The following is a 57671-nucleotide window of genomic DNA, read 5'->3' on the forward strand; positions in this document are numbered from 1 at the left end:
TAATTCCCGCTATTGAAATGTTGCTTTACCGCCAGACTTTCGCAGGTGCACCACAGATGATCCTATAACCGCCTATAACAACAGAACAGCCAGCAGCAACGCGTGAAACGCGGTTTCCTGCTGGCTTTTTGTGCGCCTTTCTGCGAGGGGCGGTCAACCTATTGTGGACAGGCGGTAAAGTCACTATTCTAACGGCCGGTCATTGTCGAATTAGGGCCCCGGGTGACATAATCAAAGCATACAGAAACAACTCTGGCAACGAATCTACAGGAAGGCGTGAAGACAATTGGGAGTTTTCCGCAAGCAATCATTCCGCAGTAAGCTCAAAACCGCATTTCTGGCTGTAATCCTGCTGTCGGTGCTGATGACCGGAGGGCTGTCCTACTCCATATCGGCGGCGATTCTGGAGAAAAATGCGCTCATGGCGGGACGGCTGATCGCCAGCCTTCCCGCCGACCTGATCACGCTCTGTGTCGGCGTGAACGTCTACGGCGCCGCCACGCTCAGCCCGCGTGTCTTCGCTCCGGCGCTCATCGGCATGCTGCTGTCGATTCGCGAGCGGCATCCGCTCACTCAGCTGTTCGTGATCTCACCGATTTACGGCTCGGAGCGCGAGACCGAGCCGAACAAGCTGGGCTTCACGCTCCTGATGATGCGTGAAGAAATAGCCCGGACCGTCGAAGTGTTCCGGGCCCGGGGGGACAGCCGTATGCACTACCGCGACGGCCTGTCCTGGTTCGGCGAGTCCGACAGTGTACGCCTGCCGGACGGCCTGCATCCCGACGCCGAGGGCTATGAGCTGCTCGGCGCCCGGTTTGCGGAGCGGATTCTGCGGTAATCCGCATAGCAGCAAAGGGCATCCTTGCCGGCAGGATAATCTGCCGCGGGGATGCCCTTTTTGCCGTCCGTTGCTAAGGACGGCAACTTCTTATTTGTATAGAGCTGATACAATGTGAAAAATTGCAGCGCTCTCGCAAACTTGATGACACGCAGGTGCGTACTCGCACTGAGCGTGTACAAGTGTTAGGAATCCGCACGTAAAAGTACCTTTGAATTCACCACCCATGGTCTATTTGATGGAATGAAGTGTAAAGGTACCTTTGAATTCACCACCCATGGTCTATTTGGTGGGATGAAGTGTAAAAGTACCTTTGAATTCACCACCCACGGTCTATTTGGTGGGATGAAGTGTAAAAGTACCTTTGAATTCACCACCCACGTTCTATTTGGTGGAATGAAGTGTAAAAGTACCTTTGATTCCCCTGGCTTACAACGGCAGGTCGCGCTGCCGGAAAATCTGTATGCCTGCGGCGAAGGCCAGCAGACCGGTCAGCAGCAGCCAGAAGGAAATCCAGGCGATATCCGCCGTGCCTTGCACGATATCGCCGGGGCGGTAGAAGCTGAACAACGTGAAGTAGCGCAGCGCATCCAGCTTATCTGTGATTTTCGCGAGAATATCGATTGTGAAGAAACCGAAGGTGATGCCTCCAGAAATCCCGAGCGCTTTCTTCTCGTCATTGCATACACAGGAGACCAGAAAGACAAGGCCGCCAATGGCAAAAAACAACAGGAACGCAACGGTGTTAAGCTGGGTAAACCGGCCCATGCCGAATTCATATTCCGTACCAAGAAACCAGAGCTTGCCGGCGAATCCGGCCAGTGTGGTTACAGCCATAATAATGAACAGTGAAGTGACCAGTACGAGTGCCTGCGTAAAGGCAACCTTGCGGCGTGTGGTCGGTGTGGCCAGCAGATAGGCCATGGAGCCGCGGTCCACTAACCTTGCTACCAGCTGGGTAGACATCTGTACACAAACGATGGACAGGATCAGCACAAGGATGAGCCCGTAATATTCTCCCGAAATGAAGGCTTCGGCATTGGCGAAGCCGTTGCTCAGTCCAAAGGCGTTGCTGACCCCCTCGGGCATGGCTTTTACAAGATCATCAATGGCTTTCGTATTGTCCGCAAGTCCCGGATACAGCCAGATCATAAACACGATATAGAAGGCGGAACCAAAGGCGTAATTCATAATGCCTTTCAAATTGACCCGCATCATTTCTTTATAGAGTGGAAGATTCATTGGACACCCGCCTCACGATCATAATAATTCATGAAAATATCCTCCAGATTCTGCGTCGATACATCGAGACTTCGAATCCGGAAATTGGCGATCTCCCGGGTGAATTCATTGTAATTGCCCTGTACGGCAATCCGCACCAGGTTTCCTTCACGGGTAAGCACCTGCAGGCCGGAGGGGGCGAAACGCTCCGCTTCTTCGGCCGTTTCAAAAATGATCTCGAACAGCTTGCGCTGCATCGACTGCAGCTCATGAATGTTTTTGACGGCGATGATCTTCCCGTCCTTGATAATTGCTGCCCGGTCGCAGGTGCGTTCGATCTCCTGGAAGCTGTGGGAAGACATCAGGAAGGTGGTTCCCGCTGCTTTTTCCTCCAGCACGAGTTCAATAAATACCTTCTGCATCAGCGGGTCCAGGCCTGAGGTCGGTTCATCGAGAATAATAACGTCGGGGCTGTGCATGAAGGCGGCAACAATTCCAACCTTCTGCTTCATGCCCTTTGACATCTTGCGGATCGGGGTAGCGGCATCAAATTGCAGCCGGTCGATCAGCTGTTCACGTTTGGTAGAGTTTTTCACACCCTGCATCGAAGCCATGAAATCAAGAAAACCTTTGCCGGTCATGCCGTCAATAAAGTTGATCTCTCCCGGCAAATACCCGGTGTGCCTCTGCACTGTTCCCTGTCCCTTCCAGACATCCAGCCCGTTAATTGTGACAGAACCCCGGTCCGGCTTCATGAATCCCATAATATGCCGGATCGTTGTCGATTTCCCTGCTCCGTTAGGCCCCAGGAAACCGAAGACCTCACCTCTCGCTACCGTGAACGATACTTCTTCAATCCCTCTGCCGTTTGAAAACCGTTTGGTTAAGCCCTCTACCTTCAGCATGCTGCACCCCCGCCGTAATAATGAAATATTAGTGGCTGTATATTTCATATGTTATAATAGTCCCGGGAATTACCTAAGTCAATATAATTATGAACTCATATGAATAATATATTTCATTATTTTTCGGACAGTACACTAAATCGTCAAGTTAGGGTGAAGGACATGAACGGCTTCGAGAAGAGAAAGGCAATGATCAAGGGGAATATTATGAAGACAACCATGGTCATGCTGAGGACCTGGGAGCCGAAGCGGCTGCGGATTGCCGATATTGCCAAGGAGGCGGAAGTCTCGCAGGTCACGATTTATAATTATTTTGGCAGCAAGGAAGAGCTGCTTAAGGAGTCTTTCAAGGATTTCATTCAGCGGGCCATCCGTGAATTCGAGGAAGAAATGCTGAAGCAACAGTCGCTGAGGGAACTGATCAGCTACACTATTTTTAAGGAGAAAGAAACGTATTACAACCTGTCCCCGGCGCTGATCAAAGAGGTCATGTTTGATGACCCGGAGATGTATGTGTACATTCAGGAGCAGTATGATACCAACATATTTCCACTGATGGTCAAAATGTATGAGGACGGAAAAGCGAGCGGTGAGATTTCGGATAAGGTCTCTGTAGAGGCATTCCTGATGCTTATTCAAATCTACATGAAGAGTTCCGAGGAAATGCTTGGGGCGATGGAAAAACACGAGGATAAAGCTGCTTTTCTGGATGAGCTGCTGCATCTTTTCTTTTATGGGCTTTGCGGGCAGGAGCTTCCCGAGGTATAACCGGCTGTCCTGTCACCTGTTCGCAACTGGGGAGGACAGCCGGAAGATGTCTATCTTTTCGAAGCGATGTGCGGCTAGAGCAGAGATTTAAAGGAATGGCGGATGACGTCGCCGCGGCTGATAATGCCTACGAGCACACGTCCGCGTTCAACCGGAACCTTTTTGATCTGTTTTTTGCCCAGAATGGCGGCGATCCGTTCGATGTCTTCGTCCCAGGATACCGTGATGACTTTCTTTTTGGCAATTGCCATCACATTTAGATTCAGCAGCTTCCGGGTCCGTTCTTCGTACTCATCCTCATCGCCTTTAATCACATTCAATTGGAAAAAGGAATCAACGATGACATCATCATGTTTGCCGATATAGCGCATAATGTCTCCATCGCTTAAATAAGCGACGATTTCGTTTCTGTCGTTGATGACTGGCATGCCGCTGATCCGGTGCTGAATGCATTTCTCAATAAAGGTCCGTACGGTATCATATTCTTTGACCTTGTAGACCTGCGTGATCATAAATTCATGAGCTTTCATAAAGTTCCCCCAGTAACAATTCACTAGCTTTTATAAAAATAACTTGTATAATGAAACTATATACTTGTATTATACAAGTTGCCATGATGATGTCAATAATCATCCGTGTATTCCTATGAAAATTAATCGTATCACTATAATATGCTTCAGCTGAGAGAGAGGTCACAACCTGCCATGGAGAAACGTCCGATAGAAACCATAGAACTGGAAATGTCAATTCTCAGCCGCCGTTTGACTTCAATGAGCACATATAAAAAACTCGGAATGCTGGACTTCTCCGCGTATCTGCTGCTGCGTCAAATCGCCTCGCACGGCTCGGCCGGTGTTAAGGCGCTGTCTGAGGAATTCCGGCTGGATATCTCTACGATCAGCAGACAGGCGTCAACGCTGGAGCAGAAGGGTTATCTGTTCCGTGAACCGGACCCGCAGGACGGAAGGGCTTATACGCTGCAGATTTCTGAACTTGGACTTAACATGCTGAAACAGAACATGGATATCCGCCAGGATAAGGTCGGCAAAATGCTGGAGGACTGGACCGAAGAAGAACGGGAGAATTTCGGGCAGCTGCTGCAGAAGCTGAACGACGCTATTTTTCGAGAAATGTAAGGTAAGGGTATGACCTACTATAACCGGAGGTGTCTTATGAATCCCCAGGATAGTCAAGAAGAAAAGCTGCTAATGGTATTCGAGAACATCAAACGCTTGACCACCCGCACCAAATGGAATGATTCGATTCCCCACGGGGAATTTCTTATGATGTTCGCCATCAATGTCATGATGAAGAAAGAAAGTAGAGAACCGGAGGCGCCGGAGTGTCCGGGAGTCATGATCTCCAAATTAAGCGAGCTGCTGCAAATCAGCAGACCCACCGCCTCGCAGGTTGTCAGCTCTCTGGAAGAGAAGGGGTACATTGAACGCGCCATGTCTGTAACAGACCGCAGAGTGATCTATATCAGCCTTACGGAACAGGGACAGACAGAATTCAACAAGAAAATGGAGCGCTATTCCTGCGTCATGAACGAGATTATTGAGAAGGTGGGCCGGGAAGAGGTCAACCAGTTGATTGACACTTGTGAACGCCTGCGGAATGTGGTGGATGAGGTGAGAGGGCAGCTGGTGTCCAGTCAGGGCATGGTTGAGGAAACTGCAGTTAACTAGGATTGCTTACAGATGTGCAGCGAACATGCCTTTATAACCCTTGGGTTGTAAAGGTTTTTTGTATTTTATGAGAAAAGGAATCCTACCGGTCATATTAGAAAGAAAGGAGATGAATTGTAAAACCACCTATTGTAATTTTAGTGAAAATGGAATATCCTACATATAGAAATATTTCGAAATGATTTTGATCTAATTGTTAACGGGAGGTGCGCATGGGAATTAAGGATACTTTCAAAGCTCTGTCGGATGAATACCGCAGAGAGATGCTCGAAATGCTGAAGGGCGGAAGGATGACTGCAGGAAGCATCGGCGAACGCTTTGAGATGACGCAGGCGACCGTGTCGCATCATCTGTCCGTACTCCGGGAGGCCGATCTGGTCCGCACCGAGCGGGACGGAAAGTATATTTATTATGAACTGAACACCAGTGTATTTGACGATGTAATGAAGTGGATTCTAGCGTTCAAAGAGGAGGAATGAAGATGCTCAAATTCAAGATGACCAGCATCATTGCCCTGCTTGTTGCCTTAATTCCAATGGGTTTATATCTCTATCTGTACCCGCAAATGCCAGACATGGTGCCGATGCATTTCGACATCAAAGGGAATGCCGACCGCTTTGTGCCCAAATCCAGCTCGGAGGTACCCTTTCTGGCCGCTTTAGGCCTGATGGGGTTCGTATTCAATAAGCTGATATTCTTTTTCATCATTCGAAGCGCCGCACGTAAAGGCGAAGACAACGCAAGATCCATCGCCAAAATATTGGATATTGTCACCCTGTGCTGCGTCGTGCTGTTTGCGGGAATATCGGTTCAGGCATTATTTGTGCAGGCGGGAAGTTTTGATTTTTCGAGAATGGATCTTGTGCGGTTTGCTGCAGGGATGCTCGGACTGATTATGTTGCTAATCGGCAACCGGATGCCCAAGCTGAGACGGAATTCCCTGGCAGGCCTGCGGACCAAAGAGACAATGAGAGATGAACAGGCATGGTTCAGGGCTCAGCGCTTCGCTGGAAAATGGTATGTCGCTGGGGGTGCGGCAATGGTATTGGGATGCTTGCTGCCGGGCTGGTGGGCGCTATATGCAGCAATTGCGATTTTCGCAGTGGTGAATATAGTGCCAATCGTTTATGTGAAAACAAAGCTGAAACCAGAGTAGGGGTAACTGTGATGAATGGTAGAATATTGGGCATAGCCTGCAACGTGTCTTATAAATGAAACAAAAGTGAGACACAGATTAGGTTTACGCCCAGCCGCCGCATTGACAACAAATTTGGAATTGGCTATACTTTCTGTAATCTAATAGTTGGTATACGTTGAACGAGACAGTAGCAGCCTTTGTCCCTGTCACAGAAAGCCGGGGGGTGATGGAACCCGGCACACACATGGACTGCGAATTACACTCCGGAGTATCTTGGGTAACTCCAAGCGGAAGGAAGCGAACGATAACTCGCTGAAAGTGGTACGGACACAACTGTTAAGTGTTCGTGCAATTTGGGTGGTAACACGGTTAATTATAGTCGTCCCTGTGTCTTCATAGACAAGGGGGCGATTTTTTTGTTGGCCAAATCCTCCGAAACCCAGCCGCTGTGCTTGCTTCAACGTAAATCTAAAGAACACGAATAATCACACAAAAGGGGCTGTATCATGTTGAACATTATTGATGAACTGGAATGGCGCGATGCCATTAATCAGCAGACGGATGCGGAAGGACTGCGGGAACTAACGAATACGAAGGCGATTTCGCTCTATTGCGGCGTGGACCCTACAGGCGACAGTATGCATATCGGCCATTTGATTCCCTTTATGATGCTGAAGCGTTTCCAGCTCGCCGGACACCGGCCGGTAATTCTGATCGGCGGGGCAACCGGCACGATCGGCGATCCAAGCGGCCGCCAGAGCGAGCGTTCCCTGCAGACAATGGAGCAGGTGCAGGAGAATGTTGATGCGCTGACCGCTCAAATGAAGAGATTGTTTGTTACCGACGGTGATAACCAGGTGCGCATGGTCAACAACTATGACTGGACGAAGAACATTAATGTGATCGAATTCCTGCGGGACTACGGCAAAAACTTCAGCATCAACACGATGCTGGCCAAAGATGTCGTTTCCAGCCGGCTCGACAGCGGGATTTCGTTCACCGAATTTTCCTACCAGATTCTGCAGTCGATCGATTACCTGCATCTGTACCAGCATGAGGATGTTCAGCTGCAGATCGGCGGCTCTGACCAATGGGGCAATATCACGAGCGGACTGGATCTTATCCGTAAAAAAGAAGGCAGCGAAGCCAAGGTGTTCGGCCTTACCATCCCGCTGATGCTCAAATCGGATGGCACCAAATTCGGTAAAACCGCCGGGGGCGCCGTGTGGCTTGATCCTAAGAAAACGACGCCGTATGAGTTCTACCAGTTCTGGGCCAACACCGATGACCGTGATGTGGTGAAATACCTCAAATACTTCACGTTCCTGAGTAAGACGGAAATTGAGGCACTTGCCGAAAAAGTACAAACCGAACCGCATAAACGGGAAGCTCAGAAAGCACTGGCCGAAGAGATGACCCGGTTTGTTCATGGTGAAGAGCTGCTGGAGCAGGCAAAACGTATCACCGCTGCCCTGTTCAGCGGGGATATCCGCTCTCTGACCGCAGACGAAATCGAGGAAGGCTTCAAGGAAATGCCGACCTATACCGCAGCCGCTGAATCGAAAAATATCGTGGAATGGCTGGTGGACTTAGGGGTTGAGCCGTCCAAACGCCAGGCGCGTGAGGATATCACCAAAGGAGCAATCTCCATTAACGGTGAGCGTGTGAGTGAGCTTGAAGTGGAGATTACAGCTGATCATGCTATCGGTGGACGATTCATCATCATCCGCAAGGGCAAGAAAAATTACAGTCTGGTGAAACTGACCCAAAACTGACCTAATATCGCACTACGAGATGCTCAACACAAAGCCGCTGAACCCTGAGAGGTTCGGCGGCTTTTTGTAAATATAAATATTTATATGCTTCACGCTATAAAATATCCGTTTCCGCTTGGTTGATCAGATATTATTCATCCTCAAGCTTTGCAAGCTCATCCACAAGTCCGGCGAGACTTGTGCGGATAGCTTCGGCTAAGGCATGTTGTCTGGCTGCCTGCTCCAGCAGTTTCTCCTCCTCGGAGGCATCAGCCACCGGGTCATACGCCGGAGAGGTTCTTAACCGGTTCAAATCTGCCTCACAAGCTTTTCCGGCATGTTCAGCTTGCTTCAATTCTTCCCCGGCGATGCCAATCTGGTACTCCAGATACGTGAAGTCAGATGAGGCTGCGCTGTGGGTTGAACGCTGTGAATAAGTCATGATGCACCTTCTTTCCTGTCCTTTCGGGTAACTGTATGTTCATCATACAAGCTTTCGGGCATGACCTCAACTGACCTATAAGCGTATGCTTTTTCAGCCATGGAATTGCGGTCTCTGCAAGCTGCCTGCGACATTGCTCACAGACAACAATCCCCATTCTTGTTTTACCATTAGAGAATTGAAAATAAAAGCTAAATTTTTCAATAACAGTTTACAAGGGAAGCTTCCCGCGAAAGAAGGTTGTTATACATAATGAAAGCTTTATCTTTTGACACATTGGACGAAGTCAAACGTTACCTGGGGGAAAAGCCAAGCAGCCGTGGTCTCGTGCTGTTCGCCTCCGCTGGTGCAGTCAGGGAATTGTCCCCGCACGCGCCTGCAAATGCCGTGTTATGTTCGACCAAAGGTGAATATACCCCGAAGGGTTACCGGAACGGCGTGGTTTCGGGGTTTGAATACGATGCGGATATCGCCGATATTGTGGAGATTCTGCACCCACCCGTGCTCAGCGGCGATAACCTCAAGGCCTCGTACCATAAAGTAAAAGACAACGTGAATGCGTTTCTGCTGCTGCTGTGTGACGGAAGGGCTGCAATGGAGGAGACGATTCTCTCCTCGCTTTATTTCATCGATCAAGAGTTCAAGGTGCTTGGCGGAAGCGCAGCGGATGATGAGAGCGGAGAGACCTATCTTTATATCGGAAGCCGCCGGGTGCGCAACCTGGGAATCTTTTTCAACTTGACCGCCCGTACCGCATTGATCAAAGAGAACATATACGTTCCGACCGGAACGAAACTGCTGGTAACAGAAGCGGATGTGTTTGGACGAACGGTATATTCGTTTAACGGCCGCCCGGCGGCGGAGGAATACGCGCGTGTGCTGGATGTGAAGGAAGACCTGTTAGCCGGGCATTTCCTGAGCAACCCGCTGGGCAAAAGATACGAAGACGATCTGATTATCGCATCTCCGATGGTCATCAATCCGGATAAGTCTATTACCTTCTACAGCCAATTGATGCCGAGCACTTATCTGGAGGTGCTTAGCGCGGCTGACCCGCTTGTGGTGCTGGAGCAGACACTGCGTGAGATTCCGTTTAAGCCTGCTTTTGTACTGAACATCAATTGTACGCTGCGCGACCGGCTGTTCCTCCGGGATGGCTTGTGGGCAGGATTTGACGACAAGATGATCGGGTTCTGCGGGAACACCGCCGGCTTCATCAGCTACGGGGAGCAATATTACAAAAAGCATGCCAACCAGACAATGGTATTACTGCTGGTCGGATAAGGGGGACTCATTATGCAATGGATCAACAAGCTGCGCGCTTCATGGGGGAAAAGCAGCCGTGACGCGGATATAGTAACTCATGGCAGCGTCATCCAGACAGAAAAGGACAGTATGCCCGGCCAATCAAGCACCTGGAATGATTCGAATCCCGTCTCCAAGCCATTATCCTATGGCATTCATGCCTATTCCTTGGCGGAGCAGATCAGCCGCGAAACCGGGTTCATCCTCCAGGAAGAGGGACGGATGGTAGAGGATTTCGCAGCTCTGCGCGCAGGAAGCGGAGAGATGATCAGCCAGATCGGCGGAACGCAGCGGCTGCTGGAGCATTTGAAGGCCAACAGCGAGCAAACAGAAAGGCTTATCAATGAAATGTATGGCAGTCTCGCGTTTTCCTCAAACAAAATTGAATATGCGAAGGAAGCCAACGTACAGATATCTGCTGAAATGCAAAAAGCCTCGGCGATATTCACCCAGTTTGTGTCTTTAAATCAAGAGCTAAGCCAGCATTTTCAGAGTATTGGGCAGCTGGCGGGCATTATTACGGAAATCGCCGAGCAGACCAATCTGCTGTCCCTGAACGCAGCCATCGAGGCGGCAAGGGCTGGTGAGCATGGGCGGGGGTTCGCGGTCGTTTCTTCAGAAATCCGCAATCTTGCCGACCGGACCCGCAGCCACGTGGAAGAAATTATGGGTTCGCTGTCGGGGATGACAGGCGTGATAGAACAGCTACACGACAAGTCCAGTGATGGAACACGGGCCATGGCAGAGACGAACGAGCGGATCGGCCAATCGACCGTTTATATGAACGAGATCGTCGAAGCGGAGGAAGAAGTATTCCAGCATCTGGAGAAAATACAGGTTTCCCAGGACAGCAGCCTTGAAGATGTGGAACGCATCAATGCCGATCTGCTGCATGTCATAGAGAAATCAGGGCAGGATTCCGAACAGTTTGAGATGCTTGTCCTTACGATTCAGAAAAAAGCCGATCATTTTCAGCAGATGCTGAATCACTTGCATCAGATAGCGGAGCTAAGGCAGCTTGATAAAGAGGGAGATACAGCCGCTCGGCGTGAATAAGGCCGGTTTGTAAAGAGCGGTTTTAATGGTAAGTAAAAAGGTCTGCCGCTTAAAAGAGAGCAATAAAAAACCCGCAGTAAGGATTATTCCCTTGCTGCGGGTTGCTTGCGTTCTTGTCTATGTCAGTGTGTATGTAATATAGATAGACAGACGTTTAGTTTTTATCGATGAGTTCAAGTTTTTCAAGGATCTTTATTGTTGTTAAGGCGGATAACTGAACGGCTAATTCAACGCTTTCTTTCTGAATTCCGTCCTTCTCAATAGCATCCTTGTTCTCTGAGAAGACTTCTTCAGTTACTTGGCTGATCAGACTTTTGACGATTTCAATATGCATAATAAACTCCCCCTCTCCGGAAAAATAGCCACATTCTTTTATTTCGGCAGATCATCAGGTTTTTCTTTGAAATAAACCTTCCTCAATTAGCAGAAATCGGGTGGAGAAAAGTATAAACCATGACGTTATTATGATATAGTTAATATTGATTTTTAATCCATACCTTTCGTTAGTACAGAAGAGGTTGTTTGAATACATAACAATTGTTACAGAAGACCTGAGAGGGAGTACTCCATGACACAATTTGTCTACAAGCAAATAATTGATGACCTTAAAATGAAAATCTTTGCTGGACAGTTTGCGGATATGCGATTACCCGATGAACGCAGTCTTAGCGAAACGTATCAGGTTAGCCGCAGCTCCATCAAGCGCGCATTAACCAAAATGGAAAGTGTCGGAATCATTTTCAAAAAACGAGGTTCAGGCACGTTTATTAACCCCTTATACATAAAAAACGAATCCATCTTCAATTACGAAGGTTCCAATCTGGGTGTCACCGACAATTTCCAGATGCATGGCAAGAAACCTAAAGTCAAAGTGTTGAATTTTGAGGTTATTCCGCCAACAAAAGAATTGCAGCGGGATTTGTTCCTGGGGCCCCATGATTTTGTATACAAAATCGTCCGCTTGCGCCTGTTCGATGATGATCCCTTTATGATAGAGACGGGTTATATCCCGATAAAAATCGTCCAGGATTTAAACCAGACGATTATCGAGGGCTCCATTTTTAATTATTTGGAAGACTCGCGCAACCTGGCCGTAACCAAATCATTTTTATCTATTTTTGCCGAGCCGTCCTTGTCCACGGATCAGGAGCTGCTGCACTTGAAAGAAAATGAACCCGTTGGCATTATGGAGGGGATTTTCTTCTTGGACAATGGTACTCCCTTTGAATTTTCCCATATGCGGTTTCATTATCAATATTTGAAATTTAATACGTTTGTATCTGTTCATTAAGGAGCAGAATAAGACCGGGAATTTTCCCGGTCTATTTTTTTGTATACTTTACTTTTTTGTGGATGTAACGTATTTACATAAATTTCAATATAACTGTGTTTTGACAGCGTTTTTCCTGAGTTTTTCATACTATGTTCAAATTTTCACAAAATTGGACCGTATCACTTGTCAAAAAGGTTGTATTTATTTTGAGCAGAGGTATGATGTATTTGTAGAGAAAAAGAATGGCAATAAGCAACAATATATATATAGGAGTGGATGAAATGGGATTATCAACCATGAAAGTCGATTATTCGTCTAAAACGTATCTGGAAAAGCTTGACGCTTATTGGCGTGCAACCAACTACATTTCGGTAGGTCAGCTGTATTTGAAAGACAACCCGTTGTTAAGAGAACCTTTGAAAGATGCTGACGTTAAGATTAAACCTATCGGACACTGGGGTACCATTCCCGGCCAGAACTTTATTTATGCCCATTTGAATCGTGTAATTACTAAATATGATTTGAACATGTTCTATGTTGAAGGTCCGGGTCATGGCGGTCAGGTCATGGTTTCGAATTCCTATCTGGACGGAAGCTATACTGAGATTTATCCGGAAATTACGCAGGATATCCCGGGTCTCAAAAAACTGTTCAAACAATTCTCGTTCCCGGGCGGCGTTGCTTCCCATGCTGCACCTGAAACTCCTGGATCCATCCATGAAGGCGGCGAGCTGGGTTATTCTTTATCCCACGGCGCTGGCGCTATTCTGGATAACCCTGATTTGATTTCGGCTGTTGTCGTTGGAGATGGTGAGGCTGAAACCGGACCACTGGCCGCATCATGGTTCTCCAACCGCTTCATCAACCCTGTTACAGATGGCGCTGTTTTGCCGATTCTGCACTTGAACGGATTTAAAATCAGTAACCCGACGATTCTGTCCCGTCAATCGAAAGAAGAAATCACCGCTTACTTTACAGGCATGGGCTGGGAGCCGTTTTTTGTTGAAGGTGAAGACCCTGAACATATGCATCCGGAAATGGCGAAGGTACTCGATACTATCGTCGAAAGAATTGCAGCCATTCAAAAAAATGCGCGTGAAAATAACGACCTTACCCGCCCGGTATGGCCGATGCTCGTCTTCCGTTCCCCTAAAGGCTGGACTGGACCGGCAGCATGGGACGGTGTGCCTAATACTGGTTCGTTCCGTGCTCACCAGGTTCCAATTCCGGTTGACCAGAAAAATATGAAGCATGCTCCAGCTTTGCTTGAATGGATGAACAGCTACAGACCGGAAGAATTATTTGATGAGAACGGCCGCTTGAACGCAGAGCTTGCCGAAATCCTGCCTACAGGCGACAGACGTATGGGGATGAATCCTGTTACCAACGCTGGCAACCTTATCAAAGATTTGCGCCTGCCGGATTTCCGCGACTATGTGCTTGATAACTCCGTTCCAGGTAAAGTAGTAGCCCAGGATATGGCCGTTCTCGGAAAATACCTGAAAGAGGTTGTCCTGCTCAATGAAGATAACCGTAATTTCCGGATTTTCGGACCGGATGAAACGATGTCCAACCGTCTGGGACCTGTGTTTGAAGTGACCAAACGCCAATGGCTGGATCAAATTAATGAACCTAATGACGAATTCCTCGCTTCGTATGGCCGTGTAATTGATTCCCAATTATCGGAGCATCAGGCGGAAGGGCTGCTGGAAGGTTATGTATTAACCGGACGTCATGGCTTCTTTGCAAGTTATGAAGCTTTCCTGCGCGTTGTGGATTCGATGATTACCCAGCACTTCAAATGGCTGCGTAAAGCAACCGATCAAGGCTGGCGCGCTGATATTCCTTCACTCAATGTTGTTGCAACTTCAACCGTGTTCCAGCAGGACCATAACGGTTATACGCACCAGGATCCGGGTTTGCTGGGTCACCTGGCAGACAAAAAACCGGAGTTCATCCGGGAATATTTGCCGGCTGATGCCAACTCCCTGCTGGCTGTATTTGACACCATTCTGAACGACCGTCAAAAGATCAACCTGATTGTGTCGTCCAAACATCCGCGTCCACAGTGGTTCTCGGCTCAAGAGGCGCAGGAATTGGTTGATAAAGGACTCAAGATCATTGACTGGGCCAGCACGGACAAAGGCGGAGAGCCTGATGTTGTATTCGCTTCTGCGGGTACCGAACCTACGATTGAAGCTTTGGCTGCCATCTCTATCCTGCATGAGAAATTGCCTGAGCTGAAAATCCGTTATATCAACGTGGTAGATCTGCTTAAGCTGAGAAGCCAGAAACTTGATCCGCGTGGTTTATCCGACGAAGAGTTTGATCAATTTTTCACAAAAGACAAACCGGTCATCTTCGCTTTCCACGGTTATGAAGGCCTGATTAAAGACTTGTTCTTCGACCGCCACAATCATAACCTGCATGTGCATGGCTACCGTGAGAACGGCGACATCACGACTCCGTTCGATATGCGTGTACTGAATCAGATGGACCGTTTCGATCTGACGAAGGAAGCTGTTCTGAGCTTGCCTGCAGCTGACAAACACACTGCCATCGCGGATGAGATGGATGCTATGGTTAAGAAGCATTATGAGTATATCCGTGAAGAGGGCATTGATCTGCCTGAAGTGGAGAAGTGGGTCTGGAAGAGTTTGAAATAAGTTTGAGAAATCCGCTTGTAAATGTATGATGAAGTTGAAAGTGCCTGTCCCAGTGTGCATTAGGGGCAGGCACTTTTTTTGAAACGTATTCTATAGTAGGATTTAAGTGCCACCTTGTGGAATATTAAGGAATTGTTATATTGAATTTCAGAACATGAGAAAAGGAAGTAATGCATGAGAAGACAACACGAAAGTTATAGGTTTACAAAATTAGGTGTCGCAATGCTGTCTGTCATGCTGCTGCTGCTGTCACTGGCTCTTCCAGTCCAGGGTGCTGAAGGGAAAGGGGATACGACTCCCTCAGGCTCACCGCTGTCTTCGCTCGGGACCATTATAGATACTTATGTCGCTGCCCGTCAGCGGACAACAGCAGCGGTTTCGGTTGTTGTTATCAAGGACGGCCAGACCGTCTTCGATAAAGCATATGGCTTCGCGGATATCGAGCGTCAGGTCGCAGCTGATACAGACACTGTTTTTGAATGGGGCTCGACTACGAAGCTGCTGGTCTGGACCAGTGTGATGCAGCTGGCAGAGCAGGGCAAGCTTGATCTGGAGACAGATATCCGTGAATATCTTCCTCAGGGCTTTCTCAAAAAACTGAAATACGAAAAACCTGTCACGCTCTTGAACCTTATGAATCACAATGCTGGCTGGCAGGATCGGATAACCGATTTGTACTATTTTGCAGAGGAAGATATTCCTGAGCTGGGGGAGGCGCTGCAGACTTTTGAACCGCGACAGGTTTATCAACCGGGAACGGTGGTGGCGTATTCCAATTTTGGTGCGGCCTTGGCTGCCTATATAGTGGAATTGCAGAGCGGTGAGCCATTTTATACCTATGTGAAACAACATATCTTTGAGGTGGTGGGCATGGACAATACGTCCATACACCCAGCGCAGCAGGATAATCCGGCTATTGCGCAGCGCAGGGACAACATCCAAGGATATACAATCAGCCTGAAGCTAATCAAGAAGAATAGAGGGTATATGGGGATTTATCCGGCAGGAAGCGCTATGGGAACCGCAGAAGATGCAGCGAAATTCCTGGCAGCTCTGATGCCTGCAGCCGGCAGCAGCAGTCCGCTGTTCCAGAGCCAAGCAGCTTTAAAAGAAATGCTGTCCCCAAGCCTGAATTACGAGGGAACCGCCATTCCAAGGATTGCCCACGGTTTTTTTGAGATCAACCATACCCTTCCTGCATTGGAGCATGGCGGCAATACTGCAGCCTTTTCCAGCAAGTTTACTTTGGATCCGGCTTCCGGCTTTGGGATGATCGTGTTGACTAACCAGGCCAATGAGTGGGAGTATACCACCGGTCTGACCGATAAGGTGTTTGGCGAATACAAACCGGAAGCCTATAGCGGCGATATGCCAGAGAGTTCAGAGGTGGAGGGCCAATACCTGTCCGCACGAAGAGGGGTCCATGGATTCACCAAAATCCTGGGTTACCTTAACGGCGAAAAGATCACAGCAATTAACAACCGCACTTATAGCGCTAACGGCCTCCCCTTTAAGCAGATCGCACCTTATATGTATGCTCCGGTACATCAATCGGGACTGGAGTATTTTATACACGATCATGGCGCGGTTACCAAAAAGTCCACTGTCTACAATGATGCTTTTCCAGTCTCGGGCTTAACTGCACACAGCGTAACCATTTCCCTGACCCTACTTGGCATCGCTGCATTGTTCACTATCGTTGCACTGATCAGCGGTCTTGCCGGATTTATCTTCCGCAGAATCAAGCGGCAGACGAAGGCGGCCTCCGAATTCTACAAATATCATCTATGGATGAATGCTGCCGGGCTTTTCTTAATTGTAAACAATGTGATTCTAGGCTATAGAATGATAAACTACACCACGTACTCGTCCATTCGTATTCACTTTATAGGTAACCTCCTATATGTTCTGCTGGCAGCGGGTTATATCGTTCTGTTGCTAATGTGGCTGCGGCGTACGCAGAGTTGTAAAAAGGGAAAAATCATGTACGTGTTATCTGGTGTTTCGGCATTGATATTTAGCGCTATTATAGCGGGCTGGGATTTGTTCTATTAAGCTGACAGGTATCCATGTGGTAAAATAGTGGGATATACGAAAGAAAAATTCAGCTAGGAGCCTTGAGAATGAAAACTATCATTGATATCGCCCGGGCGGCGGGTGTGGCTAAAAGTACGGTCTCAAGATATTTGAACGGTGGTTCTGTCAGCGATGCGACGAGAGAGAAAATCGAACGCATCATCAAACAGAACCAGTATGTGCCCAACACATTCGCCCAAAGCCTGAAGGCAAAGCGGACCAGCATTATCGGCACAATCGTTCCGCGCTTGGACTCCTATGCAGTCTCACAGACCTTAATGGGTATAGACGATGAGTTGCGGGGACGCCAGTATCAGCTGCTCATTGCCAACACCAATCAGGACTTGGAGCGGGAAATTGAATTCATTTATGAGATGGCGAGGCAAAAAGTTTCTGGTCTGCTGCTGCTGGCGGCGCAAGTAACGGAGCGGCACCTGAAGGCGGTCCGGGACTGCAAAATTCCGGTTATACTGATCGGGCAGCAGCATGCAGACCTGCATAGCGTGATTCATGATGATGTAATGGCCGGTTATCTAATGGGTAAGCATATTCTTGAAAAAGGACATCGCCACATCGCTTACCTTGGTGTTACGGAGCAGGACATCGCGGTAGGTGTAAGGCGGAAGCAAGGCTTCCAAAGGGCTCTTCGCGAATACGGAAATTGCGATGCAAGGTTTTATACCTCCGGATTCAGAATGAACGAGGCTGTGACGGCGGCCGATTTGCTGTTTGAGGACAGGGTGCCTACAGTCATCGTGTGCGCGACCGACAATATTGCGCTCGGTGTGATGAAAGCAGCCTCGATCAGACATATACTGATTCCTTCCGGAGTGTCGGTGACGGGATTCGGCGATTACGAGGTCACTGAGATTGTTCATCCGGCGTTGACGACTATGAGATTTTATTACAGAGAAGCCGGGCAATTGGCTGCGGAGAACATCATAGCCTTGGTGAATGGAGAAGAGGTCGCCAAAGTCTCCGTCTCCGGCTGCGAAATTATTCAGCGAGAAAGCGTTGACAATTTGACTGGACTCAGCATACAATAATATTGGAACCGGTTCCGGACCTTTTTTCACAGCGATGTTGGAAAGAGGTTTTCTTTTTAAGATATTTGGAACCGGTTCCGTTAAAGGGAACTAGACCAAATAGATAGTGGAGAGTCTGATGATAAAAATGGATAGAAAACAGCTGTACCGTCTTATCGAAGAAGCAGAGCCGGGTGAACGGGAAGCGCTTGAGCGGCTGGTCGCACGCAGCCCATGGAGACAACAATTTCATGTCCAGCCGGAAGCGGGATTACTGAATGACCCTAACGGCTTCTCCTACTACGGAGGCGAATACCACTTGTTTTACCAGTGGTTTCCTTTGGGGACGCAGCATGGCATGAAATATTGGTATCATACTTCTTCTTCCGATCTGGTGCACTGGAAGAACCTTGGCATCGGCATTGCTCCGGGCGGGCAATACGATTCACACGGGGTGTTCTCGGGCAGTGCGATTGAGAAGGATGGCAAGCTGTTCCTGATGTATACGGGTAATACCCGCACCGAGGAGTGGGTCAGACTACCCTACCAGTGCCTGGCTGTAATGGAACGGGACGGAACGGTTAAAAAGCTCGAGCGTCCGGTGATATTCGATGTGCCGCCTGGCTATACAGATCATTATCGTGATCCGAAAGTGTGGAAGGCAGCAGAGGGCTACTACTGTGTCATCGGTGCGCAGCGCACTGATCATACAGGCTGCGTGGTGCTGTACAGCTCGCCGGATTTGCACAATTGGCGTTTTGAAGGGGAGCTTGGCACCCGCTTGATGAAGTTTGGATATATGTGGGAATGCCCCGATTACTTTGAACTGGACGGAGCAGGGGTGCTGCTGTTTTCCCCGCAAGGTCTTGCGCCGGAGGGCGACAAATTCCCGAATATCTATCAGTCAGGGTATCTCACTGGCGATCCGTTGCGCTTGCCGGACAGGGATTTCCGCCATGGTGAATTTCGGGAGCTTGATTATGGCTTTGATTTTTATGCGCCTCAGACAACCCAGGCACCCGACGGCAGACGTTTGCTGGTCGGATGGATGGGGCTGCCGGAGATTGATTATCCTACGGATCAGCATGGCTGGGCGCATTGTCTGACTTTGCCCCGCGAGCTGACCTTGGAGAACGGCCGTCTGATTCAGCGCCCGGCCAGAGAACTGGTCAAACGCCGGGGGCGGATGACAGAGGCACACACGGTAATACACAGCGGGACAGCTGAAATGAAGGAGCTTGGGGGCACCGTCTATGAGCTGCTGGCCCAGATCCGGGTGGATGGAGCAGAACGCTTCGGCATTGAGTTCCGTGTCGGCCCCGATGAGAGAACGGTCATCTATTACGATACCGCAGCGGGAAAAGTGGTACTGGACCGTTCTGAGTCAGGTCAAGCTCTGGCCCTGGAGTTCGGGGCAGAGCGGAGCTGCACGACCGATCTTCGGGATCGCATGCTAACCCTGCAAATGTTTGTGGATACATCATCGGTTGAAGTGTTTGTGAATGACGGAGAAACGGTATTTTCGGCGAGAATTTTTCCTGAACAGGTAAGCACAGGCATCCGCCTTTATGCCGAAGGCGGCAGCGCGGAGTTCCGGGTTGTCCAATGGGAGATTGAATACAACGGGGAGGAATAGCGTTATGAATGAAAATCAAATGATCGCCAAGCAGGTTGTGCAGGCTATAGGAGGAGAAGAAAACATCATCTCCTTCGCGCACTGCGCTACCCGTCTGCGTATTATGGTGCGGGACAAGGATAGCATTAACCAAGAGCAGGTCGAGGGCATCGACAAAGTCAAAGGGGCATTTTTTAACTCCGGACAGTATCAGATTATTTTCGGCACTGGCACCGTCAACCGTATTTTTGAGGAGGTAGAGAAGCTGGGCCTTCAGAGTACCTCCAAGGAAGATCTGAAAGATCAGGGCAAAAAGGCGGGGAATGTGTTCCAGCGGTCAATTCGCACTTTCGGGGACGTATTCGTTCCCATCATTCCGGTCCTGGTAGCCACCGGGTTGTTTATGGGACTGCGCGGTTTGCTGACCCAGCCGCAGATTCTTTCTTTGTTCGGGCTCGTGCCTGAGGATATCTCAGCCAATTTTCTGCTGTTCACCCAAGTGCTCACGGACACCGCTTTTGCTTTCCTGCCTGCACTTGTGGCCTGGTCGGCCTTCCGGGTATTCGGCGGCAGTCCCATTCTTGGGATTGTGCTTGGGCTGATGCTTGTCAATCCGGCTTTGCCCAATGCCTATGCGGTTGCCGGAGGGACGGCGGAGCCGCTGATTATGTTCGGATTCATCCCGATTGTAGGTTATCAGGGGTCGGTACTGCCGGCGTTTATTATGGGACTGATCGGGGCGAAGCTGGAAAAGGCATTACGTAAGCGCATTCCAGAAGCGCTTGATTTGATTTTGACGCCATTCCTGACTCTGCTGCTCATGATCACGCTTGGCTTGTTCGCCATCGGTCCTCTGTTCCATTCCTTGGAGACGGGTGTACTGAATGCAACCACTTATGTGCTTGATTTGCCCTTGGGCATTGCAGGGCTATTGATCGGGGCGCTGCACCAGATTGTGGTCGTGACCGGCGTGCATCACATCTTTAATTTTCTGGAGATTCAGCTGGTGGAGCGTACGGGCGCCAACCCGTTCAATGCGATTATTACCTGCGCAATGGCTGCTCAAGGCGCAGCTTGTCTCGCTGTGGGACTGAAGACGAAGAACACCAAGCTGAAGGCGCTGGCATTGCCGTCCTCACTGTCCGCTCTGCTCGGTATTACCGAACCGGCGATATTCGGGGTCAACCTCCGGTATATGAAACCTTTTGTAATGGGGCTCATCGGCGGCGCGGCCGGCGGTTTCCTGGCTTCGCTGTTCCAACTGGCCGGCAACGGCATGGCCATAACGGTGATTCCCGGAACCCTGCTGTATCTGAACGGCCAACTTCCGCTGTACATTTTGGTCAATCTGGTTGCGATGGCTGTAGCTTTCGTGCTTACCTGGCTGTTCGGCTATCGTGATGAGATGTCCGCAGTTCCGGCAGAGCAGACGGCAGGCTCAGGGGGAACAGCGTCAGCGCTTCCTCAGTCTGAAGAGATACGGCCGGAGAATACCGCGGACGTGAGTGTACGCACGGCCTCCCCGGTCTTCGCTCCGAATCTGGTTGAGGCGTCAGATGAGCCGGGAACCCTTACATTCCTGGTACCCCTTACAGGAACACTGGTGGCTCTGGATCAGGTGCCGGACCCCGGGTTTGCCGGTAAACAATTGGGAGATGGCATCGCCATCGAACCCAGCGAAGGCAAGGTCTACGCGCCGTTCGGCGGTACCGTGGCCCATGTGATCAAGAAAAGCAAACATGCCGTCATTCTGGAGCATGCCAGTGGAGCGCAGGTGCTTATTCATGTAGGTATTGACACAGTCTCCCTGAAGGGAGAAGGCTTCGTGCTTCATGTGGAGACCGGTGAGCAGGTGAAGGCCGGGCAATTGCTGATTGAATTCGATCTTGACGTGATCCGCGCTGCCGGGCTGTCTACGGTCACTCCGGTTATCGTTCCGGGGGGGATTGACAACGTGCTTGAGGTGAACCCCGCTTCGCCAGGAACAGTAACCGCCGGCATTGACAAGGCCATGCAAGTGAAAGTTGCGCTCCAGGAAATTTTATGATCCCGGAATGTTTGACTTAGGCACGTTATCGCAATATAGTAAACGGGACGAAGCAGCGGATTTCCGGCTTCGTCCCGTTTTGTTTTAATCGAGGTTGACTTTCCGTAACCATGATTTTTTGTTTGACAGGGGAGGCGGTTTACGCCATAATACAATCCATACTAAACATATATGATTTATAAGAGGGGAGAGTCAGACATGTCACAGTTTAAAGCATTTAGAAAGTCATTTTGGATAGGAACCGTAGCACTTCTATTATTAGTGGTGGTTGCAGGATGCTCTGATTCCAAGAATAATTCTGAGTCAAATAAGAACGCCCAGCAGAACACGAATCAAGGGGCAAACCAGAGCGCAACTCCGGAGGAGCCTGCGGCGGGAGGAACCTTCGTCTATGGACGGCCTGCTTCCGTAACCTCACTTGATTTGCATAATCAGATTACATCGAATAACGCCTTTGCCATTGATAAAGTATTTGAATCTTTGGTTGCTTTTGATAGCAAGGGCGAAATTGTGGACTGGCTCGCCAAGTCCCATAGCATCAGTGAAGACGGCTTGACGTATACGTTTGTATTGCGTGACGGCTTGAAGTTTTCGAACGGTACTGAAGTTACTGCAGAGGATGCAGTATTCTCCTTACAGCGGCATTTGAAGGTTGGCGGACCGCTGGCAATAGCGGCAAAGGTCGATACCACTGTAGCGAAGGATAAACAGACGTTTGTTATTACGCTTAAAGAGCCTTATACACCGTTCATCTCCGAGCTGTCCAACTTCTCGAACGGAATTATTCCGAACAATTTCGGCGGGGTATCCGAAGAAGAGTTTTTCAAGAAACCGGTAGGTACAGGACCTTTCGTTGTTGAACAGTGGGATGCTGCTGGCGATCTGACGTTCACCAAGAACCCGAACTATTGGCAAGAAGGAAAACCTTATATTGATAAGCTTGTTTACAAGCTGATTGAAGATGACAGCCAGGCCATTAATCAGCTGAAGGCCGGAGAAGTGAATGCTATTGAATCTTTGGCGTTGCAAAATGCCGATGAAATAAAAAAAGGCCCTGACACTACAGTAGTAACTAATGGCAGCTGGGTGACAGAGCAATTGTTCTTCAATACGCTGGACAAGAATTTCTCTGATGTGCATGTCCGTCGTGCGCTCGCTCTGGCACTGGATCGTGAAGGCTTGACTAAGGCGCTTACCTTTGGATATGCACAGACTGCAAATTCATTGCTGCCGACAACCATTCCATATAATGCGAATGAGACAATCAAGGCACTGAACTTCGATCTCGATGCGGCCAAAGCGGAGCTTGCCAAATCTGCCTTCCCTAATGGATTCGATACAAAATTGCTTGTAGCCTCCGGCAACAGCACAAGAGCACAAGAGGCGCAAATTATCCAGGCAGCAGGTAAATCGATCGGGATTAACATTGAGATTGAATCCATTGAACTGGCCACTTTCCGTGAGCGTTTCTTCGCTTATGATTTTGCGGCAATGCTCAACAGCGGTCAAGCCGATTCTCCCGAAGCGAACTCGATTATCGCTTTCCAGACCGACCCGGAAGGCTTCAGTAAATCGTACTGGACCCATTACACGAATGATGAAGTGACCAAGCTTCTATATGAAGGCCAAAAAACGCCGGATGGCAAGGATCGTGAGGCAACCTACACCAAGCTGCTGCAAACTCTTGCTGATGAAGTTCCGTACATTCCTCTATATTATCCGGATATCCTGAAAGGCGTAGGATCTTCAGTGGATGGTCTCGTAGTTTTACCTAACGGCAGCGTTCGCTTTGAAGAAGTCCGTATCGGTAAATGATGAAGAGTAGCACACCTTTAAGCCAATCGTCAGGAAGGAATACATCTTACAGCTGGCTTGTGACCGCTCTATTAAGAGCTTTGGCAGTGATCCTCTTTGTAGTGACCGCAGTGTTTTTCATCATCAGAATCGTGCCGGGAGATCCCGCAAAAATGATTCTGGGAGAATACAGCACACCTGAGGCCCTCGAGAGTATGCATCATACTCTCGGGCTGGATCTCCCTTTATGGGAACAATTCGTCCGGTTTGTGAAGACACTGTTCACACATGGTGATACCGGCAATTCTATTATTACCGGAACCTCTACAAGAGTGCTGATTGCCGAGCGGGCTCCCATTACTTTGCTGCTCATTGTGATGGCCTGTATCTTGGCAGTCATTATTGCCCTCCTGCTTGCTACGGTTGCAGCCACACACAAGGATAAGCTGCCGGATCATTTGATCCGTATTTTTCCTACAATAACTCTGGGTATGCCAATCTTTTGGGTTGGCATGCTTTTGATTCTGCTGTTTAGTGTCCGGCTTCATTGGTTTCCCGTTGGGGGTGTAGGCGAAGGGTGGTTAGGAACCTTGTACAGTCTTACACTTCCGGCGATTACCGTCGCCTTTTCGCAGATTCCTACGCTGGTACGTTCGTTAAGAGCACAGATGCTTGAAATATTGGAATCCGATTTTGTAGTCACACTGAAGGCGGCGGGATTGCCAAGCAGGGTGATCCTGTTTAAGCATGTGCTGCGCAACTCTGCGCTTCCGACGCTAATGCTGCTTGGCGTTAATATTTCTTATCTGATCGGCGGTACCCTGGTCGTTGAACAGGTGTTTGGCATCAAGGGAATTGGCAGCTTGCTGTTCACTTCAATTTCGAATCGGGATTTCCCGGTCATTCAAGGAATAGCGCTTTACTGTGCGATATCTGTTGTGATCATCAGCCTCCTGATTGAAATCATTTCGTGGTGGCTCGATCCCAGAACGAAAGGAAAACAATGAAACGTATAATAACAGAACCTATGTTGCTTGAGGACGCCAGGAAGACAAACGTTCTCCATCGAATAAGGAATACGCCTTCCCTTCTGGTGGGGAGCATTATGTTTGCAGTGCTTATTATCTTGGCTGTATTCATACCGTTTCTGAGTCCTTATGACCCTTCAGCGCAAGATTTGAGCGCCTTTTTGCAGCCTCCTTCTGCCGAACATTGGCTGGGGACGGATCAATTGGGACGCGATTTGTTTACGAGACTGATCTATGCGGCGCGAACCGATTTGAGCATCATGGTTCTGGCGGAAATTGTTCCATTCTGCACCGGTGTATTTTTGGGAATGGTTGCAGGGTATTACGGAAAATGGGCCGATAAGGTCATTACGCTGCTCACGGATACGTTTATCGCTTTTCCTTTTTATCTGATCGTGATTATCGTGGCTTTTGCCAGCGGAGCAGGTGAGCGGGGCATTTATATCACCTTTATGCTTGTAGGCTGGATTGTGTTTGCCCGTGTAGTCAGAGGTATTAGCGCATCGTTTCGCGAGCAGGAATGGGTGGCGTCCGCTCAAACGTTAGGGCTGCCTGGAGTGAAAATTATCCTTCGTCATCTCCTGCCCAATGTACTGCCTCAAGCGGTTGTAGTCCTTATGACGGATATGGTCGGACTTCTGGTGGCCATTGTTACACTCGGTTATCTTGGCATCGGCATTGCACCGCCAACCCCGGATTGGGGAACCATGATTTCGGATGGACAATCCTTCATAACTACAGCCTGGTGGCTCTCGGCGGTTCCGGGATTCGCAGTGGTGTATACGGGAATTGCGTTGTCTCTTGTGGGAGATGGGTTGGCAGACTTATGGAGGAAAAAATGATTTCTACAAGTCCGGTTTTGGAAATAGAAGCATTATCGCTGGGAACCAAGTCCAATACTAAATTAGTAAGCAATGTAAGCTTCTCACTGGGCAAAGGGGAGAGTCTGGGATTAGTAGGCGAATCGGGTTCCGGAAAATCGCTGACCCTGCGTTCGATTCTGGGATTGCTTCCACGGGGTGTTGAACAGACAGGCGGAGTCATTAAGAGTGACGTAAGCAGCGCTATGGTATTTCAAGACCCGAGAGGGGCGCTGGACCCGCTATGTCCGGTGGTTAAGCAGCTTGCGGAAGTCGTATATTATAGGCAAAAATTAAGCCGGAAGGCTTCACGCAGCGTGGCTCTGGAACTGCTCGAAATGCTTGGCCTGCCCGATTCTTTAAAGAGGGCCGACCGTTATCCGAGCCAGCTTTCGGGTGGCCAGTGCCAACGGGTAGTCATCGCCATTGCACTGGCATGCAAGCCGGGCATTCTTCTCTGCGATGAGCCGACAACGGCGCTGGATGTTACCGTTCAGCGGCAAATCATTGAAACGATCACCCGCCTGCAGAATGAACTGGGCTTTGCAATGGTATTTGTTACGCATAATCTTGCGATTGCAGCCGCCCTGTGCTCCAAGCTGTGTGTGATGAAAGAGGGGCAGATTGTTGAGCAGGGCGATACCCTTAGTGTTTTGCAGAACCCGCAAAATTCTTATACCCAAATGCTGATTAACTCGGTGCTTCCTCTGCCGGAGCTTGAAGGGAGCGGACAACCATGGAGCTAGCCCTGCAAGTGAAAAATCTGGCGGTTCATTACGGCGGATTTACTGCGCTCGATCATATCCATCTGAATCTGCAGCAGCATACTACCCTTGGCCTTGTAGGAGAGTCCGGCTCGGGCAAATCCACGCTGGCACGGGTCATTGCCGGGCTGATCACCCCCGATGAGGGGCAGATTCTGTTGGGTGCACAAGAATTAACCAGGAAGAGAAGCCGGGAGCAGCGCAAGCGAATCCAGATGATCTTCCAAAATCCGGACGCTTCGCTGAATCCCAAGCATTCCATCAGGCAGATTCTGTCCGAAGCGCTTCTGTTTCATAAAATTGTCGGCCGCACGGAGGTCGAGCAGCGGTGTAAAGAGCTGTTGAGCCGTGTTCAGCTGGAAGCCAAGGCATTGGACCGGTATCCTCGCGAATTCTCCGGCGGTCAGCGCCAGCGGATCGCGATTGCCCGCGCATTAAGCGTTGAGCCGAGCCTTCTGATTGCGGATGAACCGACCAGCGCCTTGGATGTATCTGTACAGCGGAGTGTGCTCGAACTGTTTAACACGCTCAAAGATGAGCTTAATCTTACCATGTTGTTCATCTCCCATGATTTGGGGGTTATCCATGCAATCAGCGACACGGTAGCGGTCATGCGGCAGGGAAAGCTGGTTGAGATCAGTCCCAAGGATCAATTCTTCGCCCGCCCTGTAACGGAATACAGCCGTGAGCTCTTGTCCGCCGTTCCGAAAATGCCGAAGTCGATCACATCAGGAGGTTTATATGAGCCGAGAACATAAAGGATTTATACCGCTGTCATTGTCTGAGTTTGACACACTTACAAGTTTGCTCTCCCGGCTTTTGTTTACCGGTCATCCCCCGGTCATCATTCCTGGAGAGGCAATTCTGGGAATCGAGGCGGTAGCGGCGGGGATATCTGCGCCTGGCCGTACGATTCTAAATATAGTCACAGGTCCCTATGGAAGTTTGTTTGGACAATGGCTTGAACGCGGCGGGGCAACGGTTGTTGAAGTAAAGGTCCCCTTTGATGAAGTAGTTACTGTTCAGGAAGTCGCTGCGGCGATTGAACGGTTTAAACCGTGTGCGCTTTCCTTTGTTCAGGCAGAAGTGGTGACAGGCGGATCGAATCCGGCCAAAGAAATAATTAAGCTTGCACGCGCCGCTAACCTCGTTACGGTGACAGACTCCGTTTCGGCGGTTGGGGGAGAAGCCCTGCCGGTGGATGAATGGGGCGTTGATTTTGCAGCTATAGGCGCGCAGAAAGCTTTGGCCGGGCCTAACGGCATCAGCGCCGTAAGCATCTCACCGCGCGGCTGGGAATTCCTTGAGTCTAATAGCAATGCTCCGCGCAATTCCATTCTGTCCTTACTGGATCTTAAACCCTCACAGAAGGGGACAACACCGTTACGTGTTCCTCCCAACATCCCAACGTTGGAGGCAAGAGCTTTGATCTCGGCATTGACAGCCATTGAGGAAGAAGGCTTGGAACAGGTCATCAAGCGCCATGAATCGGCTGCGGCCTCGGCCATTGCCGGTATCAAGGCCTTGGGTCTGGAGCCTTGGCAGAAGGATAGCCAACACTATTCTACACTGACTACGACGGTGCGGATTTCCGGGGAACCGGGCTTGCGTATTAATCAGCCTATCGGTATCGTAGCTCCCGGTGACGGAGAGCTATTCGGCCAGCTTTTGCGGATTAATCATTTCGGAACGAATGCTTCCCGTCAAAGTGTGGAAGAAGCCATTACGACGTTCGCCGGGCTGCTGAATCAGGACCCTGATCCTGCGCTCAAGGCAATCCGCCGACTTTGGGAGAATGAACATGATCAATAAACATCCTGAGGCGTTAGTCTTCAATCATATTTTCATTGCTGGTATCGAAGGAAAACGTTTTGATATTAACATTAAGGACGGCCGGTTCTCCTCTATAGCTGAAACGGAGCCGCCTAAGGATCAGTCCGCTCATCCAGGCCAAGATTTATGGATCAGTCCGGGGGTTATTGATCTTCATACGCATCTGGCTTGGACAGACTTTGACCATGAGGATCAATTGAAACGCGGCAGCCATGAGCTCGAAGTCATGCAGGCTGAGGCCTTTGAAGCCACTTTGCGGACCGGTGTAACAACGGCGCGTGATGCGGGCGGGATTCTGCCGAGCACAATACGGCATCTCGTTCAGCACTATCAGCAGCCGCTAAGGGTGCAAACCAGCAGCGCTATGCTTGGAGCGGCGGATGCCCGCGGACTTAAGGTTTTGGAGGGGCGGCTGGCCGAGATTTTTGATACAGGAGCAGGCTGGATTAAGATTATGGCAACAGGCGGCCTTGGTGCACCTACGGAAAAAGTGCTGGAGCCGATTTTTTCAGAGGAAGAATTCTCTTTCATTGTCCGCCATGCGCATGCTCATCATAAAAAAGTCCTGGTGCATACCTGGGGCGGGGTAACGGTAGACTGGTCTATCGCTGCCGGTGTTGAATCCATAGAGCACGGAATGTTCCTGACCGGGGATCAGGCCGGCAGACTTGCTGAGTCCGGAACAGCTTTTGTGCCTACGACCTCAATTTATAGCATTGCTGCAGATCCGAAAGGCGTTCTGGCGCTGAACCCGGTCATTTGTGACCGGGCCGCCCGCGCTGCCGAAGCCCACTCTAAAGCGATTGAGTATGCCAAGAGAGCGGGGGTCCGCATAGGATTCGGTACGGATTATGCTACGCCTGCACTTCACGGGTACAACCTTCAAGAGCTGGATACGCTGATGGATTACGGCATGACCCGGGCGGAAGTGTGGCAGGCTGCCACAATAACTGCTGCTGAGATTCTGGGAAGCGGCAATGAGCTGGGGCGGATTTCCAGCGGATATCTTGCAGATGCTATTATTTTCAATGCTGATCCGTACCAGGCATCTAATGCAGAAGAACTGCGGAAGAGCATCGTTTCCGTCATTACCGGGGCAGAGGAATCGGAGCTGATTCAGGCTCAGTAACATTTGTGCAAGATCATAAATAATCAACCCGTTGGCATAGGCCTGCGGGTTATTTTTGTGCGTGCTGGGGAAAACATTGGAGACTTAAGATGGCATTTATAGTAAACTGAATGTAAAGTGCCCATAATTCAATGGGTATATTTTGTTGAAAAGCTCTTCGAATGAAGAGTTTTTTCCATTATATAGAAAATGATGTGATATGTTTATGCAGCTTCGCGCTAGTCTTCCGAAGAAAAAATTGCTGGAGAAATATCTTTCCGGCGAAGGTATGGATTATCGGCAAATTATAGCTTTATTTATTCCCATCCTGATTGACCAGGCCTTCATCATCGGGCTTAATCTGGTAAATACCGCAATGATCAGCTCGTCCGGGATGGCGGCGGTCAGTGCGGTGAATATGGTGGATTCGCTTAATATTTTTCTGATCAATGTGTTTGTTGCGGTTGCAACCGGGGGGACGGTGGTAGTCGCACAGTATAAAGGCAGCGGAAATGACAAGATGGTGTCTCAGGCTACGGCCGGTTCGGTCACCTCGGTGTCGCTGATCGCCTTGGGAATAGGCCTTCTGATGATGGGCTTACATACTCCAATATTGAACCTTCTGTTCGGAACCGCCTCGCCCGACGTGCTGGACAATGCCCGGATCTATCTGATCGGCAGCAGTATCTCTTATCTGGGCATCGCGGTGGTGCAGGCGGTATGCGGAGCTCTGCGGGGAGTGGGCAGGACACGGGCTTCTCTGATGCTGTCGCTCATCATGAACCTGCTGTATGTTATCCTGAACGTAGTCTTCATTAATCTGCTGCACATGGGCGTGCTGGGGATGACGCTTGCGGTAAATATCGCACGGTACACGGGGATGGTCTGTGCCTTGGTGTATCTGTTCAAGGTGGATACGGCCCTGCGTGTGCGTTTTCGCGACCTGTTCCATATTCCGCTGACCATGCTGCGGAAAATCATGTTCATCGGCGTGCCGTTCGCAGCGGAGCAGATGTTCTTCAACGGGGGCAAACTGCTGACCCAGGTGTTTATTGTCAGCCTTGGCACTTATGCCATTGCGACCAATGCGATCGCCGGCTCGCTGGCCATGGTGTTTCAAATTCCAGCCAGTGCGCTGTCGCTAACCATTGTAACGGTAGTCGGCCAATGTATCGGGCGGGGGAATGTCGCCGATGCCAGAAAGTTCATCAAGTCCTTCCTCTGGATCGGGTCCGCTTCATTGGCATTGATCGCCTTGATCCTGATGCCGCTGTTCCACCCGCTGGTGTCGATCTTTTCTCCGCCTCCCGAGATCATTGACGATCTGTTTGTGGTGCTGCTGGTGAATTCCATTGCCCAGGTTCCGCTGTGGGCCGTCAGCTTTATTTTGCCGTCTGCGCTGCGGGCAGCGGGAGATTCGCGCTTCACGTCAATCACTTCGATGCTGACGATGTGGCTGTTTCGGGTGGTATTTGGCTATATCCTCGGGATCGTGCTGGGCTATGGCGTCATGGGAGTCTGGCTGGCGATGAACTGCGAGTGGGCCGTTCGCGGGGGTGTTTTTCTGTGGCGCTTCCGGGGCAAGAAGTGGTTTGCGCATAAGCTGATTTAGATGTACCTGTTAAGGCTGTCGGGAAAGTCCCGACAGCCTTTTTAAAATCCGTAAACCTGTATAATTTCGGAAGCCTTACCATAAAAGATACTTCCTGCATTTCAACGCTTTTGACCTCGATTTTAACTCAATTGTTGTTCTTTGGGGTTTAGATCAATTATCGCATGATAATCCTTCACGCTGTTGCGGCCATTCGCTTTGGAATAGTAGAGCGCTTGATCCGCCTCCGCAATTAGCTGCTCCGGAAGAATGGCGGCATTGGGGAAGCAAGTGGACACGCCTATACTGATGGTGACGACATCACTAATCTTCGAGCCAACATGGGGAATCTTTTCATCCTCAACAGCAATGCGAAGTTTTTCTGCCAGCCCCAATGCTCCGGTGATGTTCGTATCCGGCAGGATAATGGCGAATTCTTCGCCGCCGTAACGGGCTAACGTATCTGATGGACGACCGGCGGTTCCTTTGGCAATGGCCGTTACTTTGCGCAAGCAATCATCTCCAGCCTGATGCCCATAAGAATCGTTGTAGGCTTTGAAATAATCGATGTCAAACATAATAAGAGATAATCCGTTCTGACTGCCGTTCCGTTTAGCCCTTTTCCATTCTCTTATCAGCGTTTCATCAAAATTGCGCCGGTTGGCTATTTCCGTAAGCCCATCCATTAAGGACAACTGCTGCAGCGTATTCTCTACCTTTTTTCTCTCCGTAATATCTGTGGCCGTGCCAATGAATCCGCTTATTTCTCCGTCCAGCCAAAGCGGGGACACGATAAGCGATATGGTTAGGCGGGAGCCGTCTTTTCGAATATACGACCATTCGCGGCCCTCCGGGGGTTCTTCCATCGCGCAAAAAAAGAACACATCCAATCCCTTGAATGGCTTGCTCTTCATGATGGACAGTTCCTCGGCATAGGTTGCCACTTCCTCAGGGTCATGAAAAATAAGGGGCGTTTCCCGGCCGATTAAATCTTTTGGTTGATAGCCAAGCATTGTTTCCGCAGCCTTGTTAATATGAGTAATTCTCCCTTTAGGATCAAAAACAGTGATTACCGTGCCTACAGAGGACTGGAAAATGGCTTCCTGAAGCATATGCAGAGAGCGATATCTTCGCTCACTGTTCTCCAGCTCTTGCGCAAGCTGATTAGAGTGAGAAAAAAACGCAATCAGCTTAGCCGAAAACAGCCCTCCGGAACAAATAAGCGCCAAATAAGTAAGTGTATCCATGGTAGGACCCATCAGCAGCGCCATAAAGGAAATGAGCGTTACGCTAAGCAGCAGAGCAAGGAGCCAGCGCCGCCAATATTGGTCAATATACTGCATAATTAAACCGCTGCCGATGCCCAAGAATAGCATGTTGACACATGCAGCAATAGCTGTAGAGGAAAGCGATCCAAAAAAAGTAAGTCTGCCAATGACAACAAACAAAGCAGTCAGCAACGAAGCCGGCAAGCCACCATAGAAAGCGGAACAGATCACAATAATATGCCGGAAGTCGATGAAGGTAGTGGGGTTAACCTTGAAACTAAACTGCAGCAGAAGAAGGGCGCACACTCCGTGCAGCACTCCAATCAGCAGTTTGAACAGCAGGGGATGGGAATTTTTGTTTAAGGAATGGCGGAACAGCAGGTTGATGAGAAAGAGAAACGCGGTCAATAACGCGAAGTTTGCAATCATATATCGAAACATTAGGTTAGGCACCACTTCCGTAAATGATAAAAACATAATGCCCATTATACTATGTCTATAGGGCTTAAGAAATATCAGTTCGGAATTTAAAAAAAACACAAAACGTTGAAACCCTTTATGATCAAAGGTTTCAACGTCTGGGCTCCGAAGGATAACGCTAACTATGTCCCGCCAACCCAGCCTCTCGACAGGTAATTCTACTTACACCAGCTCTAACACTACCATCTGGTGATTCTCCAGATAAGGAACCGTGTAGCCGATTTCGCCGTCTTGGCCCACCGTAAACGGCAGCTCTGTCATCGACGGGGCCAGATAGACCCGCTGGACGGGAGCGGGAGACGGGAGGCGCAGGCTGACGGAAACATCCCGCAGCGGCACGATATCCTCAATGCCACTGTGGTTGATTTTGTCGGTTCCAATCTGGGCGTCGTATTAGCGCTGCGGACTGAGGAGACGTTATTTGTGGAAAAGAGACATGGTGTTCAGAATCGCGGACTGGAAAGACGTTATTGCGCCAGAAAAGCAGCAAACAGCGTGTGAAATGAGGTTATAACGTCACTGGTGTCCGCAAGCACCGGAGATGCATCGAATATCTGCACATAACGGCTCTGGTGTCCGAATCAGCTAGGGCAGGCGAAAATCGCCCCCTTTTGAAATGGTTGCTCATCACTTCCATTTTACCAAGGTGCGATTTTTGTGATTATTATTAAATTGTGTGATTCATCCCATGGTAGGGATTCAGCGGATGCTCTTTCTATATTGGTCCGGTGAAATTCCTTTGATCTTTTTGAACATCTGGCTGAAATATGACGGGGAAAGATCGCCCACCTCCACAGCAATCTCCTGAATGGATTTACCGCTATTGGCCAACAGTATGCAAGCCCCGCTTACACGCCGCTGAATCAAGTATTCGGACAGTGTGATGCCGGCATATTGCTCGAACAAATGTGAAATGTGGTAAGGCGACAGATGCAAACTGGCAGCCAGCGTTTCGAGGCTGAAGGGCTGCTTGTAATGTTCATCCAGCCAGTCGGTAATCCGTTCGAATGTGGGCCTCCACGCGAATGGATGGGATTATCTTCGGTTTGGACATCGGACACTTGTTTTTGAAGCAAACGCATCAGTTGAAGCATCAGGAATCCGGTATCTTCTTCTTTGTTTGCGGCAGAATCATTTACGGAATGATGTAATTCCTCCAGCAAATCCAGAATCGGGGTATTATTCATGGCGTAGAAAACTGGCCTCTGCAGAGTGCTCTTCCACATTTTCCGGAAAAACTTCTCCAGGAAAGGAAAAGCGGTAAGATAATGCTCGAGAAAACTGGGGTCAAAGGTCAGATTGGTCCGGATATAAGAACGGTTGGGGGCCGGAGGAACCATCACTTGGTGCAACTGATAGGGCTGGAACCAAACCAGCGTATGATCCTGAATGCTGGCGCAGTCGGCATAGCTGCGGTCCCCGGTCTGGTCAGTAGCCCAATAGAGCAGGGGGAGATTCATCAGGCAGTCAATGATAATCCGGCCCCCGTTGGCGTTATCGCCTTCCGGCCCCCAGGCTTGAAACAGCTGCGGGGCAGACCGCCAGCGTTTCATCAGAATATCGGCTGCCTGCAGCGCCAGCAGGCGAGAGCCTTCATCCTTATCAACGATCCAGCGGGCCTTCGCGGACAGCGAATATAAAAAGCCGATGTCATGATGATCGAGTTCCTTTTCAGCCTCCAAGCGTTTTTTGAGAGAGTTCACACTTTTGATGGCTGCAGCATGAATCTCCGGGTCCTTGCTGTATTCGTAGCTCAGCCATAATATCCCGGACCAGAATCCTTCCGTCCAGCTGGTCTGGTCAGTTAAATGATATTTGCCGTCCCCACGGCATAATAACCTCCATAGTATCGCTCAATTGTTCTTATGTTTATTATAAGCCAATCATTTTGTTGATTTGTTGTGCAAGTTCTTAGGTAAGTTGTGGATTAAGCGCAATTCAAATGATATATAAAAAGTACGGTACAATCTTTAATTTAGAGTAAGACGCACTTTTTGCATTATGCTACGATTTGGGGTGAGAAAGGGGGCGGCTTTTCCATAGTTGTAAGCGCTTAACTTGTCTAACCCAAATTCATACAGAGGAGTGCAACGCATGAGTAAAATGATTAAACAGGTCTTCTCGTTAGTACTGGCGGCGAGTCTGCTTATTCCGCTGGGCTGCCTTGCTCCGGTTGCGCAAGCTGCAACACCGAAACTGGAAGTAACGAAAACGGTTTATCACGAAACCTTTGCGGCTGGTGCAGGCAAAGCTGTTCAATCGGGAGGTGCCAGCCTGACGGCTGTCACCGGCAAGTCTTTTGCAGGCAATGCAGACGGAGCGGCATTATACGTAAGCAACAGAGTAAACAACTGGGACGCGGCTGATTTCAAATTCAGTGACCTCGGCCTGGAAAACGGAAAAACCTACACGGTGACTTCAATTGTTTATGTGGATGCAAATGTGAATCTGCCCACCGGCGCGAGTGCTGCACTTCAAACTGTGAACAGCTATGGAAATTATGCGGAAGTGAATTTTGAAGCGGGCAAAGCCGTTACTCTGACTAAGGAATTTACCGTGGATACAAGCAAAGATCAGGCCTTGCGCATGAACTCCAACAAAGTAGGAGCCGAGGTTTCTTTCTATATCGGAGACCTCCTTATCACCGAGAAAGTCACTTCGGACGGTGGAGAAGAGCCGCCTAGAGAACCGGCTTTACCGTTCACTGCCATCACCTTTGAGGATCAGACTACCGGCGGTTTTGGAGGCAGAGCCGGGACTGAGAAGCTGACTCTTACAGATACAGAGAATCATACCGAGGGTGGTTCCTATGCCTTGAAAGTAGAGGGCAGAACAGCTACGTGGCATGGGCCATCCTTGCGTGTGGAGAAGTATGTGGACCAGGGCAGCGAATATAACATTTCGGCCTGGGTCAAGCTGATCGAACCCGCAAGCTCGCAGCTGCAGCTGTCAACGCAGACCGGGAATGGAAGCAGCGCGAATTATGTAGCTCTTTCCCCAAAAACAATCAGTGCCAGCGACGGTTGGGTTAAATTTGAGGGAAGCTACCGCTATAACAGTGTGGGCGGCGAATATTTAACCATCTATGTTGAGAGCGCCAATAACGCAGCAGCATCTTTCTATATCGACGACATCCATTTTGAGAAAACAAGCACAGGTCCAGTCGCCATACAAAAGGACCTGATTCCTGTAAAGACTACCTATCAAAACGATTTTTTGATCGGCAACGCGATAACAGCCGAGGATCTGGAAGGCGTGCGGCTGGAGCTGCTTAAAATGCATCACAATGTCGCTACTGCAGGAAACGCGATGAAACCGGATGCGCTGCAGCCGGCGAAGGGCGATTTTACCTTTGACGCTGCGGATTCCATGGTTGCTAAGGTACGGGCTGAAGGGATGTTGATGCATGGGCATGTGCTGGTATGGCATCAGCAATCCCCCGTGTGGATGAATACGACAAAGGATGCAGCAGGGAATAACCTTCCCTTGGGGCGGGACGAAGCGCTCGCAAATCTGCAGACCCATATTAAAACGGTCGTGGAACATTTCGGTGACAAGGTAATCTCTTGGGATGTCGTGAACGAAGCGATGAGCGATAATCCGGGTAATCCGGCAGATTGGGAGGCCGCGCTGCGTCAATCCCCTTGGAAGAGTGCCATTGGCGCAGATTATGTGGAGCAGGCCTTCCTGGCGGCAAGAGAAGTGCTGGATCAACATCCAGATTGGAATATCAAGCTGTACTACAACGATTACAACGAAGATAACCAGAATAAAGCGGCAGCCATTTATAACATGGTCAAAGCCATCAATGATAGGTATGCGCTTACACATCCGGGAAAACGCCTCATCGACGGCGTGGGCATGCAGGGGCACTACAGTGTCAACACCAATCCCGAAAACGTAAAGCTGTCGCTGGAGAAGTTCATTTCCTTAGGCGTAGAAGTAAGCATCACCGAGCTTGATATTCAGGCTGGAAGCAACAATCAGCTTTCCGAGAAGCTTGCGAATGCCCAAGGCTATTTATACGCGCAACTGATGGAGCTCTTCAAAACTCACGCCGCAAATATAGAACGCGTTACCTTCTGGGGCTTGGACGACCATACGAGCTGGAGAGCTTCTGCTAATCCGTTATTATTCGATAAGAACCTGCAGGCCAAGCCGGCTTACTACGGGGTTATCAACCCCGGTAAATTTATGGAGGAGCATAAACCTGATTCTACCGGTGCAAACCAATCCACCGCTGTTTATGCTTCACCTGTAGTTGACGGGACGGTTGATGCTGTCTGGAGCAAGGCGGCGGAGTTGCCGGTGAATCGGTACCAGATGGCGTGGCAGGGCGCGACCGGAGTGGCCAAAACCCTCTGGGATGATCAAAATCTGTATGTTTTGATTCAGGTCAGCGACGCGCAGCTGGACAAGAGCAGTAAGAACGTATGGGAACAGGATTCCGTCGAAATCTTCCTGGATGAAAACAATGGGAAGACGACGTTCTATCAAGACGATGACGGACAGTTCAGAGTCAATTTTGACAACGCGACTTCCTTCAATCCGGCTGGGATCGCTGGCGGATTCGAATCATCAACCAAGGTTACCGGAACAAACTACACAGTAGAAGTGAAGATTCCGTTTAAAAAAATCTCAGCAAGCAACGACAAAAAGATCGGTTTCGACGTACAGATCAATGACGCCAAAGACGGGGCACGGCAAAGTGTTGCCGCATGGAATGATACAACCGGCAATGGATATCAGGACACCTCTGTTTACGGTGTGCTTACGCTTACGGGTAAACCTGGCCAATCGAACAGCAACAATAACAACACTAACAGTAGCAACGGATCAACTCCGCAGACCGGAACCGTTGAGAGCAAAGACGGTGTAGTGACGATCAAACCCGAAGTGAAGACTGAAGGCGCAGGGGCGAAGGCGGCGATTTCGGGCGACCACCTGAAAAAAGCGCTTGAGCAAGCCGCTCCGGCAGCAAATGGACGGAAACAGATCATAGTCGAAGTGCCGAAGCAAGCAAACGTATCCTCGTATGAAATGCAGTTGCCGACTCAAAGCTTGAAGAGTCAGGAAAACTATGTGCTTTTGATAAAAACAGACTTAGCGGCCATCGAGGTTCCGAGCAATATGCTGTCCAGTGCTGCAGTAAATACTGACACCGTGTCCATCCGTGTAAATCAGGCCTCAATAGACAATTTGAATACGGCAGCCCGCGATAGGATTGGCAATCGTCCGGTAATTGAGCTGAACATCATAGCTGGCGGCCAGGCAGTGACATGGAACAATCCGAATGCGCCTGTAAAGGTAACCGTTCCTTATAAGCCGACAGTGGAAGAGCTGGGCCATCCAGATTCGCTCGTCGTTTGGTACCGTGCAGCCAATGGCAGCATGATATCTATCCCGAACGGCCGCTATGACGCCGCAAGCGGAGCACTTGTGTTCCAAACGACTCATTTTGGCACCTACGCGGCAGCGTATAACCCTATGAGCTTCGAGGATATGGGGAACCTGTCTTGGGCAAAGCAGGCTGTTGCTGCCATGGCTGCCCGGGATATCGTCAAAGGAACCTCAAAGAACAGCTTCTCCCCGGAGACAGCTATGAATAGAGCAGACTTCACCGCGCTTCTTGTGAGAGCCCTTGAATTGGAGGGTACAGATCAGGATAGTGCTGCCTTCAGCGATGTCCAGAAAGACGCTGATTATAGAAATGAACTTGCCATTGCGAAGCAACTAGGCATCGTCACTGGCTATGAAGGCAACATGTTCAAGCCAAACAGTGAGCTTTCCCGCCAGGATATGATGGTGATCGCTTACCGTGCACTGGCGGCAGCCGGCAAAAAGGCCAGTGGCAGCGCAACCTTGGATGCTTATTCGGATGCAGACCGGATTGCTGATTATGCCAGAGATAGCCTGGCAGCTCTGGTGAAATTCGGAATTGTGAGCGGCAAAGACGGCAAGCTTGCACCGGACGATACGCTCACCCGCGCTGAAGCGGCAGTTATTGTGTACCGCATTTGGAATCTGTAGCCTGTAACCTGTATTTACAGCTCTCAACCTAAACAGCCAGCCGCCGGGGAATTTCCGGTGACTGGCTGCTTTTTGCTGTGATTTACCAGTATTTCATCAATGAATAAAGATTCTATCTTTGATACAATTCTAAAATTGATGTCATAGGAGGAATCTCGTGAAGGCCATATTAGGTAGATTCATAATAGCGGCAGCCGCTGTCATTTGCTCGACAAGCATGTTTTGTCAGCATATATTGGCCGATGGGCGGCTGCCTTTTGATGATACAAACACAAGCTATGCCCAAAAAGAGATCATAGATTTATATAATAAAAAGCTTATTACAGGAACCTCGTTGACGAGTTTTTCACCAGCAAAGTCTATGACCAGAGCAGAATTTATTACTGTGCTGGAACGTTTGCTAAAGCTTGATCCAGTGGCTAGTCCAGTAACGGCTTTTACAGATGTAGTAAAGAGTGAATGGTATTACGGTCCGATTCAGGCGGCTGTTCAGCTGAACCTGGCAAGTGGAACCTCGGAGACTACCTTTGCACCTAAGAGAGCTGTTACAAGACAAGAGGCAGCTGTTTGGATGGCTGGTGCATTGCAACAAACGAACGGCAAATCCACTAATCTGACAGTATATAAGGATAGTAATCGTATTGCTGCTTGGGCTGGTAATTCTGTTGCTGCCGTTAGTAAGCTAGGATTAATGAAGGGCGATGAAACAGGATATTTTCGTCCAACGGATGCAATTACCAGGCAGGAAGCAACTGTACTTATTTATCGGGTGCTGCAAAATAAAAGCTGGGCCACAGAGCTTGAGAATGAGCCGCATAAACATATTGTAATCGGCTGGCAGTATGGACAAACCACCGCAGAGTATAAGAGTACTATTCTGAAATCGAATGTGAACATCTTATCTCCACGGTGGTACTTTGTAGGGGGGAGTGGGTCCGTAACGGATTCAACGGAAATCTCGCTTGTTTCGTGGGCAAAGACGAAGGACAAAGAAATTTGGGCGATGGTCGGTAACCGGTCCGATCAAGAAGCTACTCATCTAATGTTGACTAGTATAACAGCAAGAAATACTGCAATAATCCAATTAGCAGCGATGGTAAGTAAATATGGCATTGATGGGCTAAATATAGATTTTGAGAATGTAAAGGCAACGGATCGAAAATATTTGACAGCTTTTATTGCTTTATTAGCAGAGAGATTGCATGGTGTTAATGCTACGTTGTCTATAGATGTGTCGCCTGATCTTGGTACGGATTGGACAGAGGCATTCGACTACGCTGCGCTTGGCAAACAAGTAGATTATGTAGTAATGATGGGCTACGATGAGCATTACGGTGGAAGTGTCAATCCAGGCTCCAATGCTTCGCTTCCCTATATCACAAACGCAGTCGAAACCTTGCTAAAGGTTGTATCAAATGACAAGGTCATATTGGCATTGCCATTCTATAACCGGGACTGGATGTTAAAGCAAAATGGAACAGTTTCATCCTCCGAATTCATTACGTTCACTGAGCAAAATCAGAAAATCAGTACCTATTCAATGAGACCGCTATGGAATGAATCATTAGCTCAATATGTTGCCGGCTATACGAACAATGCTATGCAACACATGATTTGGATTGAGGACGGGCGCTCGTTAATTGCCAAATATCATTTTGCTGTTACTAAAAATTTAGCGGGAGTGGCCTACTGGTACATAGGCGGGGAAAATCCGGATATTTGGACAAGCATGAGTAATGCGGAGAAATATTACGGTTATTCCTTCTTAACCAATAAAACCCCTTGATTCATCTAGGGGTTTAGCTTGACAGAAATCTCTTGCCTACTGATAGTTTCGTATGGTATATTTTAGGTGTCATTTAACAATCTAAACGTTTAACAAAACGTTTGCGGCATAGAATAGGAGAATTACAATGAGCAAAACCAGCATTAAGCATATCGCTGCTAAAGCCAATGTTTCGATTGCTACAGTCTCCTATGTGCTTAATGGTACCCGCAATGTCCGTCCAGAAACGCGTCAGCGAGTAGTTGAAGCCATTGAGGAGCTGAATTACAAACCCAACGATATTGCCAAGAGCCTCAAGCTCAACCGTACGAATACGATCGGTGTTATCGCAGAGGATGTGACGGTGTTTAATGCACCCGAGATTATTGATGGTATTAATGATTTTGGCGATCGGCATGATCTGCATATTTTACTGGTCAATCTTCGTCTAAATAAACGTATCGGCCGTAATTTTGCTGATGTAGAGGCATACCGGAAGTACGCCTCCAATGCTGTGTCCGAGCTGCTCAGCAAGCAGGTGGACGGGATTATCTATATCGGTGTACATACCCGTGACCTAACCGGACTAATTGATGCAGACGACAAACCTATTGTATATACCTATGGTTATACACGGGACGACATTTCCATACATTATAACGATGAACAGGCTTCTTATGAGGCCATGTCCCATCTGGTCGCGAAGGGTCATAGCAGAATCGCGGTCATTAGCGGGCTGATGGATTCCATTCCGTCCAGACAGCGGCTGAACGGTTATTATCGGGCGATTACTGACTTTGAACTGCCCTTTGATCCTTTATTGATCAAGATGGGGGACTGGGAGCGGGAATCCGGATATCGCCTGACCGGCGAGCTGTTATCTCTGCCGGAGCCGCCGACGGCTATCCTCTCTATGAATGATGTTATGGTGGTTGGGGTATTGCAGGCAGCCGACGAAAGAGGCGTTAAGGTTCCGGAGGACTTGTCGGTGATTGGCTTCGATAACCGGGAATTCAGCGATTATCTGCGCCCGCGGATTACGACGATGGAACTTCCGCTGCACGAGATGGGCTATCAGGCCATAGAGAGCTTGTACAATGTGATCAATGGGAACGAGTCTGCGCCCCTGACTATGCCGGAATGCCGGTTGATTGAGCGTGACTCCGTAGCTGCTGTAAACGATGTGAGATAAAGCCGATGTCTCACATCATATTTTTTTCATTTATCTAAACGTTTAGATTTTGAGGCGGGACGCGAAAGAGGTGATGGCGATGACGTTTCTCAGCAATGCAAAATACAGAATGGAGCTTAGCGCCCGGGGAGCCATGCAGTCCCTGGTGATGCAGGAAGATCCCGCCGCAATGAACTGGGTGGTTGATCCTGCTTATCTGCAACAGGCAGGATACGAAGACGAGGATAAGCTGTTCGGGGAATGGACGCTCGAATTGAATGGGAAGATCATACGCAGTGTGGATCTTAAGCCGAGGGTGATCCAGGAGGGAGAGCATCGCGCTACTGTTGAGTTTGATGCTTTTCCGGTAACGATCCGCTTCGTGTACACACTGGAGGAGGAGCGCTTCAGGTGGAGCATCGAATTGTCCAACCGCTCCGCACAAGCTGTACGGATTAACGGGCTGCATGTATGGTTCTCGCTGGCCTATATCATGTTCAGGGATGAGAACGTGCTGCGCAATATGCGTGAATCGTGTGCAGTGTTAACTCATCTGGGCGGAGACTTCACCAAGTTCGCCGCTATCAGGCGCAGCAATGAGGCGCCGCACTTGGGTATTTATCAGACTGGGGGCAGGACAGTCACGGCAGGCTCCTATTGCCGTTATAGTAACCGCTTTCTTGAGCAGGTATCACCTTCCTTGGACGGCTTGCTGTATCATCGGCTGTCGCTGGTGGAGGATGGAGCTTCAATGCCCGACTCAGCAGCTGCGGATTGGATCTATGGTAACGCTTACCATGCACTGGAGCTGGAGCCCGGGCAGACCTCCAGCTGGGAGTATGTATTTCTCCCTTGCCAGGATCAGGATGATTTCTACCGCCAGGGAGCCGCGTTTGGCCACCCGCACTGGAGCTATACGCCTGTGCTGACACAGGGCGGAATCTTCCAAGCTGAGGTTGGGATAACGCAGGAACAGTCTATACGTGAAATCTGCCTATTCAGCGCTCCACCGGGAACGGAGGAGATCCGCCGCGAAGACATTACAGATCAGGCGATTCTGGTAAAAGGAGAAAATGGCAGGTACACACTTACGCTGCTTCGTCCGGCGCCCGGTGAGCATAAGCTTGAGCTGGTGCTTGAAGACGGACGCAGCGACATCCTGGTGTGGAACGTGCTGGAGCCGATCGACATTATGCTGGAGAAACGTGCGGAATGGCTGGTAGCCCATAGCTATGGAAGCGCAGATGGAGTGGAACGCCCCTACGCTTTCCGTCCCTTGTCCAATCAGGGAGAATCACTTGGCAAGCTGACCTTCCTGCTGATGAAGAATAGCATGTCGGCTGCAGTGCCGGAGCAGGTTGAGAAGGCCGAGGCTGCTGCAGTGCTGGATATGAAGCTTCATTGGTTCGAGGATGGCGATTTCACTCGGCCGCGCCCCTTGTATGGAGGGTTCTACCGGATTTATGATCTGGATTATATTGCGCATGTTTTCTACCTGCTGTCGAGAATGGATGCTGCGCTGCTGAGGCTGCATCCGCCACAGCTTTATCTGGAGTGGGCTGCCGAAGTGATATGCCTGCGTCTGAATCCGGACTGCCATTCCAGGCAGCGAGAGAAGGACGAGGCGGGGCTGAACGGCATTTTCACCCTATATATTCGGGATTTGCTGCAGGCACTTGAGGAAGAGGGACTTGCGGAATGGCAGGGGCAATTGCAGCAGTTATGGGAGCGGTTCGGCCGGAATCTGCAGACAGAAGTACAGCAATACGGCGGGGCAATTACGGAACACTTCTATGATAACGCAGGGTTCGGCCCTACCTGTGAAACGCTGTGCCATCTTGGGAATCTGGACGAAGCGGAACGCTACGGACAGCTGATTCTGGCGAACATCGGGTTCAGTAATGACTACAGGGTCCAGAACCCGGACCGCTGGTGGGAAGCTCTCTCTTCCATGATCCATTCCTTATGGGGGGGATTGGTGTCCGGCTCGGCGCGGGTTGCCTATGAGCATTTGGGCAATCCCGAATATTTGGAGGCGGCTTACCGTTCTACAATGGCCGTGTTCAATTGTTATGACTGGAATGTGCGCTCCACTCCGCGCCGCTTACAGCCGGGAGAGGCGGCCTCTACTTACAGTGTGGCTGCACCTAATCTGAATATGCCGGAGCTATCGAGGAACAGGTTCGGACAGTCGGTATTTGTAGCAAGCAGTGATCCGTTATTCGCTTCGCTGTTCTCCACTGTATCCGGAGATGATTGGGACATGGGTGAAGAGCTGGTTGCCTACTTATTGGGCTTTGGGACAACCGCCTACCTCTATAGAGACAGCAGCGGCAAGCTGCGTTGTGTTAACGGTTATGTTACCGAAGAGGCGGACGGCTGGACAATTACGAGCTATGCGGCGTACCCTTCCAGATACCTGCTGCTTGAAGACAAGGTGGGATTCCGCTCCGGGCAAGGCCGGCTGCAGCGCCAAGTAAGATTTCAAGGCGGCGTCTTCAGCGCTTGTCCATAATCGCCGGCAGGAGCGGCAGAATGGGACAGGCTACTTAACGGACAAAACCCGTGAAGCTTTTAGATTAAACGTTTAACTTAGTATAATCGAAATAAATATAGGTGAACTTGGAAAATCGACATTAGGTAAAGGAGCAGCGAAGGGGAAGGCCAAGTCTTCCCCGCAGTTGCCAGGATACCTAAATGAAAAACTCACAAGTTCATTTTATATAGATTTAAAAGAAAAGGGAGGCAACAAACATGAAGTTTGGTAAACGCACTCTGGTTCTATCACTGGCATTAACAATGGTCTTCGCTTCGCTGGCCGGCTGTTCGGGCAATGGAGAGAAAAACACGGGCAACACTGCCGCCAAAGCCACAGAAAAAGCCGCGAATGATAAGGGAGGCAAGTCCGGCAAGGATATCACGCTTGAACTGTTGTATTGGGGCGATGACGCGCAGAAGAAGCTGGTGGAAGAGGCTGCAGAGAAATATACAGCAGACACTGGAGTTAAGATCAATGCGCAAGTGCTGCCGGCGGACGGAACCTTTGATACTTTCATTCAGACCCGCCTAGCCTCCGATCAATTGCCGGATATCAGCTACATGGGCGAGGGGGATATTCAGAAGTACAATGAAATGGGCATTCTCGAGGACATTAGTGATCTGCTTGCTGATGGTTCGATACCGGAGAAATTGGCAGCGATTACAATTCATTCTCCGGAGCAAAAAGTTATCGGTGTCGGCCTCTCCAACCAACTGGAGCTGCTGTACTACAGTAAAGCAAAGTTCGATGCTGCGGGCATCGCCTATCCGCCATCCAAGGTTGAGGATGCCTGGGATTGGGACACCTTCGTGAGCAATGCCAAGAAGCTGACCACTGATACCAAAGGCAAAACGGCCGCAGATGAGGGGTTCAACGCTTCATTGACAGAGAATTACGGAATCGGATTTACCGCGGGACGTGAATTCCATCATTTCTGGGCAGCCAATGCGAACGGAGGCGGTATTGTATCCCCGGACGGCAAGGAGTTTCTATGGGATTCGCCCAAATCGGTTGAGGGTATCCAGAAGCTGGCCGATCTTATCAACAAGGACAAGGTAGCCTCGCCCTTCAATTATTCATGGACTACCGGCGCCGGTTCGGTCATTGATGCGCTGAGCGGCGGCTATGCGATGGCGGTCAGCGGCTCGTGGGATTTGGCTAACATCAAAGGCAATGATGATATCGGTGTCGGCGTGTTGCCAAAGATGGAACAAGCCGTAACGATGAACGCAGGCGCTCCACTGGTAGTTTACAATACGTCCAAGCATATTGAGGAAGCCAAGAAATTCTACGCTTACATGGTTAACCCGGAGAATGCCCTGGATCTGCTCAAGAGCGGCGCATGGCTGCCTAACCAAGCCGACTGGTACACCGACCCTGCCCTCATTGAGAAATGGACTGCCGATCTTCCGGCAAGTGCCAAAGAAACGATTCTCAGTTATTCCACAACCAAGGATTCCATTGCACAGTGGCCTGCTTATTATGTTCCGGCCTATCTTAAGATGAATACGGAATATGAGAAATCCATCGACAAGGCGCTGACCGGTCAGAAGAGCGTCAAGGACATCTACGATGAGATTATGCCAACGATTAAGAAACTGTGGGAAAGCGGAAAAGTTTCGTAATTAAAGCTTATTTTCAAAGAGAGGGCTATGGCTTATGAATCCAGAGAGCAAGACCGGTACGGCACCCAACTATGTTAAAAAGCCTGCCAAAGGCGCCACCAAGGAAGCGGTCGCCGGATATTTATTTGCAGCACCCGCGATTATCGGCTTTTTGGTGCTGACCCTGTATCCGATGTTGGCCAGTTTGTTCTACAGCTTTCACAAAATTACGGTGATGAGCGGCGGGCAGGTGATGGAATGGATCGGGCTGGACAACTTCAGATATATTTTCAGCAATCCAAGCTCCGAGTTCAAAAAATCGATCACGGTCACCCTGATTTACGCTTTTATCAACGTAGCGCTTGTTATTGCCTTCTGTCTGATGGTCGCGCTCTTGCTGAACCGCAAGTTTCTAGGCAGAAATATGCTGCGGGCGGTCTTCTTCCTGCCCTCGGTCATTCCGATGCTGGCGACCACGATTGTGTGGCAGATGCTGCTGCAGAATCAGGCCAAGGGCGGTTTGGTCAACTGGCTGCTGCTGCAGCTGGGCATAGCGCCTTTAGACTTCCTGACAGACCCGGTGCGGATCTTCGAGACGTTGTTTATTATGAGCTTGTGGACATGCGGGGGCACGATTGTTGTCTTCATTGCTACCTTGCAGGACGTTCCCGGTGAACTGCTGGAGGCGATCGAGATGGACGGCGGCAATGCTTGGCACAAGTTCCAGAAGGTCACCTACCCGACGATCAAGCCAGTACTCTTTTTCCAATTGATTATGTGCATGATGACCTCTATCCAGATTTATACCCAAAGTGTGGTGTTGTCCAGAAATGGTGCACCGGACCGGATGACTTATTTCATCAACGTTATGATTTATGATCATTCCTTTGTGCAGGTGGGGATGCGCGGTCTGGCGTCTGCCGAGGCTTGGGTCGTCTTCCTGATCACATTGGTCATTACGGTTATTCTGTTTTATTTCCAGGGCGCGCTCAAGAAGGATGATTCGATGGGCAAAAGAAAGAGGGTGAGATAATGGCCGTATCTGCGACTGTAAAATATTCAAGTCTTAAGAGAGCAAAGAACAAAACAAAAGCAGTGAATGTCATACTCATCCTACTCTCCTGCCTGCTCGCTTTGGTATTCGCCTTTCCGCTTTATTGGCTGCTGCGCGGTGCATTCGTTAACCATTCAGAGATTCTGGCGCGCCCGCCAGTATTTATCCCCAGTGAGCCGGGCTTTGATAATTTCCGGCTGGGGCTTGAGCGCATCCAGTTTCTGCGGCAGCTCTGGAACTCAGTCTCGATTGTGGTGCCTTATGTAATCGGAACTGTGCTGACCACGAGTTTTGCCGGTTATGCTTTTGCCAAGCTGCGGTTCCCGCTGCGCGGGATGTGGTTCGTGCTCGTAATCAGCACCATGATGCTGCCAAGCGCTGTAACCCTGCTGCCGCAATATTCCCTATATACCTCCTTGGGACTGGCCGGCAAGCCAGCACTTATTATTCCCGCATTTTTCTGCGCAGGCGGCAATGCATACTTTGTCTTTTTGCTCCGGCAATTTTTCATGACCATTCCGCTTGAACTCAGTGAAGCAGCGAAGATTGACGGTGCGGGTTATTTCCGCATTTACTCCCGCATCATGCTGCCGCTCATTCGTCCGGCCATGATTGTTGTGGCCCTGTTCAGCTTTATCAACTGCTGGAATGAATTTTTCTATACGATGATTTATTTGAAGACAGAAGCGGATTATACACTGCCAATGGGTCTGTATATTGTGAACGGAATGCGCATTCCGAACTATGAACAGGTTATGGCGCTCGCTCTGGTCGTTACGGCTCCCTGCCTGGTGTTCTTCCTGATTGGCAACAAATATTTTGTGGAAGGTATTGCGTTGACAGGAATCAAGGGATAAAAAGGAGGAGACAACAAGTTATGAGAAAGACTAAGCGGTCAGGGAAGGCTTGTGTGGCAGCGCTTTGCGCTGCCGTAGTCCTAAATGGCGGGATCGTCCCGGCATCGGCGAATTATACGACAGATTTCGATCATAAGGGTGTAGGAACCGATTACGGGAAACCGGAGTGGAAAGTGGGTAACATCACTACCCCGGAAGGAATTGATTTCAGCAAAGCTACCGTTGGGGAAATGATGCAGACGATTGAGAATTTTGACTTTGATGCCTTTAAGAAAGATAACGCTGATCTGCCCTGGCTGGATTCATTGCTCGTGAACGAAGGCGTGATTCCTGATGATAATGGGAATGATGATGCCAGCGCCAATACATTGTTCAGCCGGGGCAGCGCCCTATACATGAAGACACAGGACAACTCGAAGCTGGGTTTTGCCGGGAGTGTGTTTTATGCGGATACGTTGAACCAGGATGTTATGTATACGCTCTCTCTTTCGACGGGAGAGGTTACGGAGGATCAGTCTGCCCGGAAAAATTATCCCAGCCACGAGAACCAAACCTACCGTAGCGGGGAACTGGAGATTAACCAGCGCAAATTTATTACGAATGATAACAGTGCAGTAACACTGCTGGAATTCAAGAATCCCACGGCAAGCGACATCCAGTTGACACTGAAGGTCAAATCTCCGTTTGTATCCAGGGCAGAGGGGGATGAGTTGATCGGCGACCGGGTAGCGGCTCCGCTGATGATCGGGAAGTCCGGCCAAAAAGTTGTGAAAGCGATGTCATATGTGGATGTTCATCTTAGCGGAACCGGACTTACTCCTGCCGGGAATGAGCTGGTCAGAGAGATTACGGTTCCTGCGGGTGGGACGCTTGACCAGAAGGTGGTTATGGGCTGGCTCGCGGATGAAATTCCCGGCTCCAAGACGCAGTATGAGGAGTTCAAGTCTGCGGCCGGCAACAATGAGGCCTTTTCCACCCAGGTGAAGGAGTACAACGAGTGGTGGGCGGATAATATCCCGTATATTGATGTCCCTGATGAAAATGTGAAAAAAGTGCTCTATTACCGTTGGTGGTGTAACCGCTTTAATATTCTGGATGCGAACATTCCCGGCAATGACTGGCAGTTCCCGATGAATATGGAGGGTGTGCTTGGCTACAACAACGGTATCACGGTCAGCGTGCCGTGGGCGCTGCAGGATCTGAAATGGCTCCGCGATCCGTCCTATGCCTATGGGACCTGGCTGGCGCAGGGCGAATATTCCGAGAACAAGAATTACAAGAACAACCCCGGACGGCCCAACATCTGGACCTGGGATATGATGCAGAACAGCTCACAGGTAGGCTGGGAAGCATACAAAATCTATGGTGGCGGTTCGGAAATCCTGAAGAAATTCGCTGATTTCTCAGCCAATGACGTGACCGGCACACTGGCTCATTTCAAGGGCAATGATCCGAATCTCGTCTATTATAACCACGGCCCGATGACTGGAAATGACGGTGACACCGTCTCCATGCACTGGAACGGCAACGGCAACAATGCCCGGCTGGACGGCTCTGCGACTACTTATGGCAATGCAGTGGCCACAGCACAAATGTATAAGCAGCTGGGGGATACGGCGAACGAGACCCGGATGAATGAAACTGCCGGGAAGATTCAGAGTACGATTTTGAACGATATGTGGTTTGACGGTAAGGATTTTGACGGAGACGGCAAAGCGGATACGAACGGCGAAGGCAGCTTTTTGCATAAGAAGGTTGTCGGTAAAGAGGATGTGTTCAACCCGTGGCGCGACAACAACATGTTCGTCTTCAACTTCGGCGTTGTGCCGACAGAAGGACAGGAGGGCTTTCAGGCTAAATATTTGACCCAGCTGACAGATTACGCTGATCCTGATTACTATCCGATCTTTCCGTTCTTCACAGCGGATCAGAACAGCATTATGAAACGGGTGGAGGATTTCAAGAATGGCAAGACGGATGCCTTCGGCACCGACCAGTTCGCCTGGTGCAACTTCGGCAACTACATTAATACTGTCCGTGCTTCCTTGCGCCATTACCCTGTGGACAATATTAACAGTGATACTTACAAGACGTTGTTCGACTGGGGTGCATGGCTGCATACGGTGGAGACGGGCAATACGGATCACCTCGATTCCAATGAATTCTTCTGGCTGGAGGACTATTTCTTCGGAACGCCGTGGACGAAGGAGAATCCTCCGAACCCGAGCGGCAAAATGGTGCGTGCTTGGATTCACCACGATACGCTGGGCATGATGAATTACACCGTACTGGAGGATATGGCAGGTCTTCAGCCGAGAACGGACGACAAGATCGAGCTGTGGCCGATCAATGTCGAATATGACCATTTTGCAGTAGACAATGTGCGGTATCATGATGCGGATCTGTCGATCGTCTGGCAGGACCCTAAGGTATATACCGGGGACAAAAAATTGCCTTATCAAGACATTCCGTCCGGTTTCTCGCTGTTCATTAACGGTGAGCTTGTGATGACAACGAATGAAATGTCACATATTATTTATGATACGGCGACTGGCAAGGTGGAAATGCCTAAGGGTGATGTTGCCGGAGCGGTTGGTGACAATTCTAAGACGCAAGTGTTGTTTGAAAAAGGCAGCGCTACCTCTCTAGCCAAGGCTGACGATACTTCACTGGCAACGAATGCAAAAACGGTGGATATGTTCAACAAGGCAGGAGTTGATATTGTCAATGGTGGCGAGAATCTGGCCGCTGCTGCCGGAACGACGATCGAATCGACTTATATCGAGAGCGGTTCAAGCATTAAAAGCTTGGCGGACGGCTCGACGATAGCTTCCATTGACCACACGTCTAACACGGCTCTGTTCGGCGGTTCGCCGAATCCTGCCGATACGGTCACGTTCAAGTTTGACACCACCCAGCCCGTAGACAATGTGAAGGTCTATTTCTACAATAACCGTCTCCTGGATGGCTACGGTACACCGCAGACGTTCGGTGTCGAGTATCTGGAGGCGGACGGCATAACCTGGAAGCCGGTGAAAGGGCAATTCCGATACCCGGATGTTGTGGCCTCCAACTATAACAATGTGGAGTTCGAGAAGGTTAATACGACAGCGATTCGTGTCAGTGTGACCCATGCACTCGAACTCGCAACAGGGATCAAAGAAATTCAAATCTACAATAACGGTCTGACGGTCACGCCAGCAGTGAATCAGGCACCGAAGGTAGCGGTAGATACCCCGGTAAGAGTGCAGCAGGATGAGCTGCTGGCTGTGGTTCCCCAAATTTACGATGACGGTCTGCCTGGCGGCAAGCTGACCTATCAATGGGCGAAAATATCCGGTGATGGCGAGGTCGAAGAAGGTGCGCTCGATCAGGCTGTTTTGAAAGCCACCTTCAAGACTGTAGGTGAATATAAGTATCAGTTGACCGTCAGCGATGGAGACAAGCAAACGGTCGTAGAAGTTCCTGTGTCCGTGTTCATAGCAACGGCTGAACTGGCCGATATGGTTGCGAAATTCGCAGACCGGGATTCGGCACAAGGGAAAATTCTGCGGAATTCCGGCGACTTCACACCGGAATCCTGGCAGCAACTGCAGACCGCATTGACTGCGGCTAAAGCATTACTGAACAAAGGCAACTACACTCTGGATGAAGTGAAGGCTACTACCGACCAATTGCGTATAGCCATTAGTACTCTCGGCTACAGAAATGCGGCGCTGCTGGCAGTGCCGAGCGCTTCATACACCTCGGCCTGGGAGTCGGTGTATGCGGTTAACGACGGATTTATTCCGCTTTTCTCTACTGGTTTAGGTGATAATACAATAGAAACACAGTACGGCAACTGGGGCGGATCAGGGGACAATCAATGGCTGCAATATACCTGGAAGCAGAAGGTAAGCCTCTCCGGCAGCTCGATATATTTCTTCGATGACGGCGGCGGCGTGCAGGTGCCAGCTGATTACAGCCTTGACTATTGGGATGAGGCAGCCGGTAAATTTGTCCCTGTCACCAACCTGAGTGAGAAGGGCAAGGAGAAGGACAAGTTTAACGATGTAACCTTTGACAAGGTGGAAACGGATAAGCTGCGGCTGACGCTGGTTAAACAATCTGCTAGTGTTTTCACGGGAGTCAAGGAATGGCGCGCGATCTCGGCCAAGCCGGAGGGAGAAACGCCCGATCCGGGCACATTCGGCAAAATTGTAAGCATAGAGCAGGTTGCTGTAAATACGACGATAGGGGTTGTTCCTGCACTGCCGTCCAAAGTATTGGTAACCTATGCGAATGGGAACAAGGGCATGGCAGATGTGCAGTGGGAGGACATTCCGCTTAACAAGCTTACGATTGCTACGGACTTCACGATTTCCGGCAAGGTTGCCGGAACAGAGCTATCAGCAAGCTGCCGTATATTTGTAAAGTATGACAAGACAAGGCTGAAGACTGCTATTGATACGGCCGCAGATCCGGCGGTGAATGAAGAGAACTATACCGCTGCGCCGGGGCAGTGGGAGACGCTGCATGCCGCACTGGCAACAGCTCAAGCTGTGTACGAGAACGGGGCTTCGACCGAAGGTGACATTAATGCTGCTTATACAGCTTTAAAAGCGGCCTTTGAGGCGCTGCAGCCGGTGGAAGGCCGCAATGCGCTGATCAGCGGAATCACGATTCCCGGCGGCGTTGTCGATCAGGTAGCGAAAGAAATCATCGTGCCGGAGACAACTACGCTGACAGAATTGAAGGAAGGGCTGCAAGTTCCGGCAGGCGTAACCTTTGCCGTATATGGAAGTGACGGCATAACCGTTGCAACGGAGCTCCGGACCGGATACAAGGTGACCGTAACGGCAGCGGACAAAACGACGAACCGGACGTATACACTGACGTTGGCTTTCGTAACCCCGCCGGTGATCACGACCGGTCTGGAGGCGAAGCTGAAGGAAGTGCTGGAGCTGGAACAGGGGCTGTATACACCGGACAGCTGGACGGCGCTCCAGAAGGCTGTAGCCGCTGCGGCTGCGCTGCTGGAGAGCGGAACGGCTGACCAGGCGGGAATCGACGCCGCGTTAAGCAGGCTTGCGGCGGCGGTTGCTGGTCTGCAGCGGCTTCCGGCGGCAACGCCATCAGCAACGCCGCTGCCTTCGGCGACACCGACACCTACGCCGGGAATTCCGGCGTCCGGGTCCGAGACGTATGTCCCGACGCCGAAGCCTTCGCCAAGCGCGGCGCCGACAGCAGCACCTGCTGCCGTAAGCATAGGCAGCATTGTGCTGCATCCGGTGGCCGGAGCTGACGGAACGGTCAAGGCAGTGCTGACAGCCGGGAATATTGAGGCAGCAGCCAAGGGAATAACAGATGGCAGGTTGACAGTATCCGTTAAAGCGGCGGCAGGCGTGAAGCAGCTGTCAGTTGAGCTTCCATTGCAAGCGCTCATGGCGGCACAAGGTGTGCGCACAGTCAAGATTGAGACTGGAGCGGCGGACATTCTATTGAATGAGAGTTTCCTGAAAGTCTATGCCGACGGGAAGAGTAATAAGCTGGAGATTTCTGTCAGCGCTATAGATCCGGCAGGCTTACCGCTGCAGGCAAGCGCGCTGCTGGGAGTGAATGTGCTCAGCGATTTCGGACTGAGTGTTGACGGGACTGCTGTTCCGGCCTCCGTACTGAAGGCGAAGGGCGTCAAGCTCGCGCTGCCGTACACGTTGAAGCCGGGTGAGAACCCGAACAAGGTAGTGGCCTATTATCTCAATGATAAGCGCGAGCTGGAAGTTGTGAAGAGCGGCAAATACAACACCGCTGCCGGGACACTGGAATTCAATCTCAACCGGAGCGGAAGTTACGCAACACGTTACTCGAATGTTTCATTTAAGGATATTGCAACTGCAGCCTGGGCAGTGGACAGCATCGAAGCACTCGCGGCCAGAGGAGCTATCCAAGGAACAAATGCGGATAACTTTAACCCCTCAGGCAACGTCACCCGTGCGGAGTTCATCAAGATCCTGATGAATGCGTTCGACCTGGTTGATGAGTCAGTCGTAAGCACATTTACAGATGTGAAGCAGGGTGCCTGGTATGCCGGAGCGGTTGCCAGCGCCCAGAAGCTGGGCATTGTTAAGGGGAAGCCGGACGGCACCTTCGGTCTGAATGAGGAGATTACCCGTGAGGAAATGGCCGTCATGCTGCATCGCCTGGCACAGCTTGCAAACGTTTCGTTGAGCGGTGCGGCGAATGCCGACGTCAATGCTAATACCAGTAACAATGCTGCCCCTGTGTCATTTTCTGATCTTGATCAAGTGTCATCCTACGCGGCTGATGCCGTGGAAGACATGCGCAAGAGCGGAGTGATTGGCGGAATGCCGGACGGCAAGTTTGCGCCGGACAGCCAGGCCACAAGAGCTCAAGCAGCAACGGTTATCTTCAGGCTGCTTGGGCAAGCTCAATAACGGGCATGGGGATTAATCCATAATGCAGTTCCTAGAATACGAGGACTCAAGCGTCCAATGAACTATGAACTAAAACTTGAAGTCGGGTAGTTTTCCCACCATAATTTGTTAAAGAAAGCGGACAATGACCCAAAAGACAGACCAGGGATTCTCCAGTAACGGGAGAATCCCTGGTCTGTTATCTTTTTATGGTCTCTTTTAATAACAGGGCAGTCTCATTTCTCGAAAAATCCACTTATGGGACGGTCCCCTTTAGCCTTTATGTATGGTCGAGACGACAGGATTTGAACCTGCGGCCTCTTGCTCCCGAAGTATGGGGCGGGGGTCTTTTGGTGTGTTATGGGGTCTTGTATAGTGTTAACCAGTGTAAAAATAAAGCTTATATTGCTGCTGAGAACTAAGATGTGTTATTCAGTATTATCGGCGTTACTACATAATTACTACATGTACTACATTGGGATTATCAGTCTTTTGCTATATCATGACGTTGTATCCGTCTATCCGAATTCAAGGTATAATATTGAAAAAAGGAGTTTAGGAGCATGTATCTGGAATTAAAGGATAAAAGCGGTAAAGTGTATCGTTCTTTTATAAATGACTGTCAAAAGCTTGTAATTGTAATCAATGACATAGAATATGAAGTGTCCAAATTAATCCAGTCTCAGGACAACTCAGATGCTCTTTCGGCTGCACAACTCGCTGAGCTTGATGCCGATCCTGAAATTGCAGAAATGATCCAAGAGTCCAAACGGGATATTGTGCATGGTTCATTATTTTCTTCCAAGCAAATGATCGAGATGATAAGAAACGGAGAGCTGTGAGGCAGGTAGTCTGGACCAAACATGCGGCTCAGAGCTTTTCCAAGATCGAAAGCATTCACTTCTCCCACAGGAAACATCAGAGTATAAATAAAAGCTGCTCATGCGGATTGAAGAAAAGGTACTTCGGTCAGGAAAGTTGTTTCCGTCAAAAACTTATAAAGACACTTACTATATTCGTATTGATCGTTATATCGTTTCCTATGAGCCATCTGAGGATGGCTCTACATACATAATTACTGCCTTTAAGCATGGAAGAGAGAATAGGAACCATTGACACCAACAGCAATACTTCAAATGTAGTGCTATTTTACTATGGGCGCGAAAGGTTGCTTTTTTTGAGAATATTTTAGTATTGTGAATTCATTTGTAGAATTTATAAGCTATATAAAATGAACTAAATAAGTACAAAAAAGGGCAAAAGTAGCGGAGGGGAAATTTGGAACTATAGGAGCGATAGCGACCGCCTTTGTCACCGGATTTTCACCGCATATAGCGGGTACAATCAAGAAATTCTTACGACAACAACGGCCGGAAGTCCAAATATTCACCGTAGTTACGTCCTCAAACAAATGGGTAAATCTTAAATTCAATCTATATATTAGAGAAATATATGGAGTGGGTTAATTTGGGCATTTGTATAACATAGAAGTGTTATTTTAATATAGAGGTGATTTTTACAATGGCTAGGACTAATCAGTTAACCATACATACGCTCACTCAAGGCGATAGACGACTTGTATCTCAGCTTTTTAAATCTTCAATTTCAGATGCCTTCGAAAAGGAGGGACTGGGGCATTTGCAGGAGGACATTCAACATGAAGTTGACAATAAAAAACAAATGGTTGATGCCTTTCTGAACCCCGCGAATACGACTATATACTTCCTTGTTGCTAAAATAGATGGGACGGTTGTCGGCACGATTTCATTTGCACCCTGCGACGAGGATATTCGCTCATGCACCGGAAATCAACTTGATGATGTGGGAGAGCTAGGAAGCTTATACGTTTTGCCAAGCTATCAGGGTCTCGGTGTAGGCTCGACGCTGATTAAGGAATTGATGGCATATCTAGGAAAGCAAGGGATTGAGCAGTTTTGCCTGGACAGTGGCTACCAACGTGCGCAGGCAAAATGGCTGCAGAAATTTGGCAAGCCGTATAAGGTGGTAAAAGATTATTGGGGACCGGATTCGGTTCACATGGTTTGGTTGTGCAAAGTGAGCGATTATACAATATAGACTGGGAAGTGGCCATCAGCCGTTTGCCCTCCGAGATTGACAGATTTAGGGGCACTGGCTATACTTGAAATGTTAAAATGCAAATCGGATAAAACGTTGATGAAATGAAGTACGCCGGAGCATGGCTCCCTCAGAGAACGGATTCCGTTACGAATACATTCGTAATGGCTGCGAGAATCCGGAAGACAGACCGGCGGAAAGCTGATTTCGGAGTGCGGGGACAATCCCGCCGGGGGCGCCCGTTAACAGCCGCGACAAGGCGATCGCCAGCAGTTGTCCCATGCATATGGGCAGGGCGATAACCAGGGTGGTACCGCGATAATAATCGTCCCTGAATTCATTCAGGGGCGTTTTTGTGCATTCCGGCAGAAGTGCCGAATTAATGATAAGACGGGAGCTGTACATGATGAAAGCAAGTGAAATCCGTTCCAAATGGCTGCAGTTTTTTGAGAGTAAAGGCCACAAAATCGAGCCCAGCGCATCGCTGGTGCCCCATAATGACCCTTCGCTGTTGTGGATTAATGCCGGTATGGCGCCGCTGAAGGCTTACTTCGACGGCCGGGAGATTCCTGAGAACCCCCGCCTGGCCAACTCGCAGAAATGTATCCGCACCAATGATATCGAGAATGTGGGCAAGACGCGCCGCCATCACACGTTCTTTGAAATGCTGGGGAACTTCTCCATCGGCGACTACTTTAAAGAAGAAGCGATCACCTGGGCTTGGGAGTTCCTGACCGGCAAGGAATGGATCGGCTTTGATCCGGAGCGCATTTCCGTGACGGTGTACGCTGAGGATGAAGAAGCCTTCAAGCTGTGGAATGAAAAGGTAGGACTGCCTGCAGAGCACATCATTAAGCTGGGAGATGAGAACTTCTGGGATATCGGCGAAGGTCCTTGTGGACCTTGCTCAGAAATCTTCTATGACCGCGGTGAAGCTTACGGCAACGACATGAGCGATCCGGAGATGTATCCGGGCGGGGAAAATGAGCGTTGGCTCGAAGTGTGGAACCTGGTGTTCTCACAGTTCAACCATAACAAGGACGGCAGCTATACACCGCTTCCGAATAAGAATATTGATACCGGAGCGGGTCTGGAGCGTCTGGCTTCCATCCTGCAGGATGTCGATTCCAACTTCGACACGGATCTGTTCCAGCCGGTGATCCAGAAGACGGCTAACCTTGCCAAAGTTACCTATAAAGACAACTTGGAGCAGGATATTGCGCTTAAGGTGATTGCCGATCATATCCGTACCGTTACTTTTGCAGTAGGCGATGGTGTGCTTCCCTCCAATGAAGGACGCGGTTATATTATCCGCCGTTTGCTCCGCCGTGCGGTCCGTTATGGCAAGACGCTGGGTCTGGATCGTCCGTTCCTGTATGAGCTGACGGAAACCGTCGGTGAGGTTATGGGTGTGTACTATCCATCCATTGTAGACAACCGGGAGTATATCGCCAAAATCATCCGTACAGAAGAGGAGCGTTTCCACGAAACCTTGTCCGACGGTCTGGCCATTCTTGGCGAGCTTACCGCCAAAGCAAAGACGGAAGGTCTTGCTGCCATCGCTGGAGCAGATGCCTTCAAACTTTATGATACGTACGGCTTCCCGTTTGACCTTACGG

General features: G+C 49.7%; 42 protein-coding genes and 1 pseudogene (1 of these 43 running past the window's edge). 34 read left to right on the plus strand and 9 right to left on the minus strand.

Going from position 1 to position 57671, the window contains the following annotated elements:
- Positions 1–286: 286 nt before the first annotated feature.
- The gene (locus ACQ76X_RS21145; protein ID WP_438495795.1) at positions 287–838 is read left to right on the plus strand and encodes a hypothetical protein; all 552 of its coding nucleotides are present in this window, start codon (positions 287–289) and stop codon (positions 836–838) included.
- A gap of 429 nt (positions 839–1267) precedes the next feature.
- Here ACQ76X_RS21145 and ACQ76X_RS21150 read toward each other — a convergent pair whose 3' ends face one another.
- Together ACQ76X_RS21150 and ACQ76X_RS21155 are read right to left on the minus strand one after the other, a co-directional pair.
- Positions 1268–2080 carry an ABC transporter permease subunit gene (locus ACQ76X_RS21150; protein WP_438495796.1) on the minus strand — a complete coding sequence of 271 codons (813 nt, stop codon included), beginning with the start codon at positions 2078–2080 and terminating at the stop codon, positions 1268–1270.
- Complete coding sequence (locus ACQ76X_RS21155; RefSeq protein WP_438495797.1) at positions 2077–2964, minus strand: ABC transporter ATP-binding protein; 888 nt, start codon at positions 2962–2964, stop codon at positions 2077–2079. The genes ACQ76X_RS21150 and ACQ76X_RS21155 overlap by 4 nt, the downstream gene beginning before the upstream one ends.
- Positions 2965–3126: 162 nt before the next feature.
- Between ACQ76X_RS21155 and ACQ76X_RS21160 the strand changes: the two genes are divergently transcribed.
- Complete coding sequence (locus tag ACQ76X_RS21160) at positions 3127–3732, plus strand: TetR/AcrR family transcriptional regulator (RefSeq protein WP_438495798.1); 606 nt, start codon at positions 3127–3129, stop codon at positions 3730–3732.
- A gap of 74 nt (positions 3733–3806) precedes the next feature.
- Here the strand turns inward: ACQ76X_RS21160 and ACQ76X_RS21165 are convergent, their stop codons facing one another.
- Positions 3807–4262 (minus strand): CBS domain-containing protein, encoded by a 456-nt coding sequence (locus ACQ76X_RS21165; protein WP_038588003.1) that lies wholly within the window; start codon positions 4260–4262, stop codon positions 3807–3809.
- 174 nt (positions 4263–4436) lie between these two features.
- Here ACQ76X_RS21165 and ACQ76X_RS21170 point away from each other — a divergent pair, with 174 nt between their 5' ends.
- The 5 genes from ACQ76X_RS21170 to tyrS all read left to right on the plus strand — a co-directional run bounded on the left by ACQ76X_RS21170 (position 4437) and on the right by tyrS (position 8333).
- The gene (locus tag ACQ76X_RS21170) at positions 4437–4868 is read left to right on the plus strand and encodes a MarR family winged helix-turn-helix transcriptional regulator (RefSeq protein ID WP_038588007.1); all 432 of its coding nucleotides are present in this window, start codon (positions 4437–4439) and stop codon (positions 4866–4868) included.
- A gap of 36 nt (positions 4869–4904) precedes the next feature.
- The gene (locus ACQ76X_RS21175; protein ID WP_438495799.1) at positions 4905–5420 is read left to right on the plus strand and encodes a MarR family winged helix-turn-helix transcriptional regulator; all 516 of its coding nucleotides are present in this window, start codon (positions 4905–4907) and stop codon (positions 5418–5420) included.
- A 212-nt stretch (positions 5421–5632) separates the two neighbouring features.
- Positions 5633–5899: an autorepressor SdpR family transcription factor gene (locus ACQ76X_RS21180; protein WP_038588013.1), complete on the plus strand. Its 267-nt coding sequence runs from the start codon at positions 5633–5635 to the stop codon at positions 5897–5899.
- 2 nt (positions 5900–5901) lie between these two features.
- Positions 5902–6576, plus strand: coding sequence for an SdpI family protein (locus ACQ76X_RS21185; protein ID WP_438495800.1), 675 nt, complete (start codon positions 5902–5904; stop codon positions 6574–6576).
- A gap of 491 nt (positions 6577–7067) precedes the next feature.
- Positions 7068–8333: a tyrosine--tRNA ligase gene (gene tyrS / locus ACQ76X_RS21190; protein ID WP_076110569.1), complete on the plus strand. Its 1266-nt coding sequence runs from the start codon at positions 7068–7070 to the stop codon at positions 8331–8333.
- A gap of 130 nt (positions 8334–8463) precedes the next feature.
- On the opposite strand, the gene ACQ76X_RS21195 is transcribed toward tyrS, so the two are convergent.
- Complete coding sequence (locus ACQ76X_RS21195) at positions 8464–8754, minus strand: hypothetical protein (RefSeq protein ID WP_438495801.1); 291 nt, start codon at positions 8752–8754, stop codon at positions 8464–8466.
- 252 nt (positions 8755–9006) lie between these two features.
- On the opposite strand from ACQ76X_RS21195, the gene ACQ76X_RS21200 reads away from it, so the two are divergent.
- Both ACQ76X_RS21200 and ACQ76X_RS21205 read left to right on the plus strand, forming a co-directional pair.
- On the plus strand, positions 9007–10038 hold the full coding sequence (locus ACQ76X_RS21200; protein WP_076113611.1) for an FIST signal transduction protein: 1032 nt from the start codon (positions 9007–9009) through the stop codon (positions 10036–10038).
- A gap of 12 nt (positions 10039–10050) precedes the next feature.
- The gene (locus tag ACQ76X_RS21205) at positions 10051–11115 is read left to right on the plus strand and encodes a methyl-accepting chemotaxis protein (RefSeq protein WP_438495802.1); all 1065 of its coding nucleotides are present in this window, start codon (positions 10051–10053) and stop codon (positions 11113–11115) included.
- 154 nt (positions 11116–11269) lie between these two features.
- Here the strand turns inward: ACQ76X_RS21205 and ACQ76X_RS21210 are convergent, their stop codons facing one another.
- Positions 11270–11449: a hypothetical protein gene (locus ACQ76X_RS21210; RefSeq protein ID WP_038588023.1), complete on the minus strand. Its 180-nt coding sequence runs from the start codon at positions 11447–11449 to the stop codon at positions 11270–11272.
- A gap of 234 nt (positions 11450–11683) precedes the next feature.
- On the opposite strand from ACQ76X_RS21210, the gene ACQ76X_RS21215 reads away from it, so the two are divergent.
- The 14 genes from ACQ76X_RS21215 (at position 11684) to ACQ76X_RS21280 (ending at position 30816) form a co-directional block, all read left to right on the plus strand.
- Positions 11684–12406, plus strand: coding sequence for a GntR family transcriptional regulator (locus ACQ76X_RS21215; RefSeq protein ID WP_038588026.1), 723 nt, complete (start codon positions 11684–11686; stop codon positions 12404–12406).
- Between the two features lie 263 nt (positions 12407–12669).
- Complete coding sequence (locus ACQ76X_RS21220) at positions 12670–15054, plus strand: phosphoketolase family protein (RefSeq protein ID WP_438495803.1); 2385 nt, start codon at positions 12670–12672, stop codon at positions 15052–15054.
- Between the two features lie 174 nt (positions 15055–15228).
- The gene (locus ACQ76X_RS21225; RefSeq protein WP_438495804.1) at positions 15229–17109 is read left to right on the plus strand and encodes a serine hydrolase domain-containing protein; all 1881 of its coding nucleotides are present in this window, start codon (positions 15229–15231) and stop codon (positions 17107–17109) included.
- A 68-nt stretch (positions 17110–17177) separates the two neighbouring features.
- Positions 17178–18176: a LacI family DNA-binding transcriptional regulator gene (locus ACQ76X_RS21230; protein WP_438495805.1), complete on the plus strand. Its 999-nt coding sequence runs from the start codon at positions 17178–17180 to the stop codon at positions 18174–18176.
- 121 nt (positions 18177–18297) lie between these two features.
- Positions 18298–19791 (plus strand): glycoside hydrolase family 32 protein, encoded by a 1494-nt coding sequence (locus tag ACQ76X_RS21235; RefSeq protein ID WP_438495872.1) that lies wholly within the window; start codon positions 18298–18300, stop codon positions 19789–19791.
- Between the two features lie 4 nt (positions 19792–19795).
- Complete coding sequence (locus ACQ76X_RS21240; protein ID WP_038588032.1) at positions 19796–21817, plus strand: sucrose-specific PTS transporter subunit IIBC; 2022 nt, start codon at positions 19796–19798, stop codon at positions 21815–21817.
- Positions 21818–22015: 198 nt separating this feature from the next.
- Positions 22016–23632, plus strand: coding sequence for an ABC transporter substrate-binding protein (locus ACQ76X_RS21245; RefSeq protein WP_438495806.1), 1617 nt, complete (start codon positions 22016–22018; stop codon positions 23630–23632).
- Positions 23629–24618 (plus strand): ABC transporter permease, encoded by a 990-nt coding sequence (locus ACQ76X_RS21250; protein ID WP_438495807.1) that lies wholly within the window; start codon positions 23629–23631, stop codon positions 24616–24618. Before ACQ76X_RS21245 ends, ACQ76X_RS21250 begins: the two co-directional genes overlap by 4 nt.
- Before the next feature lie 20 nt (positions 24619–24638).
- Positions 24639–25481 carry an ABC transporter permease gene (locus ACQ76X_RS21255; RefSeq protein ID WP_269322565.1) on the plus strand — a complete coding sequence of 281 codons (843 nt, stop codon included), beginning with the start codon at positions 24639–24641 and terminating at the stop codon, positions 25479–25481.
- Entirely contained in the window at positions 25478–26245 is a 768-nt protein-coding gene (locus ACQ76X_RS21260; protein ID WP_438495808.1) for an ABC transporter ATP-binding protein, read from the plus strand. Before ACQ76X_RS21255 ends, ACQ76X_RS21260 begins: the two co-directional genes overlap by 4 nt.
- Positions 26236–27021: an ABC transporter ATP-binding protein gene (locus tag ACQ76X_RS21265; RefSeq protein WP_438495809.1), complete on the plus strand. Its 786-nt coding sequence runs from the start codon at positions 26236–26238 to the stop codon at positions 27019–27021. The genes ACQ76X_RS21260 and ACQ76X_RS21265 overlap by 10 nt, the downstream gene beginning before the upstream one ends.
- On the plus strand, positions 27005–28075 hold the full coding sequence (locus tag ACQ76X_RS21270; protein ID WP_438495810.1) for an aminotransferase class V-fold PLP-dependent enzyme: 1071 nt from the start codon (positions 27005–27007) through the stop codon (positions 28073–28075). The genes ACQ76X_RS21265 and ACQ76X_RS21270 overlap by 17 nt, the downstream gene beginning before the upstream one ends.
- Positions 28065–29225, plus strand: a complete 1161-nt coding sequence (locus ACQ76X_RS21275; RefSeq protein WP_438495811.1) for an amidohydrolase family protein — start codon at positions 28065–28067, stop codon at positions 29223–29225. The genes ACQ76X_RS21270 and ACQ76X_RS21275 overlap by 11 nt, the downstream gene beginning before the upstream one ends.
- 205 nt (positions 29226–29430) lie before the next feature.
- Positions 29431–30816, plus strand: coding sequence for an MATE family efflux transporter (locus ACQ76X_RS21280; RefSeq protein ID WP_144024459.1), 1386 nt, complete (start codon positions 29431–29433; stop codon positions 30814–30816).
- Positions 30817–30938: 122 nt separating this feature from the next.
- Here ACQ76X_RS21280 and ACQ76X_RS21285 read toward each other — a convergent pair whose 3' ends face one another.
- The 4 genes and pseudogenes from ACQ76X_RS21285 to ACQ76X_RS21300 all read right to left on the minus strand — a co-directional run.
- On the minus strand, positions 30939–32504 hold the full coding sequence (locus tag ACQ76X_RS21285; protein WP_438495812.1) for a diguanylate cyclase: 1566 nt from the start codon (positions 32502–32504) through the stop codon (positions 30939–30941).
- A 201-nt stretch (positions 32505–32705) separates the two neighbouring features.
- Complete coding sequence (locus ACQ76X_RS21290; RefSeq protein ID WP_438495813.1) at positions 32706–32882, minus strand: hypothetical protein; 177 nt, start codon at positions 32880–32882, stop codon at positions 32706–32708.
- Between the two features lie 360 nt (positions 32883–33242).
- Positions 33243–33449: a helix-turn-helix domain-containing protein gene (locus tag ACQ76X_RS21295; RefSeq protein WP_438495873.1), complete on the minus strand. Its 207-nt coding sequence runs from the start codon at positions 33447–33449 to the stop codon at positions 33243–33245.
- 482 nt (positions 33450–33931) lie between these two features.
- Positions 33932–34363 (minus strand): annotated as a pseudogene (locus tag ACQ76X_RS21300) (glycoside hydrolase family 88 protein); the annotation flags it as partial.
- A 274-nt stretch (positions 34364–34637) separates the two neighbouring features.
- Between ACQ76X_RS21300 and ACQ76X_RS21305 the strand changes: the two are divergent.
- The 11 genes from ACQ76X_RS21305 to alaS form a co-directional block, all read left to right on the plus strand.
- Positions 34638–38573 (plus strand): endo-1,4-beta-xylanase, encoded by a 3936-nt coding sequence (locus ACQ76X_RS21305; protein WP_438495814.1) that lies wholly within the window; start codon positions 34638–34640, stop codon positions 38571–38573.
- A gap of 157 nt (positions 38574–38730) precedes the next feature.
- Positions 38731–40359 (plus strand): S-layer homology domain-containing protein, encoded by a 1629-nt coding sequence (locus ACQ76X_RS21310; RefSeq protein WP_438495815.1) that lies wholly within the window; start codon positions 38731–38733, stop codon positions 40357–40359.
- Between the two features lie 127 nt (positions 40360–40486).
- Positions 40487–41530 (plus strand): LacI family DNA-binding transcriptional regulator, encoded by a 1044-nt coding sequence (locus tag ACQ76X_RS21315; RefSeq protein ID WP_438495816.1) that lies wholly within the window; start codon positions 40487–40489, stop codon positions 41528–41530.
- A gap of 79 nt (positions 41531–41609) precedes the next feature.
- Positions 41610–44024: a hypothetical protein gene (locus ACQ76X_RS21320; protein WP_438495817.1), complete on the plus strand. Its 2415-nt coding sequence runs from the start codon at positions 41610–41612 to the stop codon at positions 44022–44024.
- Positions 44025–44263: 239 nt separating this feature from the next.
- Positions 44264–45673 carry an extracellular solute-binding protein gene (locus tag ACQ76X_RS21325; protein WP_438495818.1) on the plus strand — a complete coding sequence of 470 codons (1410 nt, stop codon included), beginning with the start codon at positions 44264–44266 and terminating at the stop codon, positions 45671–45673.
- Positions 45674–45707: 34 nt separating this feature from the next.
- A complete protein-coding gene (locus ACQ76X_RS21330; RefSeq protein ID WP_438495819.1) occupies positions 45708–46685 on the plus strand; it encodes a carbohydrate ABC transporter permease in 978 nt (325 codons plus the stop codon).
- Positions 46685–47563: a carbohydrate ABC transporter permease gene (locus ACQ76X_RS21335; RefSeq protein WP_438495820.1), complete on the plus strand. Its 879-nt coding sequence runs from the start codon at positions 46685–46687 to the stop codon at positions 47561–47563. Before ACQ76X_RS21330 ends, ACQ76X_RS21335 begins: the two co-directional genes overlap by 1 nt.
- 20 nt (positions 47564–47583) lie before the next feature.
- Positions 47584–53997 carry an S-layer homology domain-containing protein gene (locus ACQ76X_RS21340; RefSeq protein WP_438495821.1) on the plus strand — a complete coding sequence of 2138 codons (6414 nt, stop codon included), beginning with the start codon at positions 47584–47586 and terminating at the stop codon, positions 53995–53997.
- 542 nt (positions 53998–54539) lie between these two features.
- Positions 54540–54818, plus strand: coding sequence for a hypothetical protein (locus ACQ76X_RS21345; protein ID WP_438495822.1), 279 nt, complete (start codon positions 54540–54542; stop codon positions 54816–54818).
- Positions 54819–55497: 679 nt separating this feature from the next.
- Positions 55498–56052: a GNAT family N-acetyltransferase gene (locus tag ACQ76X_RS21350; protein WP_438495823.1), complete on the plus strand. Its 555-nt coding sequence runs from the start codon at positions 55498–55500 to the stop codon at positions 56050–56052.
- Between the two features lie 406 nt (positions 56053–56458).
- A protein-coding gene (alaS, locus tag ACQ76X_RS21355; protein ID WP_438495874.1) for an alanine--tRNA ligase crosses the window boundary here: on the plus strand, positions 56459–57671 show its beginning. It continues 1421 nt past the right edge of the window; only the first 1213 of its 2634 coding nucleotides appear in the window; it begins with the start codon at positions 56459–56461; its stop codon lies beyond the right edge, outside the window.

This window comes from Paenibacillus sp. IHBB 3054, assembly GCF_051594305.1.
In the GTDB taxonomy this organism is placed as follows: Bacteria; Bacillota; Bacilli; order Paenibacillales; family Paenibacillaceae; genus Paenibacillus_AQ.

Excerpts from the sequence above, each read along its gene's own strand:
- ACQ76X_RS21195 (WP_438495801.1), bottom strand. The coding sequence starts at position 8,754 with ATGACTTATTCACAGCGTTCAACCCACAGCGCAGCCTCATCTGACTTC.
- ACQ76X_RS21185 (WP_438495800.1), top strand. The coding sequence starts at position 5,902 with ATGCTCAAATTCAAGATGACCAGCATCATTGCCCTGCTTGTTGCCTTA.
- ACQ76X_RS21165 (WP_038588003.1), bottom strand. The coding sequence starts at position 4,262 with ATGAAAGCTCATGAATTTATGATCACGCAGGTCTACAAGGTCAAAGAA.
- ACQ76X_RS21320 (WP_438495817.1), top strand. The coding sequence starts at position 41,610 with ATGACGTTTCTCAGCAATGCAAAATACAGAATGGAGCTTAGCGCCCGG.
- ACQ76X_RS21215 (WP_038588026.1), top strand. The coding sequence starts at position 11,684 with ATGACACAATTTGTCTACAAGCAAATAATTGATGACCTTAAAATGAAA.
- ACQ76X_RS21200 (WP_076113611.1), top strand. The coding sequence starts at position 9,007 with ATGAAAGCTTTATCTTTTGACACATTGGACGAAGTCAAACGTTACCTG.
- ACQ76X_RS21220 (WP_438495803.1), top strand. The coding sequence starts at position 12,670 with ATGGGATTATCAACCATGAAAGTCGATTATTCGTCTAAAACGTATCTG.
- ACQ76X_RS21150 (WP_438495796.1), bottom strand. The coding sequence starts at position 2,080 with ATGAATCTTCCACTCTATAAAGAAATGATGCGGGTCAATTTGAAAGGC.
- ACQ76X_RS21170 (WP_038588007.1), top strand. The coding sequence starts at position 4,437 with ATGGAGAAACGTCCGATAGAAACCATAGAACTGGAAATGTCAATTCTC.
- ACQ76X_RS21330 (WP_438495819.1), top strand. The coding sequence starts at position 45,708 with ATGAATCCAGAGAGCAAGACCGGTACGGCACCCAACTATGTTAAAAAG.
- ACQ76X_RS21270 (WP_438495810.1), top strand. The coding sequence starts at position 27,005 with ATGAGCCGAGAACATAAAGGATTTATACCGCTGTCATTGTCTGAGTTT.
- ACQ76X_RS21255 (WP_269322565.1), top strand. The coding sequence starts at position 24,639 with ATGTTGCTTGAGGACGCCAGGAAGACAAACGTTCTCCATCGAATAAGG.
- ACQ76X_RS21280 (WP_144024459.1), top strand. The coding sequence starts at position 29,431 with ATGCAGCTTCGCGCTAGTCTTCCGAAGAAAAAATTGCTGGAGAAATAT.
- ACQ76X_RS21245 (WP_438495806.1), top strand. The coding sequence starts at position 22,016 with ATGTCACAGTTTAAAGCATTTAGAAAGTCATTTTGGATAGGAACCGTA.
- ACQ76X_RS21240 (WP_038588032.1), top strand. The coding sequence starts at position 19,796 with ATGAATGAAAATCAAATGATCGCCAAGCAGGTTGTGCAGGCTATAGGA.
- ACQ76X_RS21315 (WP_438495816.1), top strand. The coding sequence starts at position 40,487 with ATGAGCAAAACCAGCATTAAGCATATCGCTGCTAAAGCCAATGTTTCG.
- ACQ76X_RS21340 (WP_438495821.1), top strand. The coding sequence starts at position 47,584 with ATGAGAAAGACTAAGCGGTCAGGGAAGGCTTGTGTGGCAGCGCTTTGC.
- ACQ76X_RS21285 (WP_438495812.1), bottom strand. The coding sequence starts at position 32,504 with ATGTTTCGATATATGATTGCAAACTTCGCGTTATTGACCGCGTTTCTC.
- ACQ76X_RS21175 (WP_438495799.1), top strand. The coding sequence starts at position 4,905 with ATGAATCCCCAGGATAGTCAAGAAGAAAAGCTGCTAATGGTATTCGAG.
- ACQ76X_RS21225 (WP_438495804.1), top strand. The coding sequence starts at position 15,229 with ATGAGAAGACAACACGAAAGTTATAGGTTTACAAAATTAGGTGTCGCA.
- ACQ76X_RS21210 (WP_038588023.1), bottom strand. The coding sequence starts at position 11,449 with ATGCATATTGAAATCGTCAAAAGTCTGATCAGCCAAGTAACTGAAGAA.
- ACQ76X_RS21345 (WP_438495822.1), top strand. The coding sequence starts at position 54,540 with ATGTATCTGGAATTAAAGGATAAAAGCGGTAAAGTGTATCGTTCTTTT.
- ACQ76X_RS21275 (WP_438495811.1), top strand. The coding sequence starts at position 28,065 with ATGATCAATAAACATCCTGAGGCGTTAGTCTTCAATCATATTTTCATT.
- ACQ76X_RS21155 (WP_438495797.1), bottom strand. The coding sequence starts at position 2,964 with ATGCTGAAGGTAGAGGGCTTAACCAAACGGTTTTCAAACGGCAGAGGG.
- ACQ76X_RS21230 (WP_438495805.1), top strand. The coding sequence starts at position 17,178 with ATGAAAACTATCATTGATATCGCCCGGGCGGCGGGTGTGGCTAAAAGT.
- ACQ76X_RS21350 (WP_438495823.1), top strand. The coding sequence starts at position 55,498 with ATGGCTAGGACTAATCAGTTAACCATACATACGCTCACTCAAGGCGAT.
- ACQ76X_RS21160 (WP_438495798.1), top strand. The coding sequence starts at position 3,127 with ATGAACGGCTTCGAGAAGAGAAAGGCAATGATCAAGGGGAATATTATG.
- ACQ76X_RS21265 (WP_438495809.1), top strand. The coding sequence starts at position 26,236 with ATGGAGCTAGCCCTGCAAGTGAAAAATCTGGCGGTTCATTACGGCGGA.
- ACQ76X_RS21305 (WP_438495814.1), top strand. The coding sequence starts at position 34,638 with ATGAGTAAAATGATTAAACAGGTCTTCTCGTTAGTACTGGCGGCGAGT.
- ACQ76X_RS21335 (WP_438495820.1), top strand. The coding sequence starts at position 46,685 with ATGGCCGTATCTGCGACTGTAAAATATTCAAGTCTTAAGAGAGCAAAG.
- ACQ76X_RS21325 (WP_438495818.1), top strand. The coding sequence starts at position 44,264 with ATGAAGTTTGGTAAACGCACTCTGGTTCTATCACTGGCATTAACAATG.
- ACQ76X_RS21180 (WP_038588013.1), top strand. The coding sequence starts at position 5,633 with ATGGGAATTAAGGATACTTTCAAAGCTCTGTCGGATGAATACCGCAGA.
- ACQ76X_RS21205 (WP_438495802.1), top strand. The coding sequence starts at position 10,051 with ATGCAATGGATCAACAAGCTGCGCGCTTCATGGGGGAAAAGCAGCCGT.
- ACQ76X_RS21250 (WP_438495807.1), top strand. The coding sequence starts at position 23,629 with ATGATGAAGAGTAGCACACCTTTAAGCCAATCGTCAGGAAGGAATACA.
- ACQ76X_RS21260 (WP_438495808.1), top strand. The coding sequence starts at position 25,478 with ATGATTTCTACAAGTCCGGTTTTGGAAATAGAAGCATTATCGCTGGGA.